Source organism: Alterinioella sp. B-7 (assembly GCF_056857775.1).
Genome location: NZ_JBSXNT010000039.1, coordinates 746,684 through 804,354, shown reverse-complemented (window position 1 = coordinate 804,354; position 57,671 = coordinate 746,684). Strand labels below are relative to the sequence as shown.

Annotated in this window: 51 protein-coding genes (1 of these 51 cut by a window edge); 21 read left to right on the top strand and 30 right to left on the bottom strand. The window is 66.5% G+C overall.

Annotated elements, in window-relative coordinates:
- Window positions 1–46 precede the first annotated feature (46 nt).
- From AC13C7_RS18925 to AC13C7_RS18915, 3 genes are all read left to right on the top strand, one after another.
- Window positions 47–604 carry a pseudouridine synthase gene (locus AC13C7_RS18925; RefSeq protein WP_482868378.1) on the top strand — a complete coding sequence of 186 codons (558 nt, stop codon included), beginning with the start codon at window positions 47–49 and terminating at the stop codon, window positions 602–604.
- Window positions 605–639: 35 nt separating this feature from the next.
- Window positions 640–1,023, top strand: coding sequence for a YbaN family protein (locus AC13C7_RS18920; protein ID WP_482868377.1), 384 nt, complete (start codon window positions 640–642; stop codon window positions 1,021–1,023).
- 75 nt (window positions 1,024–1,098) lie between these two features.
- Window positions 1,099–1,575, top strand: a complete 477-nt coding sequence (locus AC13C7_RS18915) for a hypothetical protein (RefSeq protein ID WP_172319960.1) — start codon at window positions 1,099–1,101, stop codon at window positions 1,573–1,575.
- Window positions 1,576–1,779: 204 nt separating this feature from the next.
- On the opposite strand, the gene glpK is transcribed toward AC13C7_RS18915, so the two are convergent.
- Window positions 1,780–3,267, bottom strand: a complete 1,488-nt coding sequence (gene glpK, locus AC13C7_RS18910; protein ID WP_482868376.1) for a glycerol kinase GlpK — start codon at window positions 3,265–3,267, stop codon at window positions 1,780–1,782.
- Window positions 3,268–3,293: 26 nt separating this feature from the next.
- Window positions 3,294–4,841, bottom strand: a complete 1,548-nt coding sequence (gene glpD / locus AC13C7_RS18905) for a glycerol-3-phosphate dehydrogenase (protein ID WP_172319962.1) — start codon at window positions 4,839–4,841, stop codon at window positions 3,294–3,296.
- 131 nt (window positions 4,842–4,972) lie between these two features.
- Here glpD and AC13C7_RS18900 point away from each other — a divergent pair, with 131 nt between their 5' ends.
- Window positions 4,973–5,743: a DeoR/GlpR family DNA-binding transcription regulator gene (locus AC13C7_RS18900; RefSeq protein ID WP_172319963.1), complete on the top strand. Its 771-nt coding sequence runs from the start codon at window positions 4,973–4,975 to the stop codon at window positions 5,741–5,743.
- Here AC13C7_RS18900 and AC13C7_RS18895 read toward each other — a convergent pair.
- A complete protein-coding gene (locus AC13C7_RS18895; RefSeq protein ID WP_482868375.1) occupies window positions 5,718–6,410 on the bottom strand; it encodes an arylesterase in 693 nt (230 codons plus the stop codon). The genes AC13C7_RS18900 and AC13C7_RS18895 overlap by 26 nt on opposite strands.
- Between AC13C7_RS18895 and AC13C7_RS18890 the strand changes: the two genes are divergently transcribed.
- The 13 genes from AC13C7_RS18890 to AC13C7_RS18830 all read left to right on the top strand — a co-directional run bounded on the left by AC13C7_RS18890 (window position 6,409) and on the right by AC13C7_RS18830 (window position 22,827).
- On the top strand, window positions 6,409–7,080 hold the full coding sequence (locus AC13C7_RS18890) for an ABC transporter ATP-binding protein (protein WP_482868374.1): 672 nt from the start codon (window positions 6,409–6,411) through the stop codon (window positions 7,078–7,080). The genes AC13C7_RS18895 and AC13C7_RS18890 overlap by 2 nt on opposite strands.
- Window positions 7,077–9,599: an ABC transporter permease gene (locus AC13C7_RS18885; RefSeq protein WP_482868373.1), complete on the top strand. Its 2,523-nt coding sequence runs from the start codon at window positions 7,077–7,079 to the stop codon at window positions 9,597–9,599. The genes AC13C7_RS18890 and AC13C7_RS18885 overlap by 4 nt, the downstream gene beginning before the upstream one ends.
- Before the next feature lie 69 nt (window positions 9,600–9,668).
- The gene (locus AC13C7_RS18880; RefSeq protein WP_482868372.1) at window positions 9,669–10,466 is read left to right on the top strand and encodes a metallophosphoesterase; all 798 of its coding nucleotides are present in this window, start codon (window positions 9,669–9,671) and stop codon (window positions 10,464–10,466) included.
- A 57-nt stretch (window positions 10,467–10,523) separates the two neighbouring features.
- Window positions 10,524–11,321: an Ldh family oxidoreductase gene (locus tag AC13C7_RS18875; protein WP_482868371.1), complete on the top strand. Its 798-nt coding sequence runs from the start codon at window positions 10,524–10,526 to the stop codon at window positions 11,319–11,321.
- 27 nt (window positions 11,322–11,348) lie between these two features.
- A complete protein-coding gene (locus AC13C7_RS18870; RefSeq protein WP_482868370.1) occupies window positions 11,349–12,317 on the top strand; it encodes a LysR family transcriptional regulator in 969 nt (322 codons plus the stop codon).
- Window positions 12,318–12,825: 508 nt separating this feature from the next.
- On the top strand, window positions 12,826–14,769 hold the full coding sequence (gene acs, locus AC13C7_RS18865; RefSeq protein WP_172319970.1) for an acetate--CoA ligase: 1,944 nt from the start codon (window positions 12,826–12,828) through the stop codon (window positions 14,767–14,769).
- A gap of 3 nt (window positions 14,770–14,772) precedes the next feature.
- Window positions 14,773–15,459 (top strand): adenylate kinase, encoded by a 687-nt coding sequence (locus AC13C7_RS18860; protein WP_474889530.1) that lies wholly within the window; start codon window positions 14,773–14,775, stop codon window positions 15,457–15,459.
- A 110-nt stretch (window positions 15,460–15,569) separates the two neighbouring features.
- Window positions 15,570–15,830: a DUF4212 domain-containing protein gene (locus AC13C7_RS18855; RefSeq protein WP_172319972.1), complete on the top strand. Its 261-nt coding sequence runs from the start codon at window positions 15,570–15,572 to the stop codon at window positions 15,828–15,830.
- A gap of 12 nt (window positions 15,831–15,842) precedes the next feature.
- Window positions 15,843–17,612, top strand: a complete 1,770-nt coding sequence (locus AC13C7_RS18850) for a sodium:solute symporter family protein (protein WP_446117149.1) — start codon at window positions 15,843–15,845, stop codon at window positions 17,610–17,612.
- A 118-nt stretch (window positions 17,613–17,730) separates the two neighbouring features.
- Entirely contained in the window at window positions 17,731–19,545 is a 1,815-nt protein-coding gene (locus AC13C7_RS18845; protein WP_482868369.1) for a DUF294 nucleotidyltransferase-like domain-containing protein, read from the top strand.
- Between the two features lie 17 nt (window positions 19,546–19,562).
- A complete protein-coding gene (locus AC13C7_RS18840; RefSeq protein WP_482868368.1) occupies window positions 19,563–20,084 on the top strand; it encodes a hypothetical protein in 522 nt (173 codons plus the stop codon).
- A gap of 15 nt (window positions 20,085–20,099) precedes the next feature.
- A complete protein-coding gene (locus tag AC13C7_RS18835; RefSeq protein ID WP_482868367.1) occupies window positions 20,100–22,106 on the top strand; it encodes a 3'-5' exonuclease in 2,007 nt (668 codons plus the stop codon).
- A gap of 28 nt (window positions 22,107–22,134) precedes the next feature.
- Window positions 22,135–22,827 (top strand): GntR family transcriptional regulator, encoded by a 693-nt coding sequence (locus AC13C7_RS18830; RefSeq protein ID WP_482868366.1) that lies wholly within the window; start codon window positions 22,135–22,137, stop codon window positions 22,825–22,827.
- Here AC13C7_RS18830 and AC13C7_RS18825 read toward each other — a convergent pair.
- The 13 genes from AC13C7_RS18825 to AC13C7_RS18765 all read right to left on the bottom strand — a co-directional run bounded on the left by AC13C7_RS18825 (window position 22,824) and on the right by AC13C7_RS18765 (window position 37,460).
- Complete coding sequence (locus AC13C7_RS18825) at window positions 22,824–23,291, bottom strand: hypothetical protein (protein WP_482868365.1); 468 nt, start codon at window positions 23,289–23,291, stop codon at window positions 22,824–22,826. The genes AC13C7_RS18830 and AC13C7_RS18825 overlap by 4 nt on opposite strands.
- A gap of 188 nt (window positions 23,292–23,479) precedes the next feature.
- Window positions 23,480–24,928 carry an NAD-dependent succinate-semialdehyde dehydrogenase gene (locus tag AC13C7_RS18820; protein ID WP_482868364.1) on the bottom strand — a complete coding sequence of 483 codons (1,449 nt, stop codon included), beginning with the start codon at window positions 24,926–24,928 and terminating at the stop codon, window positions 23,480–23,482.
- Window positions 24,925–25,917 (bottom strand): type I glyceraldehyde-3-phosphate dehydrogenase, encoded by a 993-nt coding sequence (locus tag AC13C7_RS18815; protein WP_172319980.1) that lies wholly within the window; start codon window positions 25,915–25,917, stop codon window positions 24,925–24,927. The genes AC13C7_RS18820 and AC13C7_RS18815 overlap by 4 nt, the downstream gene beginning before the upstream one ends.
- Before the next feature lie 90 nt (window positions 25,918–26,007).
- Entirely contained in the window at window positions 26,008–27,927 is a 1,920-nt protein-coding gene (locus AC13C7_RS18810; RefSeq protein WP_482868363.1) for a beta-galactosidase, read from the bottom strand.
- Window positions 27,924–28,763, bottom strand: a complete 840-nt coding sequence (locus AC13C7_RS18805) for an SMP-30/gluconolactonase/LRE family protein (RefSeq protein WP_172319982.1) — start codon at window positions 28,761–28,763, stop codon at window positions 27,924–27,926. The genes AC13C7_RS18810 and AC13C7_RS18805 overlap by 4 nt, the downstream gene beginning before the upstream one ends.
- Window positions 28,760–29,365 carry a 2-dehydro-3-deoxy-6-phosphogalactonate aldolase gene (locus AC13C7_RS18800; RefSeq protein ID WP_482868362.1) on the bottom strand — a complete coding sequence of 202 codons (606 nt, stop codon included), beginning with the start codon at window positions 29,363–29,365 and terminating at the stop codon, window positions 28,760–28,762. Before AC13C7_RS18800 ends, AC13C7_RS18805 begins: the two co-directional genes overlap by 4 nt.
- Window positions 29,362–30,267: a 2-dehydro-3-deoxygalactonokinase gene (locus tag AC13C7_RS18795; RefSeq protein ID WP_482868452.1), complete on the bottom strand. Its 906-nt coding sequence runs from the start codon at window positions 30,265–30,267 to the stop codon at window positions 29,362–29,364. Before AC13C7_RS18795 ends, AC13C7_RS18800 begins: the two co-directional genes overlap by 4 nt.
- Window positions 30,268–30,272: 5 nt before the next feature.
- The gene (locus AC13C7_RS18790) at window positions 30,273–31,040 is read right to left on the bottom strand and encodes an SDR family NAD(P)-dependent oxidoreductase (protein WP_172319985.1); all 768 of its coding nucleotides are present in this window, start codon (window positions 31,038–31,040) and stop codon (window positions 30,273–30,275) included.
- Window positions 31,041–31,208: 168 nt separating this feature from the next.
- Window positions 31,209–32,921, bottom strand: a complete 1,713-nt coding sequence (locus tag AC13C7_RS18785) for an IlvD/Edd family dehydratase (RefSeq protein WP_482868361.1) — start codon at window positions 32,919–32,921, stop codon at window positions 31,209–31,211.
- A gap of 45 nt (window positions 32,922–32,966) precedes the next feature.
- On the bottom strand, window positions 32,967–34,310 hold the full coding sequence (melA, locus tag AC13C7_RS18780) for an alpha-galactosidase (RefSeq protein WP_482868360.1): 1,344 nt from the start codon (window positions 34,308–34,310) through the stop codon (window positions 32,967–32,969).
- Window positions 34,307–35,155 (bottom strand): carbohydrate ABC transporter permease, encoded by an 849-nt coding sequence (locus AC13C7_RS18775; RefSeq protein WP_172319988.1) that lies wholly within the window; start codon window positions 35,153–35,155, stop codon window positions 34,307–34,309. The genes melA and AC13C7_RS18775 overlap by 4 nt, the downstream gene beginning before the upstream one ends.
- 13 nt (window positions 35,156–35,168) lie before the next feature.
- Window positions 35,169–36,092, bottom strand: a complete 924-nt coding sequence (locus tag AC13C7_RS18770) for a carbohydrate ABC transporter permease (protein WP_172319989.1) — start codon at window positions 36,090–36,092, stop codon at window positions 35,169–35,171.
- A gap of 111 nt (window positions 36,093–36,203) precedes the next feature.
- Window positions 36,204–37,460 (bottom strand): ABC transporter substrate-binding protein, encoded by a 1,257-nt coding sequence (locus AC13C7_RS18765; protein ID WP_172319990.1) that lies wholly within the window; start codon window positions 37,458–37,460, stop codon window positions 36,204–36,206.
- A 115-nt stretch (window positions 37,461–37,575) separates the two neighbouring features.
- On the opposite strand from AC13C7_RS18765, the gene AC13C7_RS18760 reads away from it, so the two are divergent.
- Both AC13C7_RS18760 and AC13C7_RS18755 read left to right on the top strand, forming a co-directional pair.
- The gene (locus AC13C7_RS18760; protein ID WP_446120951.1) at window positions 37,576–38,355 is read left to right on the top strand and encodes an IclR family transcriptional regulator; all 780 of its coding nucleotides are present in this window, start codon (window positions 37,576–37,578) and stop codon (window positions 38,353–38,355) included.
- A gap of 25 nt (window positions 38,356–38,380) precedes the next feature.
- Complete coding sequence (locus AC13C7_RS18755; RefSeq protein ID WP_482868359.1) at window positions 38,381–39,436, top strand: ABC transporter ATP-binding protein; 1,056 nt, start codon at window positions 38,381–38,383, stop codon at window positions 39,434–39,436.
- A 56-nt stretch (window positions 39,437–39,492) separates the two neighbouring features.
- Here the strand turns inward: AC13C7_RS18755 and AC13C7_RS18750 are convergent, their stop codons facing one another.
- From AC13C7_RS18750 to xylF, 3 genes are all read right to left on the bottom strand, one after another.
- Window positions 39,493–40,242 carry an ATP-binding cassette domain-containing protein gene (locus AC13C7_RS18750; RefSeq protein WP_172319993.1) on the bottom strand — a complete coding sequence of 250 codons (750 nt, stop codon included), beginning with the start codon at window positions 40,240–40,242 and terminating at the stop codon, window positions 39,493–39,495.
- A 1-nt stretch (window position 40,243) separates the two neighbouring features.
- Window positions 40,244–41,542, bottom strand: a complete 1,299-nt coding sequence (locus AC13C7_RS18745) for a sugar ABC transporter permease (RefSeq protein ID WP_482868358.1) — start codon at window positions 41,540–41,542, stop codon at window positions 40,244–40,246.
- A gap of 72 nt (window positions 41,543–41,614) precedes the next feature.
- Window positions 41,615–42,646 carry a D-xylose ABC transporter substrate-binding protein gene (gene xylF / locus AC13C7_RS18740; protein WP_172319995.1) on the bottom strand — a complete coding sequence of 344 codons (1,032 nt, stop codon included), beginning with the start codon at window positions 42,644–42,646 and terminating at the stop codon, window positions 41,615–41,617.
- A 154-nt stretch (window positions 42,647–42,800) separates the two neighbouring features.
- On the opposite strand from xylF, the gene AC13C7_RS18735 reads away from it, so the two are divergent.
- Window positions 42,801–44,015, top strand: coding sequence for an ROK family transcriptional regulator (locus tag AC13C7_RS18735; RefSeq protein WP_482868357.1), 1,215 nt, complete (start codon window positions 42,801–42,803; stop codon window positions 44,013–44,015).
- Window positions 44,005–45,498, top strand: coding sequence for a CRTAC1 family protein (locus AC13C7_RS18730; RefSeq protein ID WP_482868356.1), 1,494 nt, complete (start codon window positions 44,005–44,007; stop codon window positions 45,496–45,498). Before AC13C7_RS18735 ends, AC13C7_RS18730 begins: the two co-directional genes overlap by 11 nt.
- A gap of 75 nt (window positions 45,499–45,573) precedes the next feature.
- Here the strand turns inward: AC13C7_RS18730 and AC13C7_RS18725 are convergent, their stop codons facing one another.
- The 11 genes from AC13C7_RS18725 to AC13C7_RS18675 form a co-directional block, all read right to left on the bottom strand.
- On the bottom strand, window positions 45,574–46,857 hold the full coding sequence (locus AC13C7_RS18725) for a cytochrome-c peroxidase (RefSeq protein ID WP_482868355.1): 1,284 nt from the start codon (window positions 46,855–46,857) through the stop codon (window positions 45,574–45,576).
- Complete coding sequence (locus AC13C7_RS18720) at window positions 46,845–47,861, bottom strand: aldose epimerase family protein (protein WP_482868354.1); 1,017 nt, start codon at window positions 47,859–47,861, stop codon at window positions 46,845–46,847. Before AC13C7_RS18720 ends, AC13C7_RS18725 begins: the two co-directional genes overlap by 13 nt.
- Window positions 47,862–47,879: 18 nt before the next feature.
- Window positions 47,880–49,190 (bottom strand): xylose isomerase, encoded by a 1,311-nt coding sequence (xylA, locus tag AC13C7_RS18715; RefSeq protein WP_482868353.1) that lies wholly within the window; start codon window positions 49,188–49,190, stop codon window positions 47,880–47,882.
- Window positions 49,187–50,638 carry a xylulokinase gene (gene xylB / locus AC13C7_RS18710; protein WP_482868352.1) on the bottom strand — a complete coding sequence of 484 codons (1,452 nt, stop codon included), beginning with the start codon at window positions 50,636–50,638 and terminating at the stop codon, window positions 49,187–49,189. The genes xylA and xylB overlap by 4 nt, the downstream gene beginning before the upstream one ends.
- Window positions 50,639–50,711: 73 nt before the next feature.
- Entirely contained in the window at window positions 50,712–52,112 is a 1,401-nt protein-coding gene (locus AC13C7_RS18705) for a TRAP transporter large permease (protein ID WP_172320001.1), read from the bottom strand.
- Window positions 52,113–52,114: 2 nt separating this feature from the next.
- The gene (locus AC13C7_RS18700) at window positions 52,115–52,762 is read right to left on the bottom strand and encodes a TRAP transporter small permease subunit (RefSeq protein ID WP_446120933.1); all 648 of its coding nucleotides are present in this window, start codon (window positions 52,760–52,762) and stop codon (window positions 52,115–52,117) included.
- A gap of 78 nt (window positions 52,763–52,840) precedes the next feature.
- Window positions 52,841–53,854 (bottom strand): C4-dicarboxylate TRAP transporter substrate-binding protein, encoded by a 1,014-nt coding sequence (locus AC13C7_RS18695; protein WP_172320003.1) that lies wholly within the window; start codon window positions 53,852–53,854, stop codon window positions 52,841–52,843.
- Window positions 53,855–53,980: 126 nt separating this feature from the next.
- A complete protein-coding gene (locus AC13C7_RS18690) occupies window positions 53,981–54,655 on the bottom strand; it encodes a pentapeptide repeat-containing protein (protein WP_482868351.1) in 675 nt (224 codons plus the stop codon).
- Between the two features lie 3 nt (window positions 54,656–54,658).
- Entirely contained in the window at window positions 54,659–55,810 is a 1,152-nt protein-coding gene (locus AC13C7_RS18685) for an amidohydrolase (protein ID WP_482868350.1), read from the bottom strand.
- On the bottom strand, window positions 55,807–57,138 hold the full coding sequence (locus tag AC13C7_RS18680) for a sigma-54-dependent transcriptional regulator (protein ID WP_482868349.1): 1,332 nt from the start codon (window positions 57,136–57,138) through the stop codon (window positions 55,807–55,809). Before AC13C7_RS18680 ends, AC13C7_RS18685 begins: the two co-directional genes overlap by 4 nt.
- Window positions 57,135–57,671, bottom strand: the final stretch of a protein-coding gene (locus AC13C7_RS18675) for a sensor histidine kinase (RefSeq protein ID WP_482868348.1). Its footprint extends 1,182 nt past the window's final position; only the last 537 of its 1,719 coding nucleotides appear in the window; the start codon falls outside the window, past its right edge; its stop codon occupies window positions 57,135–57,137. Before AC13C7_RS18675 ends, AC13C7_RS18680 begins: the two co-directional genes overlap by 4 nt.

Genomic DNA, 57,671 nt, shown 5'->3' with positions numbered 1-57,671 from the left:
TGCGACCAATCGGCCAGTGATTGCGGCATCGGCAAAGGTGCGCGGCATGACGACAGTGATCCTCTTCAACAAACCCCATGATGTGCTGTCGCAATTCACCGACAAGGGCAGCGCCGGCAGCCCGCGCAAGACGCTCTCCGACTATATCGAGTTTCCCGGCGTCTATCCCGCAGGCCGACTGGACCGCGACAGCGAGGGGCTGATGGTGCTGACCGATGACGGCCGCTTGCAGGCAAGGATCACGCAGCCGCGCGCCAAGATGGCCAAGACCTACCTGGCCCAGGTCGAGGGCGCACCATCGCCCGGGCAGATCGCGGCGCTCCGCTCCGGTGTGACCCTCAAGGATGGTCCCACCCGCCCCGCCGGGGCCCGCCTCATCGACCCGCCCGAGATCTGGCCGCGCGTGCCGCCGGTCCGGTTCCGCAAATCGGTGCCCGATGCCTGGATCGAGCTGACCCTGACCGAGGGGCGCAACCGCCAGGTCCGGCGCATGACCGCCGCGGTGGGTCTGCCGACCCTGCGCCTGATCCGCTGGCGCATCGGGGGTTGGAGCCTTGACGGCATCGCGCCGGGCACATGGATCCACGCCCCGCCCCGGACCTGATTTACAAAGCCGCAAACCCGGCCTATGCCCGCGCCATGCAAGAGCCTTCCCCGACCCGCCTCGGCCGCCTGCCCTGGATCATCCTGGGCTGGCTCTGCGTCGTGCTCGGCTTCATCGGGGTGGCGCTGCCGATCCTGCCGACGACGCCGTTCCTGATCCTCGCCGCCATCGCCTTCGGCAAAAGCTCACCGCGGCTGCGCGCCTGGCTACTGGCGCACCCGGTTTTCGGCGGCCCGATCCGCGATTGGGAAGGCAGCGGCGCGATCCGCCCACGCCACAAGATCCTCGCCTGCACCTCGATGGCCCTGATCCTGATGGTGAGCCTTCTGGCCGGACTGAGCGCGACGATCCTGATCATCCAGGGCCTCGCCATCGCAGGGGCCGCCAGCTTCATCCTCAGCCGTCCCAATGGCGACTAGGTCGGCCACTTTCCTTGAAACTCAACGGGAATCACGGAATCCTGCGGCAACATCCCCAGTCGTGAAAGGTATCAGATGACCCGGCTTCTTTTCGTCCTCACTCTGTGCTGCACGCCGCTCGGCGCAGCCGCCCAGACCCTCACGCTCGCCTCGCTCTTCGAGGACGCCTGCCTGGCCCCGTTCGATCTCTTCTTCGGGCAAACCGAGGACGTGCTGCGCGGTCACGGGTTCGAGGTCCAGGCGAGTGGAATGACGACCGAGTTCACTCATGAAGACACCGGAATGACAGGGTCCTACTCCGCCAATCCCGAAAACCCGTTCTGCACGATCCACGACCCCCGCGCCACGCCCGAGGAAGCATCGCGGACGGCGCAGACCCTGCTGGCCGCGTCTTACGATGAAACACCGCAGCCGGTTCCCGCGAATGACGGGCAGACGGCCTGGGGCATTTCCCGTGGCGGCTGCTGCTACCTGACGGTGCAGATCGACGACCGCAACCCGATGGATGTCCGCGAGGGGGCCACGATGCGCCTGCTGGTGCAGGACCGCTGAGTCCTTACCGCCTGCACAAAGAAAGAGATTCAATGCCTCCGGCGGGGATATTTTCGGAACAAAGAAGGAGCGGTTAACCTTAACCGCGCGGGCAATTGAGGGTCTGACTCAAGCTTCTTTGTTCTGGAAATATCCCGGGGAGCGCGAGGGGCTGGCCCCTCGCACCGGTCGGATTGCCGATAGGCAATTCGAAGCCACAGAATGCTACCGGCTGAGGGTCCGCGCCACCGCGTCCTTCCACCCGGCATAGCGCGCCTCGCGGGTCTCCTCTGCCATCACCGGCTCGAACTCCCGCTCCAGCGCCCAGGTCTCGGCGAAGCCGTCGCGATCCGGGTAGAGCCCCGCCTGCATCCCCGCCAGCCAGGCCGCGCCAAGCGCCGTCGTCTCCAGCACCTGCGGTCGATGCACTTTCGCGCCGAGGATGTCGGCCAGGAACTGCATGGTCCAGTCCGAGGCACTCATGCCGCCATCGACGCGCAGGATGCTCTCGCCGCCCGCATCGCCCCAATCGTCATGCATCGCCTCGTAGAGGTCGCGGGTCTGAAAGCCGACGCTTTCCAGCGCCGCCCGGGCGAATTCCTCGGGCCCCGATCCGCGCGTCAGGCCAAAGACCGCGCCGCGGCATTCCGCATCCCAATAGGGTGCGCCAAGACCGGTGAAGGCGGGCACGAGGTAGAGCTCCTGCTCCGCATCCGCCGCCTCGGCCAGCGCTTGCGTGTCGGCGGCGCTCTCGATGATCTTCAGCCCGTCGCGCAGCCATTGCACCACCGCGCCCGCAATGAAAATCGAGCCTTCCAGCGCATAGGTCGGTGTGCCGTCGAACTGGTAGGCAATCGTCCCGAGCATTCGGTTGCGGCTTTCCACAAGCGTGTCGCCGGTATTGAGCAGCGCGAAACAGCCCGTCCCGTAGGTCGATTTCATCATGCCGGGCTGGAAACAGGCTTGCCCGATCGTGGCTGCCTGCTGGTCGCCCGCGACGCCCAGGATCGGCACCTCGGCGCCCAGGTGATCCGCGATCGCATCGCCGAATTGCGCCGCGCAATCCTTGACCTCGGGCAGCAGGCCCAGGGGGATGTTCAGCAGCCCGCAGATCTCCGCGTCCCACTGCCCCTCGCGGATATTATAGAGAAGCGTCCGCGCCGCGTTGGTGGCATCCGTCACATGGGAAGCGCCCCCGGTCAGCCGCCAGATCAGGTAACAATCGACGGTCCCGAACATGAGCTTGCCCGCCTCGGCCTTCTCGCGCGCGCCGTCCACGTTCTCCAGCATCCAGGCCAGCTTGGTGCCCGAGAAATAGGGGTCCAGCAGCAGCCCGGTCTTTTCCTGCACCATCGCCTCGTGCCCCGCCTCGCGCAGCGCCGCGCAGAGGCCCGAGGTCCGACGGTCCTGCCAGACAATCGCGCGATGCACGGGGTCGCCGGTCTCCCGATCCCACAACAGCGTCGTCTCGCGCTGGTTGGTGATGCCGATCCCCGTCAGGTCTGCCGCCGCAACGCCCGCCTTCTCCAGCGCCGCGCGGGCCGTCGAGATCACGGTGCCCCAGATATCCTCGGCCTCATGCTCGACCCACCCCGAGGCCGGGAAATGCTGCGTGAACTCCTCCTGCACCGAGGCGACCGGCTGCATCTGCGCGTCAAAAACAATCGCCCGGCTCGACGTGGTTCCCTGATCAATCGCAAGAATATGGGTCATGGCGGCCCCCTCCCTTTTGCCCCAGATCACGCGCTGCGCATGAAACTGTCAATCTCCGCGATCTGGCCCTCGCTCAAGCGCAGCCCCAGTTTCGACCGACGCCAGACCACATCCTCCGCCGTCACCGCGTATTCGCGCGCCATCAGCCAGCGCAACTCGGCCTCGCTCAGGCTCGCGCCAAAATCGCGGCCCAGGTCATCCGCGCTCTCTGCATCGCCCAGGATCTCGCGCGCCTCGGTGCCATAGGCGCGGATCAGCCGCTTCGCCCATCGCGCGTCGAGGAACGGGAAATCCGCGCGCAAGCCGTCGATCAGGTCTTCGACGCCATCCACCGGGAAATCGCCCCCCGGCATCGCAACGCCCGCCGTCCAGTCGCCCCCCATCTCGGGAAACGCCCCGCGCAGCTTCGCCAAGGCCGCCTCGGCCAGCTTGCGGTAGGTGGTGATCTTGCCGCCGAACACGTTCAGCACCGGGGCCCCGGTCGCGTCCAGCGACAGCACGTAATCGCGCGTCGCCGCCGTCGCCGATTTCGCGCCGTCATCATAGAGCGGACGCACGCCGGAATAGGTCCAGACCACATCTTCGGGCCGCAAGGGGTTCGCGAAATATTCCGAGGCGAAGCGGCACAGGTAATCGCGTTCGGCATCGGTGCAGACCGGGTTGCCGGGGTCGCCCTCGTGATCCAGGTCGGTGGTGCCGATCAGGGTGAAATCCGTCTCATACGGAATGGCGAAGATGATCCGGCCATCCTCGCCCTGAAAGAAATAGGCCTTGTCGTGGTCATGCAGCTTCGGCACCACGATATGGCTGCCGCGCACCAGCCGCACATCCTCATTGGATTGCAGATGCGCCACCTCGTGGATGATCCGCCCCACCCAGGGGCCACCCGCATTGACCAGCGCGCGCGCCCGGTAGGTCTCGACCGCCCCGCCGCGCTCCACCGTAACCTGCCAGACGTCCTCCACCCGCTCGGCCTGGATCACCCTGGCCCGCGTCATGATCTGCGCGCCACGCGCCTCGGCATCGCGGGCGTTCAGGACGACCAGCCGCGCATCCTCGACCCAACAATCCGAATATTCATAGGCGCGCTGGAATTTCGGATCCAGCGGCGCGCCCTCGGGGCTGCCTTGCAGGCGCAGCGTTTCGGTTCCGGGCAGGATCTTGCGCCCGCCGAGGTTGTCGTAGAGGAACAGCCCCAACCGGATCAGCCAGGCCGGGCGGCGGCCCTTCATCCACGGCATCACGAAGGACAAGACGCGCGAGGTCGGCGTCTCGGATTCGAACCGCATATCCGGGTGATAGGGCAGCACGAAGCGCATCGGCCAGCTGATATGCGGCATCGCGCGCAGCAGGGTTTCGCGCTCGACCAGCGCCTTCTTCACCAGCCCGAACTCGAAGAACTCCAAATACCGCAACCCGCCATGGAAAAGCTTGGTGGAGGCCGACGAGGTCGCCCCGCCAAGATCGCCCATTTCCGCCAGCGCCACCGACAGGCCCCGGCCCGCCGCATCGCGGGCAATGCCGCAGCCGTTGATACCGCCGCCGATGATGAAGAGATCGTAGATGCGACTCACGGGGGGTCATCCTTCTGAAACTCGCTTCTCCCTTGCCATTCAGTGTTCGTTTTGTCAATTTTCATGTTCGCTTTTATTCCCTTCCCCGCAAGGTTGCATCGGCTATAAAATGATCGACAAGGAGAGAGCCCATGCCCATGACCCCGCGCCAATCCGACATCCTGACCCGTGCCCGCAACGATGGCCGTGTTATGGTCGAGGATCTGGCGCGCGATTTCGGCGTCACCGTCCAGACCATCCGCCGCGACCTGACCGAGATGTGCGACGCCCGCCTCCTGGAGCGGATCCACGGCGGCGCGGTCCTGCCCTCGGGGATCACCAATATCGGCTATGAAGACCGCCGCCGCCTCAATGCCGAGGCGAAGGAGGCCATTGCGCGCACCTGCGCAGACCTGATCCCGCATGGCGCCTCGCTGCTGCTCAATATCGGCACCACGACCGAGGCGGTGGCCCGCGCGCTTTCCGCCCATTCCGGCCTGATGGTGGTGACCAACAACATGAACGCGGCACAGATCCTTGCGGGCAATCCGTCCTGCGAAGTTGTGCTGACGGGCGGTGCGCTGCGCCGCTCGGATGGCGGGCTGGTCGGCGACCTGGCGGTGCAGACCATCCGCCAGTTCAAGGTCGACATCGCCGTCATAGGCGCCTCGTCGCTGGACGCGCAGGGCGACCTGCTGGATTTCGACATTCAGGAGGTGCGGGTGGCCCGCGCCATCCTGGAACAGGCCCGCACCAGCATCCTCGTCGCCGATCAGGGCAAGCTGAAACGCGCCGCACCCGTGCGCATCGCCTCGCTCGGCGCGCTGGATATCTGGGTGACCGACAGCGATCCGCCGCCCGCCCTGCGCACCCGCTGCGAGGTGACGGCGACCGAGATCAGGGTTGCCCCGCCCGCTGAATGAGCGCCTCGACCGCCGGGCCGATATCCTCGACGATCCGCGCCACGCCCGCCGCATTGGGGTGCAGCCCGTCAGCCTGGATATAGCGCGGCAGGAATCCCTCCTGGCCTGCTGTATTCATCCCCGAGATCGCGCCGAGAAAATCCTCGTGAAAGAGGTCGCCATGCGCCTCGGCCAGTTCGGGATACATCGCGTCATAGGCGGTCTGATACTCTTCCCCGAAATTGTTGAAGGCGCGCAGCCCGATCACCAGAACCTCGACCCCCGCCGCATCCGCCGCGTCGAGGATCCCATCGAGGTTCGCCCGGCTCGCGCCCGGATCGATCCCGCGCAACAGGTCATTGCCGCCAAGCGCCACGATCATGCCATCGACATCGTCGCCAAGCGTCCAGTCGACCCGTGCCAGCCCGCCCGCCGTGGTATCGCCCGACACGCCCGCGTTGATCAGCCGCACGTCATGGCCGCGCGCATCCAGCCAGCCCTGCAATTGCGGCACCAGCCCCTGACCGCGCGCCAACCCGTAGCCCGCCGTCAGGCTGTCGCCGAGGGCGGCAATCACCACCTCCTCGGCCTGAACGGGGGCCGCCAGCGCCAGCGAGACCGCAATCGCCTTGCCGATCCTCCCCATCGCCCCATATCGAGGGGACACCTTGCGCCGGAGCCACGCCATGACCGCCCCCATCCTCGACCTCACCGACGTGTCGCTGCGGCTGGAGGGCAATGCGGGGCCGGTCGATATCCTGCACGCCATCACGCTGCAGGTGGCGGAGGGTGAAACGCTCGGGCTGGTGGGGCCATCGGGGTCGGGCAAATCGTCTCTCCTCATGCTCATGGGCGGGCTGGAACGTGCCAGCACCGGCACCATCCGCGCCATGGGCCATGACCTCACCCGTTTGAACGAAGATCGGCTGGCCCGGTTCAGAAGGGACAATATGGGGGTGGTTTTCCAATCCTTCCACCTCATCCCGACAATGACCGCGCTGGAGAACGTCGCAACGCCGCTGGAACTGGCCGGCCACCGCGACGCTTTCGCCCGCGCTGAGGCGGAGCTTGAGGCCGTGGGGCTTGCCCATCGCACCGGCCATTATCCCGGCGAACTTTCGGGCGGCGAACAGCAGCGCGTGGCATTGGCCCGCGCCGCAGCACCCCGGCCCGCGATCTTGCTGGCGGATGAGCCCACAGGCAATCTGGATGCCGCCAACGGGGCCGCGATCATGGACCTCCTGTTTGGCCTGCGTGACCGGCATGGGGCGACGCTGATCCTCGTCACCCACGCGCCGGAACTGACCAAGGCTTGCGACCGGGTGATCCACCTCGCCGACGGGCGCATCGCCGCATGACCCCTGCGCTCAGCATCGCAAGACGGGAATTGCGCGGCGGCCTCAGAGGCTTCCGCATCTTCCTCGCCTGCCTCACCCTCGGCGTCGCGGCCATCGCGGCGGTCGGCTCGGTCCGCGTCTCGATCGACCAGGGCTTGACCCGCGAGGGCGCGGTGATCCTGGGCGGGGATGCGCAGATCAGCTTGCCCCTGCGCCGCGCCAGCACGGAGGAACGCGCCTGGATGGAGGCGCGGGCAGAGACCGTCTCCGAGACCCTCGATTTCCGCGCCATGGCGGTGGTTGAGCGGGACGGCGAAACCCAACGCGCGCTCACCCAGATCCGCGCGGTGGACGGGGCCTATCCGCTTTATGGCGCGGTCGGCCTCGCCCCGGCGATGACGATGCAGGAGGCGCTTGAGGCGCGCACCCTGCCCGGCGTGGTCATGCACCCCGCCCTGATCGCGCAACTTGATCTGGCAATCGGCGACACCGTCACATTCGGCACCGGCGATTTCGAGCTGCGCGCCGCGCTGGAGAACGAACCGGATATGCCCGGCGGCAATTTCGGCCCCGGCCCGCGCAGCATCGTCGCGCTCTCGGCGCTCGCGGGCACCGGCCTCGCCACGCAGGGCACGCTTTACGACAGCCAATACCGCCTCGGGCTGGCCCAAGGCACCGATATCGAAGCGCTGAAGGGCGCCGCCCGCCGCCAGTTCGCGGAAACCGGGTTCGGCTGGCGCGATGCCCGCAACGCCGCGCCTGCGCTGCGCCGTTTCACCGACCGGATCGGCGCGTTCCTCGTCCTCGTGGGGCTCGCCGGTCTGGCCGTCGGCGGTATCGGCATATCCGCCGCGATCCGCAGCTACCTTGAGGGCAAGACAGCCACCATCGCCACGCTGAAAACCCTCGGCGCGACCAGGGCCACCATCTTCGCCGCCTACCTCGCGCAGATCGCCGCGCTGACCCTTCTGGGCCTCGCCCTCGGCCTGATCCTCGGCGCGCTCCTCCCCTTGGTCCTCGCCCCGATCATCGAGACGCAACTGCCCGTCACCGCCGCCATCGGCCTGCATCCCCGCCCGCTGGCCGAGGCCGCGCTCTACGGCACGCTCACCGCGCTCATCTTCACGCTCTGGCCGCTGGCGCGCAGCGCCGATATCCGCCCCGCCGCCCTCTACCGGCAGGCGCTGACCGGCAATCGCGGCTGGCCCCGCTGGCCCATCCTCGCCCTCACCGCCCTGCTTGCCGTGACGCTCGCCGGGTCCGCCGCGCTCCTCTCGGGCCTGCCCCGCATGACCCTCTGGGCCGCTGCCGGCATCCTCGCCGCGCTCATGATCCTTAGCCTCACCGCCTGGCTCATCCGCCGCCTCGCCCGCGCGCTGGCCCGCTCCCGCCTGGCACGGGGGCGCAGCACGATCCGCCTCGCCCTCGGCGCGGTCGGCGGGCCCGGCTCGGACACCACCAGCACGATCCTGTCGCTCGGCCTCGGCCTTTCGGTGCTGGCCGGCGTGGGCCAGATCGACACCAACCTGCGCGCTGCAATCCAGACCGAGCTGCCCGACCGCGCACCCTCCTATTTCTTCATCGACATCCAGACCGACCAGCTGGCCGATTTCCTCGCCCGTACCGAAACCGATCCCGGCGTCACCCGGGTCGAGACCGCACCCATCCTGCGCGGCTTCGTGACCCGCATCGACGGCCAACCGGCGGAAGAGGTCGCGGGCGAACACTGGATCCTGCACGGCGACCGGGGCGTGACCTATCGCGCCACCCCGCCGCCCGAGGAGCAGATCGTCGCGGGCAGCTGGTGGGCGCAGGACTACACCGGCCCGCCCCTGATGGGTTTCGCGGCGGAAGAAGCGCGCGAGATCGGCATCGGCATCGGCTCCGAGATCACCGTCAACCTCCTGGGCCGCGACATCACCGCGACCGTGGCGGCCCTGATCGAGGTCGATTTCTCCGACGCAGGCATCGGCTTCGTCATGACGCTGAACCCCTCGGCGCTCGCAGGGGCTCCGCACACCTATATCGCCACCGTCTACGCGGAAGAACCCGCCGAGGCCCCCCTCCTGCGCGACATCGCCGGGGCCGCGCCCAACATCACCGCGATCCGGGTGCGCGACGCGATCGACCAGGTCGCGCAGGCCCTGCAAGGCATCGCGGCGGCCACCTCCTGGGGCGCGGCGGCGACGCTACTGACCGGGCTTCTGGTCCTCATCGGCGCGGCGGCGGCGGGCGAACGCGCGCGCATCCAGGAAGCCGCGATCCTCAAGACCCTCGGGGCCAGCCGTGCCCGCATCCTCGCCAGCTTCGCCCTGCGCGCCGCGATCCAGGGCGCGGCGGCGGGCGTCATCGCGGTTGGCGCGGGCACCTTGGCGGGATGGGCGGTGATGCGCTTCGTGATGGAGGGCAGCTATACCTTTCACGCCGCCTCCGCCGTCGCCATCATCCTGGGCGGCGCAACCCTCAGCCTGCTGGCGGGGCTGGTCTTTGCCTGGCGACCGCTGGCCGCCCGCCCTGCCCGTATCCTGCGCACCCAATAGGCACCGATTATAGACCGCAACCGCGCCCTGCCCCTTGTTTTTCGCAAGCGGCCAGCGCAAGTGACACCCATGATCCGAAATCTGCGCTCCATCCTGGCCCGGCCCCGCACCGTGACGCCAAGTCCCGAGGCGCAGGTGAACCTGCCGCGGCCGCTGGACCCGGTCTATGCCGTGGGTGACATCCATGGCCGCGCCGACCTGCTGGAACGCGCGCTTGACCTCATCGACGCCCATGTCGGCCGGGTCGGCGCGCGCAACCCGCAGGTGGTCTTTGTCGGCGATTACGTCGACCACGGCCCCGACAGCGCCGCCGTTCTGGCCCGCGTGCGCGAACTGGCCGAAGAACTGCCCGACAACGTGACCGGGCTGATGGGCAACCACGAACGGATGCTGCTGGATTTCCTCGCCGATCCCGTCACGCGCGGGCCGCGCTGGCTGCGCACCGGCGCGCATGACACGCTGGACAGCTACGGGTTGCACAGCAGCCAGCTCTTGCCCGGTGCCGCCCCCGACGCGCTGCGCGCCACCGCCGAAGGGCTGCGCGCCAAGATGGGGGCCGGGATGCTGGACTGGCTGGCGAACCTGCCGCTCTCGTGGTCCTCGGGCAACCTCTGGGCGGTCCATGCCGCCGCCGATCCGCAACACCCGATGGACCACCAATCGCCACGCGTCCTGCTCTGGGGGCACCCCGAATTCGAGACCCGGCCCCGCGCCGACGGGCTTTGGGTCGTGCATGGCCACACGCCGATGGACGCGCCCGTGACCGAGGATGGCCGCATCGGCATCGACACCGGCGCCTGGGAGACGGGGACGCTGACCACGGTTGCGATCCTGCCCGACGGCCATGTCGAATTTCTCTATACCTGAGCACCCGCGCCCCCTTTTGATTGACAGCGCGGAAGCTGCGGTGACACATATTCGCCCATGAATGAGTTGCTCAGCCTAGACGATGTCGAAACCCTCGCCCGCGACATCCTGATCCGCGCGGGCACGTCCCGCCCCAATGCCGCCATCGCCGCCCGGAGCCTGCGTCAGGCCGAACGCGACGGGCAGCACGCGGCGGGGTTGGGCGCGCTTCCCGATATTGTCGAACATCTGCGCTGTGGCCGCCTCAATGGCCAGGCGGTCCCGGCCTTGACTCAGGTGACGCCAAGCTGCCTTCAGGTCGACGCGGGTGACGGGTTTGCCTGCCCCGCGATCGAGGCGGGGTGGCTACCCTTCCTCGCCGCCGCGCGCCGCCACGGCATCGCGATCCTCACGATCCGCAACGCCTATCCGATGACCCTGCCCGCGCTGGTCGCCGAGAACATCGCCGGGGCCGGTCTGATCGGGCTGTGCATGGCGACGACGCGGGTTTCGCTGGCGGATGGGGCCGACACCGCCCTGCCGCGTCACATGGCACTGGCCCTGCCGGGGGCGGGCAACCCGGCGACGATCCTGCAAGACAGTGCCGCAGATGGCAGCGTCCTGGCCGCCCTCATCCAGACCCTCGCTACCGGCGCGCTGGACGAGGCCGCGCGCGGCGATTTCACCGGCCCGCTCGGCGGTCCGTTGCGCGCCGGTCACGCCCTGATCGCCATCGCGCCCGAGGTTCTGAACACCGATCTTGCCGTGCCCCGCGCTTGCGCCCATGCGGCGCGCCGGCAGGAAACCCGCAGCCGGTCCGAGGCCACCGGCATCGCCATTCCGGCCCGCCTTCTGGAAACCATCATCAACGCCTGATCCCGCGCCCAAGGACGCCACACCGCCATGCCGGGAATACTCAAAGGCGTCTCGATCCGCGGGCTGGAGGTGTTCGAGGCCATGGCCGAAACCGGCTCGGTCGGCGAGGTCGCAAAGCGCCTGGGGATGAGCGCGCCCGCCGTCTCGCAACAGCTCAAGAACCTTACCGCCGCCGTGGGTGCGCCGCTGATCGACCAGGGCCGCCGCCCGATGGTGCTGACGCCCGCCGGTCGCCAGTTCCTGCATCATGTCGAGGTCGCGCTCGGGGCGCTGCGCCACGGCCAGCGCGACCTGGTCGCCCCCGATCTCAGCCAGGTCTCCTCGCTGCGCATGGGCGTCATCGAGGATTTCGAGAACGAGGTCACGCCGCTTCTGGCCACGCGGCTGGCCGAGACCATGCAGCATTGCGAGTTCCGCCTGCATACCGGGGCCAGCCACGTTCTGCTGAACCAGGTCGCGGGCGGTGAGCTGGACATCGCGATCTGCGCCGCCGGGCGCAGCACGCCTGCGGGCGCCGTCGCGCATCCGCTGCTGGAGGATCCTTACATCCTTGCCGTGCCGCATGGCACCGATATGGGCGGCGGGATCAAGGCGCTTGATCATCTGCGCCTCCTGCGCCGCGACCAGGCCCAGGTGATGGGCCAGCAGATCGAGGAGGTGCTGACCCGCCAGGGCCTGACCCCGCCGAACTGGTTCGAGCTGGACTCGAACCAGTCGATCAGCGCGCTGGTCGCGGGCGGCACCGGCTGGACCATCACCACCCCGCTCAGCCTGTTGCGCGCGGGCCGGTTCCGCGACGCCATCGACGCGCATCCCCTGCCCTTCCAGGGCTTCTCCCGCCGCATCGTGCTTTACTCCGGGCCGGATTGGGCGGGCGAGGTTCCGGGCCAGATCGCGGGCCTCGCGCGCGACCTGATCGAAACCCATTTCACCCGCCCCGGCCTTGCCCAGATGCCCTGGCTGGAGGGCAGTTTCCGCAGCCTCGACCCGGCCTGACCCCCGCAAAACCGTCGATCTGAAAAGAAAACGACGCAGCTTTTCTCAATCCGCCCCGAAACGACCCTGCGCAATATCCAGATAAACAACGCTTTTGCAGATACAGTTGTAAATTTATTGACCACATTCGCCTTCCGCGCGAAACTCCGTGACAGGATCGTGACGCTGCGTAACGCCCCCCATTCCCCAATGCCCCACTCTCTGCAAATTTGACAGCAGGGAGTCGGGCCCATCGCGGCCCTCATGTCATCGACCACCGGAACGCACGGGGGCGGCCTCGATCCGCCGCAAGCCACCGGGCAGGCGATGAAACGGTTGGGGAGGCCAGCCAGGAATATCCGCCCGCTTGGGCGAGACGGAAAAGCGCGGAGGCGGCAGACCTGCCGCGCCGTTTGAACTGTGCAAGGCGCGGGACGCGTGACCGGCGAAGGGCTCTTCGCGGATCAGCACCCGGTTCGACGCGCCGATTGCCTGGGATGAGGAACCGGACTGAACGAGGGGGACTACCTTGCCCGACACGACCAAAAAGACGCCCGCCCTGCTGACAGGCGCCCATATCGACTCCGCCAAATACGACGAGATGTATGCCGCCTCGATCAACGACCCCGAAGGCTTCTGGCGCGAGCATGGCCAGCGCATCGACTGGATCAAGCCCTACACGAAGGTCAAGGACACCTCCTTCGCGCATGACGACGTGCATGTGAAATGGTACGAGGACGGCACGCTGAACGTCGCCGCCAACTGCATCGACCGCCACCTTGCCACGCGCGGCGACCAGACCGCGATCATCTGGGAACCGGATGAGCCCGGCGATGACGCGCTGCACATCACCTATAACGAGCTGGCCGAAAAGGTCGGCACCTTCGCCAATGTCCTCAAGGATCTGGGCGTCGAGAAAGGCGACCGCGTCGTCCTCTACCTGCCGATGATCCCCGAGGCCGCCTATGCCATGCTGGCCTGCGCCCGGATCGGGGCGGTCCATTCCATCGTCTTCGCGGGCTTCTCGCCCGACGCGCTGGCCGCGCGCATCAACGGCTCGGGCGCCAAGCTGGTGATCACCTCGGACGGCGCGCCGCGCGGGGGCCGGGTGACGGAACTCAAGGACAACGTCAACAAGGCGCTCCTGCACAACGTGATCGACACCAAATGCCTGGTGGTCAAGCGCACCGGCGGCCAGGTCGCCTGGGTCGGCGGGCGCGATGTCTGGTATGACGATGTCGCCGAACGTGTCGGCGCCGATTGCCCGCCCGAGGAAATGAACGCCGAAGATCCGCTTTTCATCCTCTACACCTCCGGCTCCACCGGCCAGCCCAAGGGCGTGGTGCATTCCACCGGCGGCTACCTCGTCTATGCCTCGATGACGCATGAATATGTCTTCGACTACCACGAGGGCGATGTGTTCTGGTGCACGGCGGATGTCGGCTGGGTCACCGGCCACAGCTATATCGTCTACGGGCCGCTGGCCAATGGCGCGACCACGCTGATGTTCGAGGGCGTGCCGACCTACCCCGATGCGGGCCGGTTCTGGGCCGTCTGCGAAAAGCACAAGGTGAACCAGTTCTACACCGCGCCGACCGCCATTCGCGCGCTGATGGGCAAGGGCCCGGAGCCGGTCGAGAAGCACGACCTGTCCAGCCTCAAGCTGCTCGGCACCGTGGGCGAGCCGATCAACCCCGAGGCCTGGAACTGGTACAACACCCATGTCGGCAAGGGCAGATGCCCCATCGTCGACACCTGGTGGCAGACCGAGACCGGCGGCCACATGATGACGGCACTGCCCGGCGCGCATGAGCTGAAACCGGGGGCGGCGCAAAAGCCGTTCTTCGGGGTCAAGCCGCTGGTGCTGGAACCGACGACGGGCGAGGTGATCGAGGGCAACGATGTCGAGGGCGTACTGGTGCTGGCCGATAGCTGGCCGGGTCAGATGCGCACCGTCTATGGCGACCATGACCGGTTCGTGAAAACCTATTTCTCGGACTACAAGGGCTATTACTTCTCCGGCGACGGCTGCAAGCGCGACGCCGATGGCGACTACTGGATCACAGGCCGCGTCGATGACGTGATCAACGTCTCCGGCCACCGCATGGGCACGGCCGAGGTGGAATCCGCCCTGGTCGCGCATGAAACCGTCTCAGAGGCCGCCGTGGTCGGCTACCCGCACCCGATCAAGGGCCAGGGCATCTATTGCTACGTCACGCTGATGAATGACGAGACGCCTTCGGACGACCTCAAGAAAACCCTCTCCGACTGGGTCCGCAACGAGATCGGCCCGATCGCCAAGCCCGACGTGATCCAATGGGCCCCCGGCCTGCCCAAGACCCGCTCGGGCAAGATCATGCGCCGCATCCTGCGCAAGATCGCGGAGAACGACACCGGCTCGCTCGGCGATACCTCGACGCTGGCCGATCCGTCCGTGGTCGATGACCTGATCGCCAACCGCGCGGAAGGATAGGACATGGACGCCGAGACCCAGACACATCCCGTCAACCTGATCCTGCTCGGGCCTCCGGGCGCGGGCAAGGGCACCCAGGCGCGGATGCTTACCGAGGCGTTTGGCCTGGTCCAGCTTTCGACCGGCGACCTGCTGCGCGAGGCGGTGGCCCAGGGCACGCCCGCGGGCAAGGTCGCCAAGCAGGTGATGGCGGAAGGGCAGCTTGTCTCGGACGAGATCGTGCTGGCCATCCTCAAGGACCGCCTTGATCAGCCCGACACCGGCAAGGGCATCATCCTCGACGGCTTTCCCCGCACCGAGGCCCAGGCCGAGGCGCTGGACGCGCTGATGCTGGACCGCGGCGCGCCGATCAGCGCCGTGATCAGCCTTGAGGTCGATGACGAGGCCATGGTCGGCCGCATCGCGGGCCGCTACACCTGCGCCGAATGCGGCGAGGGCTATCACGACGACAACAAGCCCCCCGCCAGCGAGGGCGTCTGCGACAAATGCGGATCGACCCAGTTCACCCGCCGCCCCGACGACAACGCCGAGACCGTGCGCACGCGGCTCGGTGCCTATCACATGCAGACCGCGCCGCTGATCGACTATTACGCGCTGCGCGGAAACCTCAAGCCCGTCCCGGCCATGGCGCCGATCGACGATGTTGCGGAGAAGCTGACCCAGATCGTCAAGGAGGTCTCGGACGGCTGACCCGCTTTCAAGAAGCCGATGCCCGCGGGAAACGGGCACCGGCGACGTTCCGGCCCTGGCACGCTTTCCATCACCCGCCGGGGGGACCAAAACAAAAGGGAGACTACCTCATGGCAGAGACGCCATCAAACAACGAGTACTGGGCGGCCAATATCCGCCTCGTCACCATTTGCCTGATAATCTGGGCCTTGGTGTCGTTCGGCTTCGGTATCCTGTTGCGCCCGATGCTCTCCGGCATCGCGGTCGGCGGCACCGATCTGGGCTTCTGGTTTGCCCAACAGGGCTCCATCCTCGTCTTTCTGGCGCTGATCTTCTTCTATGCCTGGCGCATGAACAAGCTCGACCGCCAGTATGGCGTCGACGAAGAATAAGGGGCGGAGATTATGGATCAATATACCCTCAACCTGCTGTTCGTGGGCGCGACCTTCGCGCTCTACATCGGCATCGCGATCTGGGCCCGTGCCGGGTCCACGTCCGAATTCTACGCCGCCAACCGCGGCATTCACCCCGTCACCAACGGGATGGCCACGGCGGCCGACTGGATGTCGGCGGCCTCGTTCATCTCGATGGCCGGCCTCATCGCCTTCACCGGCTATGACAACAGCTCGTTCCTGATGGGCTGGACCGGCGGCTACGTGCTGCTGGCGCTGCTGCTCGCGCCCTACCTGCGCAAGTTCGGCAAATTCACCGTGCCGGAGTTTATCGGCGACCGCTTCTACAGCCCGACCGCCCGCATGGTGGCCGTGGTCTGCCTGATCGTGGCCTCGGTGACCTACGTTATCGGCCAGATGACCGGCGTCGGCGTGGCCTTCTCGCGCTTCCTGGAAGTGTCGAACTTCTGGGGCCTGATGATCGGTGCCGCGGTGGTGTTCTTCTACGCGGTTCTGGGTGGCATGAAGGGCGTGACCTATACCCAGGTAGCCCAGTATATCGTTCTGATCACCGCCTACACGATTCCGGCCGTGTTCATCTCGCTGCAACTGACCGGCAACCCGATCCCCGCGCTCGGCCTGTTCTCGGATCACACCGCAAGCGGCGTGCCGCTTCTGGAGCGTCTGGACCAGGTGGTGCAGGATCTCGGCTTTGCCGAATACACCGCCGCGCAGGGCTCGACCCTGAACATGGTGCTCTTCACCCTGTCGCTGATGATCGGCACGGCCGGTTTGCCGCATGTCATCATCCGCTTCTTCACGGTGCCCCGCGTCGCCGATGCCCGCTGGTCCGCCGGTTGGGCGCTGGTCTTCATCGCGCTGCTCTACCTGACGGCCCCCGCCGTTGGCGCAATGGCGCGTCTGAACTTGATCGACACGGTCTACCCGAACGGCACCGCCGAGGAACCGATCGCCTATGACGATCGTCCCGAATGGATGCAGAACTGGGAGATCACCGGCCTGCTGACCTTCAACGACGCCAATGGCGACGGCTTGATCCAGTGGTACAATGACGGCTCGGCAAGCTTCGCCGATACCGCCGAAGCGCGTGGCTGGGAAGGCTCCGAGCTGACCGTGAACCGCGACATCCTGGTGCTGGCCAACCCCGAGATCGCCAACCTTCCCGGTTGGGTGATCGCGCTGGTGGCTGCCGGTGGTCTGGCAGCGGCGCTGTCCACGGCTGCGGGTCTGCTCCTGGCCATCTCGGGTGCCATCAGTCACGACCTGATCAAGGGTCAGCTCAATCCGAGCATCTCGGAAAAGGGTGAACTGATGTGGGCCCGTATCGCGATGGCCGGTGCCATTGTGGTCGCGACCTACCTGGGTCTGAACCCTCCGGGCTTCGCGGCGCAAACCGTGGCCCTGGCCTTCGGTCTGGCGGCGGCGTCGATCTTCCCGGCGCTGATGATGGGCATCTTCTCCAAGCGCGTGAACAACAAGGGCGCGGTCTGGGGGATGCTGGCAGGTCTGATCGTGACCCTGGTCTACATCTTCCTGCACAAGGGCTGGTTCTTCATCCCTGGCACCGCCAGCTTCGATGACGCCGACCCGCTGCTCGGGCCGATCAAGTCGACCTCGTTCGGTGCCATCGGCGCGCTGATCAACTTCGGTGTGGCCTATATCGTGTCCAACGCGACCGAGGAGCCGCCGCAGGAGATCGTCGACCTGGTCGAGAGCATCCGCGTGCCGCGTGGCGCGGGTGCGGCAGCCGCCGACCACTGAGATGCGCAATGATCCGGGGGGCGCGCCACCATGCGGCCCCCGGAGCCCCAAGACCGGCGCATCCTGAAACCCTCGGGATGCGCCGTTTTCCATTTCATGCCTGATCCGGGACCGATCCATGCCGCTGCCCATCGCCGACATCCTCGCCCGGACGCACCCATATGACAGTCTCGACGCCGATGCGCTGCGCGATCTGGTCGCCCATGTCGGCGAGGCGCGTTTCGAGGCCGATCAACAGATCTATGCCCATGGCGACCGGCTGCCCGCGCTCTACCTGATTGCCGAGGGCCGGGTCGAGGTCAGCGACGAGGCCGGGTCCGTCCTGTCGCAGCTCGGCCCCGGCAATTCCTTCGGCGAACGCGGCCTCTTGCGCGACGGCACCGCCGCGACCTCGGCGCGCGCCACCAACGCGACGGCCCTCCTGTCGATCCCCGCCGATGTGTTCACCGCGCTGGTCGCCGACCATCCCGGTATCGCGCGCTTCTTCGACCGCAGCCGCCCCGCCCGCGCCAAGCGCCAGGACCTGACCACCATGTCGCTGGCCGATGTGATGACCCGCGATCCCCTGACCTGTACGCCCGACACCGCGATCCGGGCCGCCGCGGGCCGGATGCGCGACAACTCCGTTTCCTCGCTGATGGTGATGCGGGACGCGAAGCTTGCCGGTATCCTGACCACCCGCGACCTGACCAACCGCGCCGTCGCGGAAGGGCTGCCGCCCGAGACACCCGTGGCGCAGGTGATGACCCCCGATCCGGTCACCCTGCCGCCCTCGGCGCTGGTCTCGGACGTGCTGCACCGGATGGTGGAACGCCACATCACCCATATGCCCGTGGTCGATGCGGGCCGCCTTGTCGGCATCCTGACCCAGACCGACCTGACCCGGTTCCAGGCGCAATCCTCGGCCGCGATGATCGGCGAGATCGCGGATGCGTCCTCAATCAAGGATCTCGCGCGGGTCGTCCACGCCATCCCGCAGCTTCTGGTGCAACTGGTCGGCGGTCATAACGCGCACCAGGTCGTCACCCGCCTGATCACCGACATCTGCGACGCCACCACCCGCCGCTTGCTGGCGATGGCCGAAGAGAGGCTCGGCCCCCCGCCGGTGCCCTATCTGTGGCTGGCCTGTGGCAGCCAAGGGCGCCAGGAACAGACCGGCGTTTCGGACCAGGACAACTGCCTGATCCTCCATGACGACATGACCCCCGCGCATGACGCCTATTTCAAGTCGCTGGCCAGGATCGTCTCGGACGGGCTGGATGCCTGCGGCTATTTCTACTGCCCCGGCGACATGATGGCGACGGCGGATCGCTGGCGCCAACCCCTGCGCGTCTGGCGCGAGTATTTCGAGGGCTGGATCGCCTCGCCCGACCCCGAGGCACAGATGCTGGCCAGCGTCATGTTCGACCTGCGCCCCATCGGCGGCGATGAGAGCCTCTTTGACGGCTTGCAGGATGAGACCTTGCGCCGGGCCTCGGAAAACTCGATCTTCGTGGCGCATATGGTCTCCAACTCGCTCAAGCATCAGCCGCCGCTCGGCCTCTTTCGCGGTTTCGCCACGATCCGCTCGGGCGAGAACAAGAACAGCGTCGATCTGAAACATAACGGCGTCGTGCCGATCGTCGATCTGGGCCGCATCTACGCCCTGCGCGGGCGCCACCGCGCCGCTAATACCCGCGCAAGGCTTGAGGCTGCGATCACCGGCGGGCAGGTCTCGCCCACCGGCGGGCGCGACCTGCTGGACGCCTATGACATGATCGCCGATATCCGCCTCGCGCATCAGGCCGCGCAGATCAGGCGCGGCGAGACGCCCGACAATTTCATGACCCCTACCGACCTTTCCGATTTCGAGCGCAGCCACCTGCGCGACGCCTTCGTGGTGGTCAAGACGATGCAATCCGCCGCCGGCCAGGGCCGCGGCATCCTCAGCTAGACGCGGAAGGAACGCGCATGTTCTTCACCCTCATTGCCGTTTTCATCGCCGGGATCGGCGGCGCGGGGCTTGCCATGCTCCTGCGCATGACCTTCCGGGGACGCCTGCCCGCCTGGATCACGCCCCTTTTCGCGGGCGGGGCCATGATCGTGGCGACGGTCTCGACCGAATATACCTGGTTCGACAACCAGGTCGGCAACCTGCCCGAGGGGATGGAGGTCATCGTTTCGCGCGAACACACCGCCTGGTATCAGCCCTGGACCTATGTGCGCCCCTATGTAAACGGCTTCATCGCGCTTGACCGCGCCTCGATCCGCATGAATGACGCACTGCCCGGCGTGCAGTTGGTCAACCTCTATGTCTATGGCCGATGGGCCGCGATCACCGAGGTGCCGATGGCCGTCGATTGCGAGGCGGGCCGCCAGATGACCCTGATCGACCAGCCCGACCTGACCGAAGCGGCGCTTGGCGACGACGCGCGCTGGAACGCCATGCCCGAAGGCGACCCGCTGCGCGCGGCCCTCTGCGACGAGGCATAACCGAAAGGCCGCCCGATGCTTACCCATCTCAGCCTCCGCCTGCGCATCTTCCTCTTTTTCGCGCTGCTGGCGCTTGGCGGGGCGGCGCTGGTGGTGGGCGGCATGGTGCTTGGCTACATGCGGCTCGGCGATCCCGACGCCCTGCCCGCGTTCATCGTCGCGGGGCTGGTGGCATCGCTGGCCATTATCGGGCTGACAACCTGGGTCTGGGTCAAGTTCGACGAACATGTCGCCCGCCCGGTCGAGCAGCTGGCCGCCGAGATGCGCGCCCGCGCCCATGCCGATGTGGAAACCGGCATCGACCACGCACCCGCGCGCTATCTGGGCGATCTGGCCCCCGCCGCCGCCGCCGTCGCCGATCACCTGACCGAGACCCGCAACGCCATGGCGATGGAGGTGGGCCGCGAAACCGCCAAGCTCTCGCGTGAAAAGGCCCGGCTCGAGGCGCTCTTGGCAGGCTCGCCCGATGGCGTCCTCTTCTGCACGCCCGAGCATAATATCGCGCTCTACAATGCGCAGGCGGGCCGGGTTTTGGGCGATAGCGAGGCGCTCTCCCTCAACCGTCCGCTCTCGGACCTGCTGCTGCCCGGCCCGATCCTGCAAGCCTATGACCGGCTGCGCGACCCCGCAACGGCCGAGGACCGCGCCGACATCCTCTGCGCCACCGTCGAGGGCACCCGCCTTTTGGAGGCGCGCCTGCACCTGATGCACCTTGTGGGCCAGGAAACCGAGGCCCCCGGCTATGTCCTGCGCCTGCGCGACCAGGGCCGCGGCCTTCTGGTGCAGGCGCAACGCGCGCATCTTCTGAACGACCTGCTGGAAGGCGTGACCGAGGCGCTGCCGACCCTCCCCGACCCCGCCCGCGCCGACCTCACCGCGCTGACCGCCCGCATTCGCCGCGAGAAATCCGAGACCGACGCCAAGTGGTGGCCGCTGGAGGCGCTGCCCGCCCAGACCCTGGCCACCGGGTTGCGCGCACGGCTCGCCCGCAAGGACATCCCCCTGACCGATGACATCGCCGATCTGCGGATGCGCTTTGACGGCTTCGCGGCGGTGCGCCTGCTGGAAAAACTCGCGCTCTCCTGGGCGGGCGCGGGCGCGACCGGCTTTCACCTCTCGATCAGTATCGCCGATTCCATGACCGCGATGGTCACGCTTTCTGCCACCGGCCCCACGCCCACGCCCGACAAGATCGCCCAGTGGCTCGCCGCGCCGCTGACCCCCGGCTTTACCCGCTTCTCGGGCCGTGACGTGGTGCTGTTCCACGGCACCCGCGTCACGGTCGAGCCCGCCTCGGATGGCCGCGCCTCGCTGCGTTTCCCCTTGCGCCTGTCGCTTTCGGGCAGCCGGACCGGCCCCGCCGCGATGCGCTACGATTTCGACCTGCTCCATGCCCGCCTGCCCGATCAGCTGTCGGAAGCGCGCCTGCGCCAGCTCGATTTCGTGATCTTCGACACCGAGACCACCGGCCTCAACCCGCAAGTGGACGAGATCTGCCAGATCGCCGCCGTGCGCGTCGTCAATGGCAAGCTGCAACCGGGCGAACGTTTCGACATGCTGGTCAATCCGGGCCGCAAGATCCCCCCCGCCTCGACCGCAGTGCATCATGTCACCAACGAGATGGTGGCCGACGCGCCGGACGTCGCGCAGGCCCTCACCCGGTTCCACCGCTTCGCGGGCGGCTGTCCGCTGGTGGCCCATAACGCGCCCTTCGACATGGCCTTCCTGCAACGCCGCGAATCCGAGATCGGCCTGCGCTTCGATCAGCCGATCCTCGATACCGTGCTTTTGTCGGCCATCCTCTTCGGCGGATCGGCGGAACATACCCTCGATGCGCTCTGCGACCGTCTGGCCATTGGCATTCCCGAACAGGACCGCCATACAGCCATCGGGGACGCGATCGCCACGGCGACGGCCTTTGCCAAGATGATCCCGATGATGGAGGCGGCAAACCTGCCGACAATGGGCCAGGCCATCGCGGCCTTCGACCGGCACGCCAGGTTGATCCGTCACCTGAACTGACCGCCCCTTGAGGACGAGGATACCCGATATGGCCCGTGAGCCGCTCTACAAAAAGGCCGAAGCCGAGATGCTGCGCCGGATCAAATCGGGCAAATGGCCCGAGGGGACGCGCCTTGGCAATGAATTCGAGCTGGCCGAGGAGTTTGGCGTCAGCCAGGGCACGATGCGCCGCGCGCTGATGACGCTGGAAGGCATGGGGCACCTGCACCGCAAGCCCGGTCGCGGCACCATCGTCGCGCGCCCCGCCGCCCCCGCAACCGACGCCCCGGACATTGACCGCCTGCGCGGCCCGGATGGCGCGGCCCTGGATTTGGAGGTCTTCCGCAGCCGCCATGCCACCCGCGGTCCGGGCGCAGGCGAACAGGCGCTGTTCGGCCCCGGTCGGCTGCATGACTATGCCCGCACGTTGAAATCCGGCGGTGCCCGCTTCGCGCTGGAGGAGTTGCACATCCCCGTGGCGACTGCGCCCGAGGCGTCGGAAGACCTGCCCGCCGATCTGGCCGACATCCTTGACGCGCTTGGGCTGACGGCCTCCCGCGTCGAGGACAGGCTGCACGCCGAGGAAACCAGCATGTCCGACGCCGTGGCCCTCTCGGTCGACCGCCACACCGCGCTTTTGTGCCTGACCCGTGTGGCCTACGACAGCGACGGCGCTGCGATCATACGGCAGGTGCTGCGCATGGCAGGGCCTGCGGGCTACGGCGTGACGCTTGGCGGTTAGCGCGCCTGACCCATCAAGGCGTTCATGACCTCCGGCTCATCCATCAGCGCCAGGAATTCCGGCGTCACCATCTTCGATGTCGAATAGGACAGCGACCCGCATTCGGAGGATGCGGCAAAGACCACATCCGACATCATCACCTCCGGCACATTCGCGCCCAGGTCCAGAAGCGTGGTGATTTCTGTCGCGCTGATCTCCTCCAGCGCGGTGATATAGTCCTCCAGCATGTCCGGCCCGCCACCCTCTTCCAGCCGGGCCATGAAACAGCGCCGGTTGTCGCTGAAATCGGGCGCGTCCTCGGGCGGTGTCAGGATCGGCACGAAGCGGGGGTCGATCGAGGCATAGAAGGCGAAGCTCTGCGCCTCCATCGCCGCGACGGCATCGGCCAGCCGCGCCTCCTGGTCGGCGGTCTGCGCGAGGGCGGGCGCAGTCATCAGGGCGAGGGCGAGGAACAAGCGGAACATGGCGGTCTCCTGACGATGCGGACGGGTCTGCATCCTCCCTCCGCGCCGCGCGCCGATCAAGACGTCGCGCAGGTCATCCGGCGATCGAGGCGGCGCCCCGCCGACACTGGCGTAGTTGGTGGGCAGTTCTGCCCACCAACCGCCGCCAAAAAACGGACAAACCTGTCAGAAATACCCGACTACCCCGGTCAAATCCCGTCGATGCAGACGTATTTCGTATCGAGGTAATCCTCCAGCCCCTGGCTGCCGCCCTCCTTGCCCATCCCGCTTTCCTTGACGCCCCCGAACGGGGCCTCAACCGTGGTGATCAGGCCCGAGTTGATGCCGATCATGCCATAATCCAGCCCCTCGTTCAGACGGAAGGCGCGCCCCAGATCTTGTGTATAGGCATAGCAGGCCAAACCAAACTCGGTGTCGTTGGCCAGCTTGATGACCTCCTCCTCGCTGTCGAAGCGGAAGACCGGGGCAAGGGGGCCGAAGATCTCTTCCCTGGCGAACATCATGGCCTGCGTCGCGGCGGTGATGATCGTCGGCTTGAAGAAGCTGCCGCCCTTGTCATGCCGCGCGCCGCCGGTGACGACCTCGCCGCCCTTCTGCCTGGCGTCCGAGATGAATTCTTCAACCTTTTCAACGGCATTCATGTCGACCATCGGCCCCTGATCGACGCCCTCCTCCAGCCCGTTGCCGACCTTCAGCGCTTCGGTCTTCTCCACCAGCCTGGCCACGAAGGCATCGTGAATCCCCGCCTGGACATAGAGCCGGTTGGCACAGACACAGGTCTGCCCCGCATTGCGGAATTTCGACGCCATCGCGCCCTCGACGGCCTTGTCCAGATCGGCGTCGTCGAACACGATAAAGGGCGCGTTGCCACCAAGCTCCATCGAAACTTTCTTAACAGTATCAGCGCTTTGGCGGATCAGCTCCTTGCCCACCTCGGTCGAGCCGGTGAAGGTGATCTTGCGCACGGCGGGGCTGTCCATCATCGCGCCCGCGATCTTGCGGGCGGACCCCGTGACCACGTTCAAGACGCCCTTCGGGAAGCCGACCTCCTCAGTCAATGCGGCCCAGGCCAGCCCCGAATAGGGCGTCGCCGTCGCGGGTTTGGCCACCACGGTGCAGCCCACGGACAGCGCCGGTCCGATCTTGCGCGCCAACATCGAGGAGGGGAAATTCCACGGCGTGATCATGCCGACGACGCCCACGGGATGGCGCGTCACCAGGATGCGGCGGCCATTGACGCCTGCCGGAACGATCTCGCCCTTGGCGCGGCGGGCTTCCTCGGCGAACCATCTAATGTATTGCGCACCAATGGTAATTTCGCCCTTCGCCTCGGCCAGCGGCTTGCCCATCTCGACCGTCAGAAGCTCGGCCAGGTCATCGGCATTGTCCATCAGGGCATCGTGCAGCTTCCACAGCAGACCGACGCGGGACATCAGGTCCATCGCGGCGAAATCGGGAAAGGCGGCCTGCGCCGCGTCAATCGCGCGCGCGGTCTCGGCCCCGCCCGCGTTTGGAACCGTGCCGATCACGTCGCCGGTGGCCGGGTTGGTCACGTCGATGGTTTCGCCGCTATCGGCACCCACCCACTGACCATTGATGAAATTGCCCTCACGCAACCAGGTGTTGTATCCGCTCATGTCATCTCTCCCATGATCTTGGCCACATCCAGCATCCTGCAGGAAAAGCCCCATTCATTGTCATACCAGCCGAAGACGCGCAGCATGCCGCCCTTTGACCGCTTGATCTCAGGCCCCGCCACGATCAGCGATTCCGGCCTTTGCCGCAGGTCCGACGACACCAGCGGCTTGTCGGTATAGCCGATCACGCCGCCCGCGCGGGCCAGATGCGCGCGCACATCCTCTGCCTGCGGCCTGTCGCGCAGGATCACCGCCAGATCGACGCAGGACACGGAGGCCGAGGGCACCCGCACGGCGGACCCGGTGATGCGCCCGGCCAGATGCGGCAGCACGACATCGACCAGTTGCTCGGCGCTGGTGGTCGTCGGCACCATCGACAGCGCGGCGGCGCGGCTGCGGGCGGGGTTGGCCATCGGCATGTCAACGGTCGGCTGGCTGCCTGTGTAGCAATGCACCGTCGTCATCAGCGCGGTTTCCAGGCCCCAGGCATCATCCAGCACGCGGGCCAGCGGGGCCAGCGCGTTGGTGGTGCAGGAGGCGTTCGAGACGATGCGATGTGCAGGTGTCAGCTTCTCGTCATTCGCGCCAAGCACGACGGTCAGGTCGGCATCCGTTTCAGGCCCCGAGACCAGCACCCGCGCCGCGCCCGCCGCCAGCCCCTGCTCCGCAATCGCGCGATCCGTGGCACGTCCGGTGCATTCCATCAGGATATCGACGCCGGTGAGGTTCAGTTGCGCCAGGTCGGGCTGTTGCGTGAAGGGGATGCGGTGGCCCGCGGCGATCATGGCACCGGGCTCGACCTCGACGCCACCGGGGAAGGGCCCGAAAACGCTATCATATTCAAAGAGGTAGGCGCAGGTCTCCAAGGGCGCGATATCGTTCACGCCGACAATCTCGACCTCGGGCCAGGCGTCAGAGATCAGCCAGGCGCGCAGCACCGACCGGCCGATCCGCCCGAACCCGTTGATGACAACCCTGATCTTCGCCACGTGACTGCCCCCGAGGATGACCGCAGCGCAGTGATGCCTGCCGCCCGAGGAAGGTGCAACCCGCGATCGTCGCGGACCGCGCGGGAGCCTTCAGTTGCCCTGCCGCGCGCCTGCGCCCGACCAGTGAACGCCCGCGGCGGGCAGCAGGTGGCCCTGGAACTCCACCGGATCGGGGCCGTGGTTGAACAGGAACACGCGCCCGCCCGCCTGCCTGCGCCGCACGCCCTCGGGCATCTCCAGCGCGGTAAGGCCCGCATCGGTCAGCAGGCGGGTCAGGATGCAGCCGAGGAAATCCGCGTCGGGCCAGCCACCGAGGTAATAGCGGCCGTTTTCGCCCATGATAACGGCCTCTCCATGGGCGGTGGTCATCTGCACAGGGGCAGAGCCTTCCAGGATTTCGCGCCAGCCGGTGATGTGGCCCAGATGCGCCGAGGGGATGGGCATGTCGGGCCGCAGGCTTTCCACCCGCGCAACGGTCACGTCGAGGCCGGGAATGGCGGGCGGCAGCGGGACGGGGATGGACATCTCTGCCGTCTTGCAATTGGTGCGGGGGCCGAACATCGCCTGCGCGCCGCTGGCCGTGATGGCGTCGAACAGGCGCGGCGGCACGTATTCCAGCCCCGGCACCAGGACGAGGTTGTAGCCGCCCAGATCCGCGCAATCCGGCGCCACGATGTCGATGGATTGGCCCAGTTTGCGCAGGCCCCGGTAGATCTCGAAGACCAGCCGGAAGTAGTCCAGCCCCTTGCCCTGCGGCTGCACCGCCCAGGACCAGGCAGAGGCATAGTCGAAGACCAGCGCGACGGGGGCCTGGCCTGCCTCGACCTCCGGCAGATCGGCCAGTTCCGACGCGACCTCTGCCGCCTCGTGGAAGGCGGGGGCCGGGGCGCTGTCGGGGCGCAGCATCCCGGCGTGCATCTGCTCCTGCGCGAAGGGGGCCTGCCGCCAGCGGAACCAGGCGACGCATTCGGCACCGTGGGCAAAGGCCTCCCACGCCCAGAACCGGGCCATGCCGGGCAGTGGCGCGGGGTTGTGCGGGGCCCAGTTCACCGGGCCAGGCTGTTGTTCCATCACCCACCAACGCCCGTGTCCGACCGTCCGATAGAGATCGTGATGAAACGCCTGGAAGTCCGGGTCACCCTGCCGCGCATAGCGGCGTTTGTGCTCGGCGTCATCCTCCAGCCGGTCCTCAAGAAACCCCAGAGGATAGCTGTCCCAGGTCGCGATCTCCATCTGGCGGCCAAGCGCGTAATGGTCGAATTCGGTGATCCGGCCCATGTAGTTATGGCTGATCGGCGCATCGGAATGGGCGCGGATGGCAGCGACCTGGGCGGCGTTGAACCGCGCCACCTGGTCCGAGCAGAAGCGGCGGAAGGCCAGCGCATGGGCGGGGTTGGGTTCGGTCACGGTCAGGTTGGGCAGGTCTATGTCGTCGAAACTGTCATAGTCCATCGACCAGAACACATTGCCCCAGGCCCGGTTCAGCGCGTCCGGCGACTGGTAACGTTGCGCGCACCAGTCGCGGAAGGCGCGGGTGGCGGCATCGGAATAGGAGATCACCGTGTCATGGCAGCCATATTCGTTATCGGTCTGCCACGCCGCGACATGGGGGTTGCGCCCATATCGCTCGGCCAGCAGGCGGGCGATGCGCACGGCCTCCTCGCGGTAGCCATCATGGCTGAAGCAGTAATGTCGCCGCGATCCGAACTTGCGCGGGTGGCCCATCGCGTCGATGGCCAGCATGTCGGGGTGACGCGCCAGCATCCAGCGCGGCGGCGTCGCGGTCGGCGTGCCGAGCACGACCTTCAACCCTGCCGCGCCGAGCGTGTCGATCGCCCGGTCCAGCCAGTCGAAGCGCAGATCGCCGGGGGCGGGTTCCAGCCGCGACCAGGCGAACTCGCCGATGCGCACCCAGGTCAGGCCGATCCCGGCCATGCGCGCGGCATCTTCGGCCCATTGCGCCTCGGGCCAATGTTCGGGGTAGTAGCAAGTCCCAAGCGTGCGTTTCACAAGATCACCCGGTGTTCTTTCTGCCCCTCGGCCACGTCGCGCGCGACGAAGACCTGTCCTGCCAGCGGCTCCCGCGCCATGCGGTCCGCGCCCATCCCCTGCCGCGCCGTGGTGATGTAGAGGTCACACCCGCCGAAGGCCGGACAGGAGGGTTGGCTGGTGGGCAGGGTCACGTCGCGCAGTCGGGTGCCATCGGGGCCGTAGCAACGGACGCGGGCGCTGCCCCATTCGGCGCACCAGAAATTGCCCCCCGCGTCGATCACCGCGCCGTCGGGGTTGGGGCCATCGGGGCCGTGCTCCAGGTAGATCTCAGGGTCGCCCTCGGGCCAGCCCTGTTCGCCCAAGCGCTGCCGCCAGACGGTGCCGCGCCCGGTGTCGGCGAAATGGGCGTGGGTGCCATCGGGGCTGAAACAGATCGCGTTGGTGATGGTGATCTTGTCGAAAAGCCTGCGGGTCTCGCCGCGATGATAGCGGTAAATCGCACCGGCCTCGGGTTCCGCATGTTTGCCCATGGTGCCAATCCAGAACCCGCCCCAGGGGTCGGCGCGGCCATCGTTGGAGCGCGTTACCGGGTTGTCGGCCTCCAGCGGCGCGATCTGTTCCTGCCTGCCGGTTTCAAGGTCGAAGCGGATCAGGTCGCGTTCGGTGGCGATCAGAAGCATCGTGTCATCAATCCACCCGGCGGCGGAAACGTGGCGGTCGAATTGCCATTCGCGGCCCTGCGTCAGCAGCCGTTTGCCGGTGATGTCAAACCAGTAGAGCCGGTTGAGAGACGGATGCCAGAGCGGCCCCTCGCCGAGGTCGCATGTGCGGGGGTCGAAGACGTTTACCTTCATCCGGCGGCCTCATCGAAGGCGGCGACGATCGTGTTGGCGCGCGCCGTGACCTCATCCACTGACAGGCCGGGCGTGTAGAGCGCGGTGCCGATGCCGAAGCCGCTGACGCCTGCACGCCACCAGTCGGCGAAGTTCTCGGCCCCCGCGCCTCCGACCGCGAAAACCTCGCAATCCTTCGGCAGAACAGCCCGCATTGCCTTGACGCCAGCGGGCCCGATCAGGCTGGCAGGGAAGATCTTGAGGCCGTCGGCCCCGGCCTGAAGGGCGGCGAAACACTCGGTCGGGGTCATCACGCCGGGCCAGCTTTGCAGGCCCCGCCGCCTGGTCTCGGCGATTACGTCACGGTCCATGTTGGGCGAGACGATGAGCTTGCCGCCCGCCTCCGCCACGCGGGCCACATCCTCCACGCTCAACACCGTGCCAGCCCCGATCAGCGCCTCTTCCCCATGCGCGTTGGCCATTGCGGCGATGCTCTCGAACGGGTCGGGCGAGTTCAGCGGCACCTCGATCCGGGTGATGCCAGCGGCGATCAGCGCGGCGCAGGTGGGTTTGGCCTCGGCGGGTGTGATCCCGCGCAGGATGGCAATCAGGGGGCGGCTCATGCTTGTCCCTCCTTCAGGATGCGATAGGCGCGGCGCAGGCCGTTCAGCGTCAGGGCGTCGCCCTCGACCGTTTTGGCCATCGCGCCTTGCGAGGTGAGGGCGCGGGCGTAGAGCGCCGACAATGCGGGCGCGCCGCAGATCAGGATGTCGCGGCCCAACCAATAGGGGCGCGTCGCGGCAAGCTCGGCCCCGATGAGAAGCCCGGAGAGGCGCCCGCGCGCCTGCGCCGCGTCCTGGTCGGTCAACAGGTCGCCCGCGCGGATACCAAAGAGCGCATGGGCCAGTTTCTCGGGCCGCGACAGGGTTTCCGAAAGCGCGGCGTCGAAAGCATCGGCATCGGGCGCATCGGCCTTGACCGAATGGCGCAGGACGGATTGGTCCGAGAGCAGCGCGAAAAGCTCGCCGGTCATCACGGTCTGGAAACTGACGACCTCCCCGGCGCTGATATGGGCCCATTTGGTGTGGGTGCCGGGCAGGCAGATGACACCGTCGAAATCGGGCGCATCCGTCAGCGCGCCGAGGATCTGGGTCTCCTCGCCGCGCATCACATCGGGTGGGGCGGCTTGCGAAAGTCCGGGCAGGATCAAGACGTTGAGGCGGGGATCGGTGGTGGGCGCGGCTGTCAGGCCGGTCTCGGCGGGCTTGCAGGGGACCGGTTGATAGGCGGCCTCACACCAGCCCTGACGGGCACCGACCATACCGCAGGCCAGAACCGTGACGGGGCTATCGCCAAGCCAGGGCCCGATCAGCCGCAGCAGCGCGGGCTCGAACCCGTCACGATCCAGCCCGCCCATGCCGTCACCGGACTGCGCGCGGTCCAGCACCTCGCCGCCCGGCCCCATCGCCCAGGCGCGCAGATGCGAGGTGCCCCAATCCACCGCGATCCAGTCGAGAGAGTCCATGTCGCTCACCCTGTCGTGACCACGCCGCCATCTATGACAAGCATTTGACCTGTCATCATTTTCGACGTGTTCGAGGCCAGGAACAAGACGCCGCCGACGATATCCGCGGGCTCCAGCGTGTCCTTGAGGCATTGCCGCGCGACATGGGCCTCCAGCGCGTCGGGCGTGACCCAGAGGTCCTTTTGCTTCTGCGTCAGAACCCACCCCGGCGCCAGCGCGTTGACGCGGATGCGGTCGGGGCCGAATTCGCGGGCGAGGCTGCGGGTCATCGCGGTGATCGCCCCGTTCGCCGTGGTGTAGGCGGGGTAGCCGGCGTTGCCCATCATGTAGGAGATCGAGGAAAAGTTGATGATCGCGCCGCCGCCCGCCGCTTTCATGCCCGGCATGACGGCCTGGCAGGCGAAGAAATATGCCTTGAGATTAATGGCTTGCATCCAATCCCAGAACTCCTCGGTGACGTCCTGCGCAGAATGGCGCTTGTCATTCGCCGCGTTGTTCACCAGCGCGGTGATGGGGCCATGGGCCTTGGCGGCCTGGTCCATGCAGGATTTCAAGAGGTCGATATTGGTGATGTCGCATTGCAGGAAGAGCGGCCGGTTGCCGGTCTTCTTCTCCATTTCCTCAACGAATTCAGAGGCATCCGAGCGCTGCACGAAGGCCACTTTCGCCCCTTGGCGCAGGAAGCCTTCGGTCAGGTCGGCCCCGATGCCGGAGCCGCCGCCGGTGATGAAGACGGAGGCCCCGTCAAGGTCTGGATAGGTCGGGTCGGTCATCTCATTCCTCCTCGAAAGTCGCCATGCACCATGCGTACACCCCCCGATGCACCCCCTGTGCAGACATGAGCCTGTTTCGCCGCGCCTTCGGCGCATCGACCGGTTGGGGGGCCAGCCCCCCAAACCCCCCGGGATATTTTCGGAACAAAGAAGAGGGGCGGGGCGAGGTCAATGGCTTTCGCGTGTCACGGGGCGTGTGTCCTTGCCAACGAGGAAGTCCAGATCGGCCCCCCTGTCGGCCTGCAAGACGGTATCGACATAGAGCCTGGCATAGCCCCGGTCATAGCGCGGCGGGTCGGGGGCCCATGCGGCGCGGCGGGTCGCTAGCTCCTCGTCGCTGACCAGCAGATCGAGCGTGCCGGTCTTGGCCGAGATGCGGATGCGGTCGCCTGTCTGCACCAGCGCCAGGGGTCCGCCCGCGTTGGCCTCGGGCGCGACATGCAAGATGACGGTGCCATAGGCGGTGCCGGACATGCGGGCGTCCGACACGCGCACCATGTCGCGCACGCCCTGTTTCACCAGCCGCGCCGGGATCGGCATGTTGCCGACCTCGGGCATGCCGGGATAGCCCTTTGGGCCGCAGCCTTTCAGGACCAGGATCGTGTCCGGCGTCACGGGCAGGTCATCGCGGTCGATATTGGCCTTGAGATCCTCGATACTCTCGAAGACATAGGCTTCGGCCTCGTGCTCCAGCAGCGCCTCGGTGGCGGCGGAGGGCTTCACGATGGCCCCGTCGGGCGCGAGGTTGCCGCGCAGCACGCGCAACCCGGCGGCAGGTTTCAGAGGGTCGCCGAAGGGGCGGATCACGTCGCGGTTCCAGCATTCGGCACCGTCGGCATAGGAAGCGATGTCACCGCCGAGGACGGTCCGGGAGGCGCGGAGGAGGTCGCCCAGCTCCTTGAGCACCACGGGCATGCCGCCCGCGTAGCAGAAATCCTCCATCAGGTATCTGCCCGAGGGCATGCAGTTGACCAGGAGGGGAATGTCGCCGCCGATCTCGAAATCCTTGAGGGTCAGATCGACCCCGACCCGGCCCGCCAGCGCCAGAAGATGCACCACGGCATTGGTCGAGCCACCGACGGCGGCATTGGCGAGGATCGCGTTTTCAAATGCGGCGCGGGTCAGGATGTCGGAGGGTTTGAGGTCTTCATCCACCATTTCCACGATACGCTTGCCGGTCAGATGGGCCAGCGCCATGCGGCGGGCATCGACGGCGGGCAGGGCGGCGTTGGTGGGCAGGCACAGGCCCATCGCCTCGACGAGGCTCGCCATGGTGGAGGCGGTGCCCATGGTCATGCAGACACCCTTGGAGCGGCTCATGCCGGATTCGGCGGCCATGAAATCCCTGAGCGTCATGTCGCCCGCGCGCACGGCCTCGGAAAACTTCCACACATCCGTGCCCGAGCCGATATCCTTCCCCTGCCACTTGCCGTTCAGCATCGGGCCGGAGCTGACCACGATGGCGGGCAGATCGACGGAGGCCGCCCCCATCAACTGACCCGGCGTGGTCTTGTCGCAGCCGCCAAGCAGCACGACGCCGTCGATGCCATAGGCGCGGATCGATTCCTCGACATCCATCGCCAGCAGGTTGCGAAACAGCATCGCGGTGGGTTTCATCTGGGTCTCGCCCAGGGACATGACGGGGAATTCGACGGGGAAACCACCGGCCTCCCAGACGCCGCGCTTGACGCCCTCGGCAAGCTCGCGCAGGCCGGAATTGCACGGCGTCAGTTCCGACCAGGTATTGCAAATGCCGATGACGGGGCGCCCGTCGAAGGCGTGATCGGGAAAGCCCTGGTTCTTCATCCAGGAACGATGGATGAAGCCGTCCTTGTCGGATTTGCCGTACCAGGCCTGGCTTCTGCGGGGTTTTTTGGTCACTGTTGGAACGCCTCCGGCGGGAGTATTTTTACCAAGAAGATGATGTCAGGCGGCCTGTCTGAGCTGCGCCCAATCGGGCAGCCAATGCCCATGGGCCGCGCGCAGATCGTCGATCAGGGCGCGGATCTGGCGCAGGTCAAGCTCGGCCGCCGTATGCGGGTCCATCATCGCGGCATGGGTTATGTGGTCGGGGTTCTGGTCGATCAGCGCGCGGACGGTCAATTCCTGCACGTTGATCTGGCTGCGCATCAGCGCGACAAGCTGCGGCGGGATGTCCGTCACGACGCTTGGCTGCACGCCACCCGCATCGACGAGGCAGGGGGTTTCGACCGCAGCGCCCAGGGGCAGTTGCGGGATCTGGCCGGTATTGGGCAGGTTGCCATAGGCCACATAGGCCGTGTCGGTGGTGATCGCGTTCATGATCTCGGCGGCAAACTCATGGCTTTTGGGCACCGCGATCTCGCTGGCCGATTGCAGGGCTTTCGCCTGTTCCTTCCACGCGGCCTGCTGTTCGACGCAGCGCTTGGGGTATTCATCGAGCGGGATGCCGAACTGGTCGATCAGGTCGTCGCGGCCTTCCTTGATGAACCACGGCACATATTCGGCGAGATGCTCGGAGCTTTCGGTGCAGAAATAGCCCAGGTGTTCCATCACCTCGTAGCGCAGCGTGTTGGGGCAGCGCGGCATCAGGAGGGGCGGTTTGGGCAGGCGGCCCGCGCGGTAGCCGTCGGAAAGGCGCGGATAGAGGCTGTTGCCGCGCGCATCCTCCAGCTTGAGGAAGAAGGCGACATGGTTCACGCCCGCGACCTTGTAGCGGAAATCGGCCTGATCCATGTCGAGGTCATGGGCCAGTTCCTGCACGGTGTTCTGCACCGAATGGCAGAGGCCGACCTGTTTGATCTGCGGGTAGCGTTCGGCCAGCGCCCAGGTGTTGATCGCCATCGGGTTGACGTATTGCATGAGCAGCGCGTCGGGGCAGAGGGCGGCCATATCCTCGGCCACGCGCCACAGATGCGGCACCGTGCGCAGGCCGCGCATGATGCCCCCCACCCCGAGCGTGTCGGCGATGGTCTGGCGCAGGCCATAGCGCTTCGGCAGGTCGAAATCGGTGATCGTGCAGGGGTCATAGCCGCCGATCTGGAAGGCGGTGACGACGAAATCGGCCCCGTCCAGTGCGCGCCGTTGGTCGGTGGTGGTCTCGACCGTCGCGCCGGTGCCCATGGTGGCGATCATCTTTTTCGCCACGGCCTCGGATTCGGCCAGCCGGGTTTCCTCGATATCCATCAGGGCGATGGTCGCGTCTTTCAGGGCGTCGAAGTGGAGCATGTCGCCGACGATGTTCTTCATGAAAATCGTCGATCCTGCGCCGATGAAGGCAAGTTTGGTCATTTTACGGCCCCCAGTGTCAGACCTGCGATGAAGTGTTTCTGCATGGCGAAGAACATCGCCACGGGCGGGATGGCGGCGACGATGGAGCCGGCGCTCATCAGGTGGTATTGCGCCACGAACTGGCTGTTGAAGCTGGTGATGCCGGCGGTGACGGGCTGCGCCTCGGGGCCTTGGGTCAGGACGATGGCCCAGAAATAGTCGTTCCAGATGAAGGTGAAGATCAGCACGGCAAGCGCCGCGATGGCGGGGCGCATGAGCGGCAGGACGACAAACCAGAAGATGCGCCATTCGGCGACGCCTTCGACCCGCGCGGCCTCGATCAGCTCGACCGGCAGGGCCTTGATGAAGTTGCGCATGAAGAGGGTGCAGAACCCGGTCTGGAACGCGATGTGAAAGAGGACGAGACCCAGCTTGGTGTCGTAGAGGTTGAGGCTGACGGTCAGGTCGCGCACCGGCACCATCAGGATCTGGAAGGGCACGAAATTGCCCGCGATGAACATGAAGAAGATCAGCAGGTTGCCCTTGAACCGGTAGATGCCGAGCGCGAAGCCCGTCATGCACGAGAGCGCCACCGCGCCGACCACCGTGGGGATGGTGATCATCAGCGAGTTCAGCATGTAGCGCGGCATGTCGCTTTCAAAGAACACGCGGCCATAATTGGTGAACAGGTTGAACGAGGACGGCCAGCCCCAGAAATTGCCTTGCGTGAAATCGGTCAGGGGCCGGATGGAGAAGGACGCCACGGCGATCAGCGGCAGGAGCCACAGGATCAGCGCGATGGGCAGGAAGACCTGGTAGGTGACGCGCACCGCCTCGCTGCGTTTCTGGATCGGGGTGGGGAACATGTCTTTGGCCCTCTCAGGTGCGCGCGGGGCGTTCGTCACGCCACATGGAGTAGAGGAAATAGGCGATGAAGATCAGCATGATAAGGAACAGCACCACCGCGATGGCCGAGCCGTACCCCATGCGGAACCCGTATTCGCTGAGCGCCTGTTCGAACATGTAGAAGCTGAGCACGCGGGTCGAACCGAAGGGGCCGCCATTGGTCATCACGGAAATCAGGTCGAAGCTGCGCAGCGCGCCGATGATGGTGACGACAAAGGCGATGAAGGTCGCCGGGCGCAGTTGCGGCAGCACCACATGCCACAGCATCCGCCAGCCCTTGGCGCCGTCCAGCCGCGCCGCCTCGACCTGTTCGGGGTCCACGGCGTTGAGGCCCGTGAGGTAGAGGATCATGCAATAGGCCGTCTGCGGCCAGAGACCGGCGGCGATGATGCCATAGGTGGCCAGCGTCGGATCGCCCAGGATGTTCAGTGTGTCGAACCCCAGGCCGCCCAGGATCGTGTTCAGCAGGCCCCCGCGCGGCAGGTAGAACCAGGTGAAGACCAGGCCCACGACGACCTGGCTGATCACGAAGGGGAAAAAGAAGAGCGACTTGTAGAGGCGGATGCCGGTGACGGTCTGGTTGAGGAAGAGCGCGATGAAGAGGCCGCCGGGAATGGCCAGCAGGTAGAGCGCCAGCCACTTGACGTTGTTCCACAGCGAGACCTCGAAGGCGCGGTCGCTCATCAGCTCGCGGTAATTCTGCAGGCCCACGAACTCGCCCCGTTCGCTGAGATCGCCCAACCCGTTCCATTCATAGGCCGAGATCTGGAAGCTCTGGAAAATCGGAATGATGACGTAGACGGAAAAGAACAGCAGCCCCGGCAACAGGAAGAGGATCGGCGTGACGATCATCTTGTTGCGCTGCATCCATGTCTGCTGTGACGCGGCGGTGGCCATGTCGGTATCCCCTCCCCTGGGCAACGCATTCGGAAAGCCCCTGGGCAGGGCCTTGCGGATAGGTTGTGAGATACGCGCGCCCCTGGGTGACGGGGCGCGCGCGAAATGTGATTATTCGTAGATCCGCTGCCGCGCGGCTTCCAGACGACCCAGGATGTCGTCGAGGTTGTCCGGGAAGACCATGAACTCCTGCAGACCTTCCATGCCGATCGCGGCCATCTCGGCCGGGAAATCGCGGTCGAAGAACTGCGCGATGCCGCCTTCCGCGTTCTGGCTGAGCATGGTGAAGCCCTGTTGCAGGAACTCGTCATCGGCAACTTCCGAGTTGGCGTTGACGGGCAGCTGCCCAAGCGCGTCGGGGCCGTTGATCTCGGTCTGCACTTCGGGCGAGGCGACATAGGCCAGGAAGGCGCGCGCCGCTTCCACGTTCTGCGCGCCGGCGGCGACATGGAACGTGTCGGTGGGGGCGTCTTCGCCCATCGGCAGCCCTTCGGTGATCACCGGGAACTGGTAAAAGTCGATCTGGTCATCGCCAAGCCCGGCCTCACGCAGGTGCGGCACGGCGAAGTTGCCGATCAGGTAGGCCGTCGCCTCGCCGTTCACGACGAAGGGCAGCGCCTCCTGCCAGGAGTAGTTCTGGTGATCCTCGACATAGGCGCCCATGTCGATCAGGCGGCGCCAGTTGGCGAAGGTCTCGCGCACGCGCTCATCCGTCCATTCGACCTCGCCACGGGCCAGGGCCATGTGGAAATCGAACCCGTTGGTACGCATGTTGAGGTAGTCGAACCAGCCGCCTGCGGTCCACAGGAAGCGCGAGCCGATGGCATAGCAGGCGCGCCCGCTGTCTACGATGACCTGGCAATTGGCGATCTCTTCCTCGAAGGTCGCGGGCTCTTCCAGGCCAAGCTCGTTGAAGATGTCTTCGCGGTAGTAGATGCCCCACTGGTAGTAGGTATAGGGGATGCCCCATTGCGCATCGTTGAGCGTCATCGCGCCGCGCACAGATTCCAGCCCCTCGTAGTCACCGGCCTCCCACCAGTCGGAGATGTCCATGAACAGGCCCGCCTCGACGTAGGGCGTCATGCGGTTGGCGGCATACCAGTTGATCACATCGGGGGGATCGGCGCTGAGCGAGTTGCGGATCTGGGTTTTCCAGGCCTCGCGGTCCACCACGGTCAACTCGATCTCGAGATCGGGGTGCATTTCCCCGAAATCGGCGACCAGACCCTCGATCACGGCGCGCGGGGCCGGGTTCGACATGTCCGACGCGATGCGCAGGGTGCCCGACAATTCCTGCGCGGCGGCGGCACCGCCAAGCATTGTCGTTGCCGCCAGCACAGCCAGCGGGGTTTTCAAAATGGATCGCATGGTTTCCTCCCTATGTGGTTCCATTATTTGAAACTTAGTTTCTATAGTTGAAATCATAACCCGGATGTGCGTAGTCTTGTCAACAGATTCTTTGACGGTCGCCGGGGAGGGCGCGATGAACAAGCAGGCCGATGGCACTGTGGGCAAGGCGCTGAGCGTGCTGGACGAGGTGGCGAATTTCGGCCGCCCCGTGCGCTTCGCCGAGCTGCTGGCGCGCAGCACCCATCCCAAGGCCTCGCTCTACCGATTCGTGCAGACGCTGACCAACCAAGGCATGCTCTCCCACGACCCCGAGACCGGCACCTACACGCTTGGCCTGCGGCTGGTAAAGCTGGCACATTCGGCGTGGAAACAGGCGTCACTGGCCACCGTCGCGCGGCCCTTCGTCGAGGCGCTGTCGCTGAAGGTGGGCGAGAACATCCACCTGGCGCAGATGGATGCGGGCCAGGTGATCTTCGTCGACAAGCTGAAGGCCGCCGACCGGTTCGAGACCATGGCGCAGACCGGTGTCGTCGCGCCCGCCTTCTGCACCGGCGTCGGCAAGGCGATCCTGGCCAACATGACGCCAGAACGCCGCGACCGGGCGCTGGAGCAGCAGGCCTTCCTTGCCTACACGCCGAACACGCATACCGAAACCGGCACCCTGCTGGAGGAGCTTGAGGCGATCCGGGCCGAGGGCGTTGCCTTCGACCGCGAGGAGCATGAGGCCGGGATTATCTCGATCGCCGCGCCGATCGTGACGCAGGGCGGGCGCACCATCGGGGCGCTCTCCATCGCGGCCTCGACCAACCGCCAAACCCTGGACAGCATCCGCGCCTTCCGCGCCGACCTGCTGGCCACCGCAAGACAGATCGGGGACGAGGCCACAAACTGGCAATTCCCCACCGTAACCTGACGATATTTCCTTGGGAGGAAACTGAATGACCGGCGTGACCCTTTCCAACGTCATCAAGAAATACGGCGAGACTCAGGTGATCCACGGCATCGACCTGGGAATCGAGGATGGCGAGTTCTGCGTTTTCGTCGGGCCGTCGGGCTGCGGCAAGTCCACGCTGCTGCGCATGGTGGCAGGGCTGGAGGAGACCACGGGCGGCACAATCGAGATCGGCCCGCGCGACGTGACCCATATGGACCCGGCCGAACGTGGCGTGGCGATGGTGTTCCAGACCTACGCGCTCTACCCCCATATGACGGTGGCCGAGAACATGGGCTTTGGCCTGAAGATGAACCGCCACCCCAAGGACGAGATCGCGGCCAAGGTGGCCGAAGCGTCCCGCGTGCTGAAGCTGGACGACTACCTGACCCGCAAGCCCAAGGCGCTGTCGGGCGGGCAGCGGCAGCGGGTGGCCATCGGGCGGGCCATCGTGCGCGGGCCGGACGTGTTCCTATTCGACGAGCCGCTGTCCAATCTCGATGCCGAGCTGCGCGTCGAGATGCGGGTCGAGATCGCGCGACTGCACAACGAGATCGGCGCGACGATGATCTATGTCACGCATGACCAGGTCGAGGCGATGACGCTGGCCGACAAGATCGTGGTGCTGCGCGCGGGGCGAATCGAGCAGGTGGGCCGCCCGCTCGACCTCTATAACGACCCCGACAACCAGTTCGTCGCGGGCTTCATCGGCAGCCCGGCGATGAATTTCTTTCCCGCCGTGGCGGGCGGCGGTGGCGTGCAGGTGCCGGGGCTAGGCGACATGACCCTGCCGCCGCCCCTCTCGGCCCCCGCGACCGGGCCGGTCACCGTCGGCGTGCGCCCGCAGCAATTGCGCCTGGCCGAGGGCGACACGCACAAGGTGGATATCTCGGAACAACTGGGCGGCGTGGCCTATCACTACCTGATCGCAGGCGATGGCAGCCGGGTGACGGTCGAGGCGCATGACCAGAGCGCGCCGAAATCAGGCGCGATGGTCGGGCTGACCGTGGACCCTGAAAACGCCCTCTTCTTCGACGCGGAATCGGGCGCGCGGCTGCGATAGGCCGCGCCCCCTGCCCCCATCTTCTTGGCAAAAATACTCGACCCCCGAGCCCCGCCTCACGCGGCTTGCTTGGGGTTCTTGCCCAGGATGATCATGCTGAGCAGGTCATCATCGGTCACGTCGGCGGTGTTGACCGTTCCCACCAATTCACCGTTCTTCATCACGCTGGCCCGGTCGCAGAGGTCCAGCACCTGGTGCACGTCATGGTCGATGAGGAAAATGCCGATCCCGTCGGCCTTCAACTGCTGGATCAACTCGGCCACCATCTGCGTCTCATGCGGCCCGAGCGCCGCCGTCGGCTCGTCCATGATCAGGATACGCGCGTTGAAATAGACCGCGCGGGCGATGGCGACGGATTGGCGCTGCCCGCCCGAGAGCGCCGAGACCGGCGCGTTGAACTTCTGGAAGTTGGGATTGAGGCGGGCCATGATCTTGCGCGTCTCGGATTCCATCGCGGCATCGTTGACGAGGCCGAGCGGCGTCACCAGTTCGCGCCCCAGGAAGAGGTTCGAGGCCGCGTCGAGATTGTCGGCCAGCGCCAGCGTCTGGTAGATCGTCTCGATATTGTAGCGGCGCGCGTCGCGCGGATTAGTGATCGTGGCTTTCTCGCCATTGATGAAGATCTCTCCCGCGTCGGGCGCGTAGGCCCCCGACAGCATCTTGATCAGGGTCGATTTCCCGGCGCCATTGTGGCCCAGGAGGCCCACGACCTCACCGGGATAGAGATCGACGGTGACGTTATCGACCGCCTTGATGCCGCCGAACGAGATCGACATGTTGCGCATTTCGACAAGAGGCGTGGTCATCTCAGGTATCCCCCGTGCGTTTGCGATAGACGATGTCGATCCACACGGCCAGGACCAGCACCGAGCCCACCACGATGTTCTGATAGGGCGCATCGACGCCGACCATGGCCATGCCCGATTGCAAGGATTGCATGATCAGCGCGCCCAGGATCGCGCCGTGGATGGTGCCGATGCCACCCGCCAAGGCGGTGCCGCCGATCACCGCTGCCGCGATCACGCGCAATTCGTCCAGCGTGCCGATATCGTTGGTGTGGTTGCCCAGGCGGGCCGAGGCCACGACCGCCGAGATGGCGGTAAGCGCGCCCATCATGGCGAAGATCTTGACCGTCAGCATCCGCGTGTTGATGCCCGACAGTTCCGCCGCGTCGGGGTTGCCGCCAGTGGCGAAGATGTAGCGGCCAAGCCGGGTGCGGCGCGCGATGATGGTCATGCCGATGGCGATGACGATCAGCAGCAAGACCGAGACCGGCAGGCCGTAGCCGGTGGTAAAGCCTTCGGGCATTTCCTCGCCGCGCGCCTCGAAGTTGCGGCGCAACCGGCCGATGGGCACCTGGTAGGAGTTCAGCACCCAGATGAAGCCCAGGATGGCCCCGGCGGAAATCGCCGACAGCGTCACCTCGGCCCAGACCGGTTTGACGGGGAAGTCATGCGCGGCCTTGTTGCGCCGTGCGCTCCAGATCCCCCAGATGGCACCGGCGGCGGCGATGCCGCCCAGAACCCAAGACCAGGTCGGCCCGAGCGTGCCGTTGATGCCGCCGAAGACCAGGAAATTGTCGTCAAGCGGGCCGATGGTCTGGCCCCGCGTCAGGAACCAGCCGACATTGCGCCAGACCAGCAGGCCGCCAAGCGTGACGATGAAGGCCGGAATGGCCAGGTAGCCAATGAGCCAGCCGTGAAACGCCCCGATCAGGGTGCCCGCCACGATGCCCACCACGATGGTGACGGGCGCGGTCAGGGGATGGTTCAGGCCAAGGCCCAACAGATCCGGCAGGATCTCGGTCTGGGTCATCGCCATGATGGCCGAGCTTGTGGCCAGCAATGCGCCGACGGACAGGTCGATATGGCGGGTGACGATCACGAAGACCATGCCGCAGGCCATGATGGCCACCGAAACCGTCTGGATCGTCAGGTTGAAGATGTTGCGCGAGGTCAGGAACCTGCCATCGGTCATGATATTGAACCCGATGGACAGAAGGATGAAGGCGCCGACCATGCCAAGCAGACGGGTATCCAGTTCCAGTTGCTGGAACAGGGATCTGCGGGCGTGTGAGGGAAGCGGCTGAGACGGGGCGTCGGTCATGTCCGGACTCCTGGCTGTCAGCATGTGGGTGATGCGCCCCCGCGAAGGGACCGGGGGCGCATCGGTGTCAGGTTACATGTCGCAGGGCGCGGGGCCGTCGGTGACGCCCTGGCAAAGCGCCTCGAGCTCGATCCAGCCGGCATCGACCACGACGGCGAGGTTGTCGCGGGTAATCGGGACCGGGGCCAGGAACATCGCGTTCATGGTGGTGCCACTGGGGCTGGTCCATTCCTGCGCGCCCTCGATGTCTTCCATCGCGGTGCCGCCTGCCAGCGCGACGGCGATCTCGGCGGCGTTGCGGCCAAGGTCACGGGCGTCTTTCCAGACCGATACGGTCTGGGTACCCAAAGCGACACGGTTCAGCGCGGCATGGTCGCCGTCCTGGCCCGAGACCGGGATGCCGTCCATGCCCTGCGCGGTCAGCGCCGCGACAACGCCACCGGCGGTGCCGTCATTGGAAGCGACAACCGCATCGACGCCATTGTCGGTCGCGGTCAGAATCTGCTCCATGTTGCGCTGCGCGTTGGCGGGCAGCCAGCCATCGGTATAGGATTCGCCCACGATCTCGATCTCGCCGGCGTCAATCGCCTCCTGCAGCACTTCCTGCTGACCGCCGCGCAGGAAATCCGCGTTCGGGTCGGTGGGCGAGCCCTTGATCATGACGTAGCGGCCGGTGGGCGCTGCTTCCAGCACCGCGCGGGCCTGCATCCGGCCCACTTCCACGTTGTCGAAGGTCAGGTAGAAGGCGCGGGGGTCTTCGATCAGGCGGTCATAGGCGATGACCGGAATGCCCTCATCGGCGGCGGCCTGAACGGCGGGGCCGATGGCCTGCGCGTCCTGCGCCAGGATGATCAGCGCATCGACACCCTGGGCGATCAGGCTTTCAATGTCCGACAATTGCTTGGCGGACGAGGATTGCGCATCGGCCGAGATATAGGTGGCCCCGGCCTCTTCCAGTGCGGCGACGATGGCGGCCTCGTCGGTGGCCCAACGCTCCTCCTGGAAATTGGACCAGCTGACGCCGACCGTGATGCCCTGTGCGAACGCCGTGGTGGCGAACATGACCGCGATCAGAGTCGCGGCGAATCTTTGCAGAAATTTCATCTATTCCTCCCTGGTACAGTGCGGGAATCCCCTCCCCGGGGTTCCTCGACGTGATGTTACGCTAGCAGCAATTTTTTTGAAGATCAAATTAAATAACGCCAGCAGGCTTGCCGATTTATTTTTTTTGGTGAATTATCTTCCGAGGGAGGGCGCCATGGCCGGAGCCGCACGCGCAACGCACGGGATGGAACAACGCGAGGTCGGGCGCCAGCAGGTCTTTGACACGATCCGGGCGGCGGGCCGCATCGCACGCATCGACATCGCGCGGCAAACCAGCGTCAGCCCCGCGACGGTCACCGCGATCACCTCGGAATTGCTGGCCGCGGGCCTGATCGAGGAGATCGTGCCGGAAGACCGCGAGGGCGCGAAACGGGGCCGTCCGCGCGTGGCGCTGAAGATCAGGGGCGCGGCGCATCTGCTGGCCGGCCTCAAGATCGCCGATCGCGCGGTCACGGTGATCCTGGTGGATTTCGAGGGGCAGACGGTCGCCGAATACGATCAGCCCCTGCCGCATCCCGTGATGTCGCCCGCGGAGATGGTGGGCCTGGTCGAGGCGGCGCTGGACGGGGCCTGCAAACTTGCCGGGCGCAGCCGGACGGAAATATCGGGCGCGGGCGTGGGCCTTTCGGGCCTGATCGACGCGCGCAACAATTTCGTGCATTGGTCACCCAACCTGGACGCGCGCAACGTCCATCTGGGCCGGATGCTGTCCGAGGCCCTGCCCTGCCCCTTCTTCATCGACAATGACGCCAACCTTGTCGCCAAGGCCGAGCAGCTGTTCGGCGAGGGGCGCAACACCTCGGATTTCATCGTCATCACCATCGAGATGGGCGTCGGCATGGGCATCGTGATCGACAACCGCATCTATCGCGGCGAACGCGGCTGCGGGGCGGAGTTCGGCCACACCAAGGTGCAGCTTGACGGCGCGCTCTGCCGCTGCGGCCAGCGTGGCTGCCTGGAGGCCTATGTCGGCGATTACGCCCTGCTGCGCGAGGCCAATATCCGGTCGGGTGCCGCGCCCGAGGAAGACCTCTCGCGGCTCTATGCCCGCGCGCGGCGCGGCGATGCGATGGCGCAGAGCATCCTGGACCGGGCGGGCCGCATGTTCGCCATGGGGCTGGCCAATGTGATCAACATCTTCGACCCCAAGCTGGTGATCCTGTCGGGCGAACAGATGGCCTATGACTTCCTCTATTCCGAGGCGGTGCTGGCCCGCGTGCGCGCCTCGGTGGTGCAGGTCGATGCCCCCCTGCCCGAGATCCGCATCCATGAATGGGGCGATCTGATGTGGGCCAAGGGGGCGGCGGCCTACGCGATGGAGGGGGTCTCGGCGCTGACCATAAAGGGGCTTGCCACGAATGAAACTTAGCATGGTCCTGATCCTTCTGCCCGGGGTGGCCCTGGCCGATCCGGTCTTCGAGCCGCGCACGCTGCCGGAACACATCTATGGCGGCGGGTGGGAGCATTTTGTCGGCGGCGGTGTCGCTGCCTTCGATTGTTCCGGCGACGGGCTGCCCGAGCTTTTCGCGGCGGGCGGCGAGAACCCGGCGCAACTGATGCTGAACCAGGGCGGGATGCAGTTCACCGCTGAGACGCCCGAGGCGCTGGCCCTGACCGGCGTGATCGGGGCCTATCCGCTGGATATCGACAGTGATGGCGTGCTGGACCTGGCGGTGCTGCGCGTGGGCGAGAACCGCCTGATGCGTGGGCTTGGCGGCTGTGACTTCGCGCCGTTCGATCTGGGTTTCACCAGCGACGCGCGCTGGACCACCGCCTTTTCCGCGACCTGGGAGGCGGGCGAGACCCTTCCGACGCTGGCCTTCGGCAATTACGTGGATCGCAGCGACCCGGAAGGGCCGTTCGAGGCCTGCGATGCGAATTATCTCTACCGGCCCGAAGGGGACCGCTACGGGGCGCCCATTCGGCTGGAGCCGGGGTTCTGCGCCCTCTCGATGCTGTTCACCGATTGGGGGCGGCAGGGCCGCGCCGATCTGCGGGTGTCGAATGACCGGCATTACTACGTGCGCGGCGGGCAGGAGCAGATGTGGGCGATGACGACCGACCCGCGCCTCTACGGGGCCGAGGATGGCTGGAACACCCACCAGCTTTGGGGGATGGGAATAGCGAGCCGCGACCTGGATGGCGACGGGCTGTCCGAGGTCTACCTGACCTCGATGGGGGACCAGCGCTTGCAGCTGCGGGCAGGCGAGGGACCGGCTTACGTCGATGCGCCCTATGCGCGGGGCGCGACGGCGCATCGGCCCTATACGGGCGGCGACGGGCGGCCCTCGACCGGTTGGCACGCGCAGTTCGGCGATGTGGATAATGACGGCTGGGACGATCTGTTCGTCGCCAAGGGCAATGTCGAGCAGATGCCGGGCAGCGCCATGGATGACCCGAACAACCTGCTGATGGGCAGCGCGGATGGCGTATTCCGCGAGGTCGGCTTGCAGGCCGGGGTGGCCAGCATGGCGCGCAGCCGGGGGGCGGCGCTGGCCGATCTGGATGGCGACGGACGGCTGGACCTTGTCGTCGTCAACCGGCGCGCGGAGATGGAGCTTTATCGCAATGTCAGCGACGATACCGGCGCATGGTTGCAGATCGACCTGGCGCAGGGCACGGCCAATCGATTGGCCGTGGGCGCCTTTGTCGAGGTTCGGGCCGGGGATCGGGTCTGGACGCAGGAGGTGACAGTGGGCGGCGGCCATGCCGGAGGTGTCGCGGGGCCGCTGCATTTCGGGCTTGGCGATGCGGAAGCCGTCGAGGTCCGGGTGATCTGGCCGGATGGCGTGGCCGGCGCGTGGCAGAGCGTTGAAACGGATCAGAGGATGACAATCACGCGCGACGGCTGAGGGCGGGGGACGGCCAGTCGACTGGCCGTGTCCACGCGATTTCGAAATCGCGTGCACGTCGCTTGGAAGCGACGATCATCGCGCAACCGGCAGACCGCTCGGCACCGCATCCGGCACGCCAAGGCGGTCCTCGCGCGGGTCGGTCAGGGCGTCGAGGAAGGCGATGAGGTCGGCAATCTCGGGATCGCTCAACACCATCGGGGCCAATTCGTTCGCCGCCGCAATGGCCGCCATCTCGGCCTCATCCTCCAGCACCCGCCAGTCGGCGACATCCAGCGCTGGCAGCACCGCCTGGCTCCGGTCATACCCCATCAGCGCCGCGACCGGGTCGAGGTGGTGGCGGATCACGCCCTCCAGCGTCGCATAGGCCCCGGCATGGCCATAGGGTGCGGTTTGCGTCACGTTGCGCAGGCTCGGCGTGCGGAAGGCATAGGCGTCGGCGGGATCGCCCGTCACCCGCATCCGGCCCTCGTCGCGGGCATGGCTTTCGAACCGTGCCGCCTTGCCGGGGCCGATCTGCACCATGGCGATGGCGTGGAAATCCTGATCGGTCTGGAACCGGCCCGCATGGCAGCTGCTGCACCCCGCGTCCCCGTAGAAGAGCGCCCGTCCCCGTTCGGCGGCGGCGGGCAGCGGCTCGCCTTCCAGGTAGCGGTCGAAGGGGCTGTCATCGGCGCGCCATTCATGGGCGATGAACTCGGCGATGACATTGCCGATATCGGTGAAGCGGATCTCTGCCCCCTGCCCCAGAACCGCATCGAACCGCGCGCGGTATTCCGGGATTGCCGCGACGCGGGCCGCGATCCGGTCCCAGGCGCCGCCGGGTTGCGAAAGGAACCCCATGCGGACGGCTTGAGCGATCTCGTTCTCCGAATAATGCCCGGCCATCTCGTCGCCCGAGAGCACCGGGAACATCGCCTGCGCGGCAAGGACCGAGGTGAAGCCCGCCACCATATCCTCGCCCAGGGGTGTGCGGATGCCGCCGGGGCGGGTGGGATCCGCCTCCAGCCGGCCATCATGGAACATGACGCTGAATTCCGCCGCACCAAGGTTGAAGAGGGCGGGCGCGTTGCGCGGGATGCGCTGTTCGGGAAGGTTGGCGGGGTCTGCCCGACGCTCCGGCCCGAGGCCGATGCCGCCATCGCCAAGCCCGAGCGAGAGGCCATCGGATGTGCCCTGCGCGGGGTTGTGACAGGTGGCGCAGGAGACCTCCCTGTTGCCGGAGAGGATCGGGTCGTAGAAGAGAAGCTGGCCCAGTTCGACGCGGGCCGGGTCGGTCGTCATCCAGTCGACCGGCGGAAACTGCTGCGCGAACGCGAGCGCGGGCAGTGGCAGAAGGGCGAGGATCAGCCAGCGCATGACGCCTCCGCGATGTCCACCCGCAGGCATTGGCGATAGGGGCGGTCGGGGTCGATCAGGATCGAGGGGAAACCGGGCTGGTTCAGCGCATCGGGCGGGGCCTGCGGTTCGATACAAAGCCCGTGGAAGGGCCAAAGGCTCTTGTCGGTCCAGCCGCCCGCGCGCGCGGTCAGGTGCTTGGCGGTGTAGAGCTGCGCGCCGGGCTGGTCGGACCACATCTTCAGGCGCAATCCGTTCGGCGCGCCGAGTTGTGCCACGGGGGCATCCGGGTCGCGCGCCTCGGGGAAGATCACATTCACATCCATCCCCTCGCGGGTCGGGTCCATTGCGCCAAGCGCGGTGGTGTCGCGGAAATCGTAGCGGCTGCCGTCGACCGGCAGGATTTCCCCGGTCGGCAAGCCGCGCCCGTCGACGGGCGTGCGGCGGTCGGCGATGCAGGTCAGGTGATGCGACCAGACCTCGCCGCCGCCCATCAGGTTGTAATAGTTGTGCTGCGCCAGGTTGACGGGGGTCAGACGATCCGCCGTGGCCGCCATGTCATAACGCACGCAAGTGCCGCGCAGGGTGACGGTGACGGCAAAATCGACCAGGCCGGGATAGCCTTCCTCACCATCGGGGGATCGGTAGGTGAAGCGGATCGCGTTCGCGGCGCTGTCGCCCTCGACCTGCCAGTGCCGCCTGCTGAGGCCGCGCAGCCCGCCATGCACATGGGTCTGGCCTTCGTTCTGCGACAGTTGGTGGCTGGTATCGTCGATCTGCAACCGCCCGCCCGAAGTGCGGTTGGCGACCCGTCCGACGATAGCCCCGAGATAGCAATCATCGGTCAGGTAGGCGCGCGGCGAGGCATAGCCCAGGATCACGGGCACCGAGGCCCCGCCGCAAGGCACCCACCAGCCGCGCGTCACCACCCCGAGATTGAGCAGCGACAGGCGCACATCGCCATCCTGCAACTCCGCCTCGATCAGCGGGGCATCGTCCGGGCCGCCAATGCGCCTGATCTGCATAAGCGGCCCCCCTTGCCGTCACGTGAAGCGGTTCACGACATTTTCCAGGTATTCCTGCCGGCCCGAGCGGGGTTCGGGGTTGATCCCCTCGGCCTCCACCCGCACGGCGATCTGGTCAAGGTCGCGCTTGCCGTCCAGCATGGCACGCGCCTCGTCGCCTTGCCAACCTGCATAACGGTCCGACACGAAATCGGCGAGCGTGCCATCCTCGATCATCGCCTGCGCCGCCTTCAGCCCCCGCGCGCAGACATCCATGCCGCCGATATGGGCCATCAGCAAATCCTCCGGATCCAGCGATTGCCGCCGCAGCTTGGCGTCGAAATTGGTGCCGCCGGTCGAGAAGCCGCCGCCTTGCAGAATGTGGTAATAGGCCAGCGCCACCTCGGGCACGTTGTTGGGAAACTGGTCGGTGTCCCAGCCCGATTGGTAATCGTTGCGGTTCATGTCGATGGAGCCGAAGATGCCGAGCGCCTGCGCCAGCGCAATCTCATGCTCGAAGCTGTGGCCCGCCAGGATCGCGTGGCCCTGTTCGAGGTTCATCTTGACCTCGCCCTCCAGCCCATGGCGCTTGAGGAAGCCGTAGACCGTGGCGACATCGTAATCATACTGGTGCTTGGTGGGCTCCTGCGGTTTCGGCTCGACCAGGATCGCGCCCTTGAAGCCGATCTTGTGCTTGTAATCCACGACCATGTTCAGCATACGGCCAAGCTGCGCATCCTCCTGTTTCAGGTCGGTATTGAGCAGCGTCTCATAGCCTTCGCGCCCACCCCACAGGACGTAGTTTTCACCCCCCAGACGTTGCGTGGCATCCATGCAGGTCTTGATCGTGGCCGCCGAGAAGGCGAACACATCGGGGTCGGGATTGGTCGCCGCGCCCGACATGAAACGGCGGTGCGAGAAGAGGTTGGCGGTGCCCCAGAGGAGCTTGATCCCGGTCGCCTCCATCTTGGCCGCGAAGTAATCGGTGATTTCCTCAAGGTTGCGCGTGTTCTCGGCAAAGCCTGCGTCTTCGGGCCGCACATCGGCGTCGTGGAAGCAGAAATAGGGCGATTTCAGCAAGGTGAACATCTCGAAGGCGACGTCTGCCTTCAGCTTCGCGGCCTCCATGCCGTCCTTGAACCAGGGGCGCTGAAACGTCTGGCCGCCAAAGGGGTCATTCCCCGGCCAAGTGAAGTTGTGCCAGTAGCAGGTGGCGAAACGCAGGTGATCCTCCATGCGCTTGCCGGCCAGCATCTCGTCGGGGTTGTAATGGCGGAAGGCCAGTGGATTGCGGCTGTCCGCGCCTTCAAAGGGGATGTCGGTGATGTCGCCGAAGAAACCTGTGGTCATGTCAGAACTGCCTTCAAACTGGGATAGAGCGCGCGGTATTTTGCATAAGCCTCGGCATAGGCCGGGGTCAGGTCGGCGCGCGGGTCGATGGTGGTGGCCACTTGCGGGGCCCCCATGATGTCGGTGACGGAATGGCCGGTTGCCGCCATCGCCAGCCGCGCCGCGCCGAGGGCTGCGCCGAACTCACCCTGTGCGGGCAGTTTCAGCGGCAGGTCGAGAATAGTGGCCAGGCTTTCCAGCCAGAAACGCGAGCCGGTGCCGCCGCCGATCGCAAGCACGGCGCTGAGGTCGGTGCCGGTGGATTTCAGCGCCTCAAGACTGTCGCGCAGGGCAAAGCCGACGCCTTCCATCACCGCCTGGGTCAGGGTCCGGCGATCATGGCCGATGTCGAGGCCGAGGAACGCGCCGCGCATGGCGGCGTCGTTATGCGGCGTACGCTCGCCCGAGAGGTAGGGCAGGAACAGGACCGGGGCGGGGCCGGTGGGGGTGTCGGGCATGGTACCCGCCAGCGCCTTGGGGGTATCGCCGAGCGTGCCCGCCAGCCAGTTCAGGCAATCGGTCGCGGCCAGGATCACGCCCATCTGGTACCAGGTGCCGGGGATGGCGTGGCAAAAGCTGTGAACGGCGGTTTCCGGCGCGGGGGCAAAGCTGTCCTTCGCCGCCAGCAGCACGCCCGAGGTGCCGAGCGAGACAAAGCCGTCGCCTTCCTTCAGGCACCCGACACCGCAGGCCGCCGCCGCGTTGTCGCCGCCGCCGCCCGCGACCTCGACCGGGCCGGTGACGCCCCAATCGGAGGCAAGCTCTGCCCGCAGCCTGCCGCTGGTTTCGCTGCCCTCGACCAGCCGGGGCATCTGATCGCGGCGCATATGCGAGGCCGAGAGCAGCCTGTCGGACCAATCCCGCGCGCCGACATCCAGCCACGAGGTTCCGGCGGCATCCGACATGTCCGAGACGTGCGCGCCGGTCAGCCAGAGGCGCAGGTAGTCCTTGGGCAGCAGAACCTTGGCGACCTGCGCGAAGATCTCGGGCTCATGGGCCTCGACCCAGAGCAGCTTGGGCGCGGTGAAGCCGGGAAAGACGATATTGCCGGACAGCGCGCGGACATCCGGTGCGCCGTCCAGCGCCGCCGCCTCCGCCGCCGCGCGGGTGTCGTTCCACAAGATACAGGGGCGCAGCACACGATCAGACTTGTCCAGCAGCGTCGCGCCGTGCATCTGACCGGAGAGGCCGATCCCCTTGAGCGCGGCCAGCGCCTCCGGCACCTCGGCGCGCAGGCGGGCCATCGCGCTTTCGCAGGCGGTGATCCACTCGGTCGGATCCTGCTCGCTCCAGCCCGGATGGGGATGCTGCGCGGTGCACGGGGCCTCGGCCGAGGCGACGGGCGCGCCGTTCTCATCGACCAGGAGGGCGCGCAGGCCGGACGTGCCGAGATCAAGACCCAGATACATGCGTTCCTCCCCCGAGATGAATTATTTTACTGTCGAAAATATATTCACGACCGAGGGGAGGTGTCAATGGGATCTACATCTGGCTCGGCAGCCAGAGCACGATCATCGGGAAGGCCACCAGCAGCGCGATGGTGATGGCGTCGGCGATGAAGAACGGCATGACGCCCTTGAACACGTCCTGCACCGTGATGTCGGGGCGCACGCCCGCGACGACGAAGCAATTGAGGCCGATGGGCGGCGTGATCAGGCAGAACTCGGCCATTTTCACCACCAGGATCCCGAACCAGATCGCGCACATCGGCCCCGACATGCCGAAGGCGCTGGCCTCGGCACTGACGTTCATGCCGCCATTCAGCGCCATGATGGCGGGGAAGACCACAGGCAGGGTCAAGAGAAGCATCCCGATCGCGTCCATGAACATGCCGAGCACGGCATAGGCCAGCAGGATCATGATCAGGATCAACAGCGGCGCCATGTCCAGCGAGGTCAGCCAGTCGGAGAACGCGCCGGGCAGGTCGGCGAAGCCCAGGAAACGGACATAGATCAGCACGCCCCAGATGATTGTGAAAATCATGACGGAGAGCTTGGCGGTCTCCATAAGCGCGTCGCGCAGCTCCGGCCAGCGCATCCCCCGGTAGAGCGCCATCAGGAACACGATGAACGCGCCGATGGCCCCGCCCTCGGTCGGTGTGCCCCAGGCGTCGCCGCCAAAGGGGTTGTAGACGAAGAAGATGATGATCACGACCACCGCCACGATGGGCAGCGCGGGCGGCAGGGAGGCAAAGCGCTGTTTCCAGGTGAAGCCGGTCACGCGCGGGCCGAAATCCTTGATGGTCAGCGCCATGCCGATGATCAGCGCCGTATAGACGAAGGCCGAGAACACGCCGGGAATGAACCCCGCCAAAAGCAGCGCGCCGACATCCTGTTCGACGATGATCGCGTAAATCACCAGGATCGCCGAGGGCGGGATGAGGCTGGCCAGCGTGCCCGCCGCCGCCACCACGCCGGCGGCGAATTTCTTGTCATAGCCGATGGCCAGCATTTCCGGAATGGCGATGCGGGCGAAAACGGCGGAGGTGGCGACGGACGCGCCCGACACGGCGGCGAAACCGGCGGTGGCGAAGACGGTGGACACGGCCAGCCCCCCCGGCACCCAGGCCATCCACCTTTTAGCGGCCTCGAAGAGCGCCTTGGTCAGCCCCGCGTGATAGGCGAGATAGCCGATCAGGATGAAGGTGGGGATGAGGCTGAGCGCCTGGCTGGAAATCTTGGAATGCGGCACCTGTCCGGCGGTCTGCACCGCGACGCCAAGCGCCCAGGTGAAGGCCTCGGGGTCATAGCCACGGCGGCTCCAGAAGATCCAGATCAGCCCGACGAGGCCCGAGATCCCGGCGGCGAAGGCCACGCGCATCCCGAGGATGACCGAGACCAGCATGAAGCCGGTGACGATGAGGCCGATGGTGATCGAATCCATGATCAGCGCCCCTTGTCGTCGTCATCGTCGCCGGTGACCGTCGCGGCCTCAAGTGCCGCCTGTGTCGCGGCATCGGCGATCAGGGGCACGCCGACGGGCCGCTCGGTGCCCTGCACGACGGCGCGGGCGTAGACGAAGACCTGCAACATCAGCCGCAGGCAGATGACCCCGAAGGCCACCGGCACGATCAGCTTGGCGGGCCAGATCGGCAGGCCGATATCCATCGAGCTGTCGCGGCTCCAGAGCGGTTGGGACATGTCGAAACTGCGCAGGAAATGCGCGAAGGTGCCCCAGACCAGAAGCATCATGAGGATGAGGATCAGAAGCGTCGTGGCCAGTTCCGCCAGCCACAGCGCGCGGCCCTTGAGGTTACCGACCAGCAGGTCCATGCGGATATGGCCGCCCTCGCGCTGCGTATAGGAAATGCCCATGAAGGCAATCAGCGGCATCGCCTGTTCGATCCAGTCGACATAGCCGGGGATGGGCTGGTTCAGCGCGTTGCGCCCGCCGACCGAGATCACGGCCAGGATCATCAGCGCGAAGACGGCCAGACCGCTGATCAGGGCAAAGAGCTTTTCGACCTCCAGCAGGCCGCGATCCAGCCGGCTGACGGTGCTGTCATCGGTCATCACAAGGGATGCTGCGGCCATGACCGTCCCCCCTCCTTCATGTCACGTAAAAAAGATGCGCCCGCCCCGGTTGCGCACCGGGGCGGGCGCGGGCGGGCTTTACATGCCGCCCTCGGCGATCATGCCGGTGACGAAATCGTAGAGCTCCTGCGCGGGCAGGCCGCGGGCGGTGTTCTCTTCGATCCAGGCCTGCGCGGCGGGCTCGGCGGCGGCTTCGCGGAAGGCTTGCAGCTCCTCCTCCGAGAAGGTCACGCGCTCGATTCCGCGCTCGTCCAGTGCCGGGCCCCATGCGGCCATCGTCTGCTCGTTGTAATAGTCGATATAGTAGTCCAGCGCGTCATCGACCGAAGACATCAGCACCTCGCGATGCTCATCGGAGAGGGCGGCCAGCGCGTCGGAATTGACCACAACGGGGCAGTTGACCGTTCCGGGGTTGAGGTTGGTCGTCCACCATTCGCCGGTTTCGATGGTGCCGAAGGACATATGCGCATGCGGGGCAAAGCTGACGCCCTGCACCAGCCCGCCATCGAGCGCCTGGCGCACCTCGGTCGCGGACATGGAGTTCGGCACCGCGCCGATGGTTTCCATCGCGGCACCGATGCCACCCGTGGCGCGCACAGCCATGCCGTCGAAATCCTCCAGCGTCTGCGGCGCATCGCCGACACCGACGATATTGTATTGCGGCAGCGGCGAAGGCATCAGCAGCACCGCGTTCCAGCGCGCAAGATCGGCCACGACCGCCGGATGTTCATAGAGCGCCTGGCTGATCTCACGCTCCTGTTGCAGGTCGCTGACGCCCAGGAAGGGCAGTTCCAGCACCGTGATCGAGGGGTTCTTGTCGGCGTGATACCCGGCACAGAATTGCGCCATCTCGAAGGCCCCGATCGAGATCCCGTCCAGGTTCTCGCGGTTGCCGGAGAGGCCGCCATAGGAAATGTTCAGCGTGAATTCGCCATCGGTGCGCTCGTCCAGCAACTCGGCCAGGCGTTCGATATGCTCGGTGAAGGCGCGGCGCGAGCCCCAGACCGAGACATTCCATTCCGTGGCCAGCGCCTCGGCGGCAAAGCTGACGCTGATGGCCGTGACGGCGGTGGCGGTAAGCAGGTTTTTCATCGGATCCTCCCAAAATCCTGATTGTTGGATGGGGCGGAGTTTTCCATACCCGGTCGCGTTTGGCCATGAAGGATATCGCAAGGGCGCGTGGCGCGGGGCCTGCGGATTTCCGCGCGCGGCAGCGCGTCAGCCGACGATCAGGCCAAGCTGGCCGAGAAGGTCGGCGGCCTGGGATCTAGAGATCATGGCCCCGCGAAACCGCGCCGCGTCCCCCATCTTGACGCCGCCAAGATCGGCCCCGCGCAGGTCGGCCCCTTCGAACCGGGCCTCCGAGACCTCGACATCGCGCAGGCTGCAATCCTGAAACACCGCATCGCGGAAATCGCATTGCGTCAGGTCGGAGCCCGCCAAATTCACGCCCTGGATCATGCGGCCGCGCAAGGACAGACCGGACAGGCGCGCGACGGCCAGATTGCTGCCCGCCAGCGTCAGATCGGTTGCTTGGGTGCCGCTCATGTTCACGCCGAGCAGCTTGCAATCGGCAAATTCCACATCCGCGGCAATCATGTCCGACAGGTTGCCATTGCTCATGTCGCAGCCAATGACGCGGCATTGCATCAGCCGCGCGCCGCGCAGGATCAGTCCGGGGGCGTGGCAGGCGGTGAAGCGCACCTCCTCAAGGATAGCGTCGCTGGCCCGCGCGTTGTCGAGATGGCAGGCGTCGAAATGCCAATCGACCAGTTCCAGGTCGCAAAGGTCGATGTCGATCATTTGGCAGCCGGCCAGCGTGACGGGGCCGCCAGAGGCCGCGAGGGTCTCGATATCGTCGCGGCTGAGGCTCTGGTCGGTGATCTCGGGCATTGGCTATGCCCCTTCCGGCAGACGCGCGCGGGCAATGGCGGTGTGAACCAGCGCCCCGTGCAAGAGCGCCGCGTCGTTGAAATCATATGTCGGGCTGTGCAGCGGGGCTGACCCTTCGCCATTGCCGATGAAGGCAAAGCAGCCGGGAACGTGATCCAGAAACCGCGCGAAATCCTCCGATCCCGTCATCGGGGTGGGGCGCGTGGTAACCTGATCCGAGACCCCGGCGGCGGCCTGCATTACCGCGTCCGCAAGCTCCGCATCATTGATCAGCGGCACGAATTCGCGGGTGTAGTCCACCTGCGCCGCGATGCCGTGCTGCGTGGCGATGCCCTCCGCGATCCGTCGCATCTCGGCCTCGACGCGGGCCGACACCTCCGCGCTGAAACTGCGCACATCGCCCAGGATCCGCGCATGACCCGGCAGCGCGTTGCGGGTGCCGTCGGTCAGCAGTTCCGTCACCGACAGAACCGCGATCTGGCCTGGGTCCAGCCGCCGCGACACGATGGTTTGCAAGGCCGTCACCAACGCGCAGGCGGGCACCATGACTTCGCGCCCGGTATGGGGTTGCGAGGCATGGCCGCCTTGCCCGGTCAGCGTGATCTCGAAGAGATCTTCGGCCGACATGATGGCTCCGGCGCGGGTTTCCAGATGGCCCAACGGCAGGCCCGGCATGTTGTGCAGGCCATAGACCTCCTGAAACGGAAACCGCGTCATCAGCCCGTCGGCCAGCATTGCCAGCGCGCCCTGGCCCCATTCCTCGGCGGGTTGGAAGATCAGCCGCACGGTGCCGTCAAACGCACCCTCTTCGGCGAGGATTCGTGCCGCACCCAGAAGCATCGCGGTGTGACCGTCATGGCCGCAGGCGTGCATCAGCCCGTCGCGCGTCGATGCCCACGCTGCCCCCGTCGCCTCGGTGATCCTGAGCGCGTCCATATCGGCGCGCAAGGCAATCGCGCGGTTCGACCGCCCACGGGCAAGGGTCGCGACGACGCCGGTGCCACCCACACCCGTCACCACGTCCCACCCCAATTCGCGCAAAGCCTCGGCGACGACAGAGGCGGTGCGGCTTTCCTCGAAGCCAAATTCGGGCTGGCGGTGGAAATCGCGGCGCAAGGCGCGCATCCATCCCGTCAATTCATCGCGATCCGTCATAACAGCGCGTCCTTGTCCAACCCCAGCTTGACGATCTTCTCGTTCAGCGTGCGCCGCCCGATACCAAGCGCCTCGGCCACCGCGTCCATCCGGCCCTCATGCGCGCGCAGGGCCTTGCCGATCAGCTCCCGCTCGAACACGGCGACAGCTTCGCGCAGCGTGTCGGGCACATCCTCGGGCGCGTCCCTGACCCGGATCGCATCGGCGACCGAGCCGCCCCCGCGCCGCGCCGCCAGCACCCGGCGTTCGGCCACATTGCGCAACTCGCGCACGTTGCCGGGCCAGTCATGCGCCAGCAGCGCGGTCATGTCGTCATGGTCCAACTCGGGCGGGGCAACCTCGTAGACGCGGGCGGAATGGTCCAGGAAATGGGTGAAGAGCAGCACCAGGTCATCGCGGCGCTGGCGCAGGGGCGGCAGCGTCAGCACGACGGTGTTGAGGCGAAAGAGAAGGTCCTGGCGCAGGTGCCCTGCCTCGACCGCCGCCCCGGTATCCTCGTTCGAGGCGGAAACAACGCGCAGGTCGATGCGCACCGGTCCGGGCGCGCCCGATTGTGTGACCTCCTGTTCCTCGATCACGCGCAAAAGCTTGGCCTGAACCGGGGCGGGGCAGGCGCAGACCTCGTCCAGGAACAGCGTGCCGCCACTGGCCGCGACCAGCCTGCCGGTCGCTTCGCCCGCGGTGCCGAACATCTCGGCCTCGAAGCGGTCGGCGGCGATGGCGGCGCAGTTCAGCGCCAGGAACGGCGCGTCCGCGCGCGGGCTGAGATCATGCAGGGCGCGCGCGACCAGTTCCTTTCCGGTGCCGGTTTCGCCTTGCAGCAGGACCGGGGCGGCGGTCGTCGCCATGTCCAGCACGTCGCGGCGCAGCGCGGCGATCTCGGGCGTGGTGCCAAGCAGGATCCGGTCCAGCCCCGACAGTTCCGCCAGCCGCGCGCGCAACCGGTCGGTGCCGCGCGCCATGCGGTGTTGCTCGGCGGCGTGGCGCAGGATGCTGAGCAGGCGGCGCGGATCATAGGGTTTCTCGACGAAGCTGTAGGCGCCTTCCTGCATCGCCTGCACCGCCATCGGGATGTCGCCATGGGCCGAGATCAGGACCACGGGCGGCGCGGTCGCGTCCAGCTTGGCCAGCAACTCCAGCCCCGACATGTCGGGCATCCGCACGTCGGAGAGGATCACGTCGGGGGCCAGTCCGGCCAGTCGGTCGATGACCTGGCTGGCGCGCGGCAGCGCCTCGACCCGCCAGCCCGCCGCCTCCAGCAGATCGACCAGCGAGGCGCGCATGGCGCGGTCGTCATCGACGATGAGGATGTTGAACGGCGCGCTCATTCCGCCGCCGCCTGTGCCGGTTCCGCCAACGGGATTTCAACCCGGAAGACGGCCCCGCCGCCCGACCGGTTCCAGGCCCGCATCACCCCGTGATGTTCCTTGACGATCCCTGCCGAGATGGCCAGGCCAAGCCCCATCCCCTGCCCCGAGGCGCGGCTGGTCACGAAAGGTTCGGTGAGGTCCGAAAGGCTGGCCTCGCCCAATCCGTGCCCGCGATCGGCGGTCTCGATCCAGGCCGTGCCGCCGTCCGAGCCGAGCGTGACGGAAAGCGCGGGGTCACGGGCGCCCTCCATCGCGTCCAGCGCGTTGCGCAGGATATTGGTCAGCACCTGTTCGATGCGCAGCTTGTTGCCCTGCACGATGACGGGCCTGTCCGGCATATCGGTATCCAGCGCGACACCGTCCATGTTGGGCGCGACCAGGTTCAGCGCCTCCTGCACCGCGTCGCGCAGATCGACGGGGCCAAGCCGGTCCTGTCCGGGGCTGGAGAAGAACTTGAGCTGCCGGGTGATCCCCTCCATCCGCTCGACAAG

Coding starts and splice junctions, on each gene's coding strand:
- AC13C7_RS18925 (WP_482868378.1), top strand. CDS start 47: ATGACGACAGTGATCCTCTTCAACAAACCCCATGATGTGCTGTCGCAA.
- AC13C7_RS18920 (WP_482868377.1), top strand. CDS start 640: ATGCAAGAGCCTTCCCCGACCCGCCTCGGCCGCCTGCCCTGGATCATC.
- AC13C7_RS18915 (WP_172319960.1), top strand. CDS start 1,099: ATGACCCGGCTTCTTTTCGTCCTCACTCTGTGCTGCACGCCGCTCGGC.
- glpK (WP_482868376.1), bottom strand. CDS start 3,267: ATGACCCATATTCTTGCGATTGATCAGGGAACCACGTCGAGCCGGGCG.
- AC13C7_RS18900 (WP_172319963.1), top strand. CDS start 4,973: ATGCCCATGACCCCGCGCCAATCCGACATCCTGACCCGTGCCCGCAAC.
- AC13C7_RS18890 (WP_482868374.1), top strand. CDS start 6,409: ATGACCGCCCCCATCCTCGACCTCACCGACGTGTCGCTGCGGCTGGAG.
- AC13C7_RS18895 (WP_482868375.1), bottom strand. CDS start 6,410: ATGGCGTGGCTCCGGCGCAAGGTGTCCCCTCGATATGGGGCGATGGGG.
- AC13C7_RS18885 (WP_482868373.1), top strand. CDS start 7,077: ATGACCCCTGCGCTCAGCATCGCAAGACGGGAATTGCGCGGCGGCCTC.
- AC13C7_RS18880 (WP_482868372.1), top strand. CDS start 9,669: ATGATCCGAAATCTGCGCTCCATCCTGGCCCGGCCCCGCACCGTGACG.
- AC13C7_RS18875 (WP_482868371.1), top strand. CDS start 10,524: ATGAATGAGTTGCTCAGCCTAGACGATGTCGAAACCCTCGCCCGCGAC.
- AC13C7_RS18870 (WP_482868370.1), top strand. CDS start 11,349: ATGCCGGGAATACTCAAAGGCGTCTCGATCCGCGGGCTGGAGGTGTTC.
- AC13C7_RS18860 (WP_474889530.1), top strand. CDS start 14,773: ATGGACGCCGAGACCCAGACACATCCCGTCAACCTGATCCTGCTCGGG.
- AC13C7_RS18855 (WP_172319972.1), top strand. CDS start 15,570: ATGGCAGAGACGCCATCAAACAACGAGTACTGGGCGGCCAATATCCGC.
- AC13C7_RS18850 (WP_446117149.1), top strand. CDS start 15,843: ATGGATCAATATACCCTCAACCTGCTGTTCGTGGGCGCGACCTTCGCG.
- AC13C7_RS18845 (WP_482868369.1), top strand. CDS start 17,731: ATGCCGCTGCCCATCGCCGACATCCTCGCCCGGACGCACCCATATGAC.
- AC13C7_RS18840 (WP_482868368.1), top strand. CDS start 19,563: ATGTTCTTCACCCTCATTGCCGTTTTCATCGCCGGGATCGGCGGCGCG.
- AC13C7_RS18835 (WP_482868367.1), top strand. CDS start 20,100: ATGCTTACCCATCTCAGCCTCCGCCTGCGCATCTTCCTCTTTTTCGCG.
- AC13C7_RS18830 (WP_482868366.1), top strand. CDS start 22,135: ATGGCCCGTGAGCCGCTCTACAAAAAGGCCGAAGCCGAGATGCTGCGC.
- AC13C7_RS18825 (WP_482868365.1), bottom strand. CDS start 23,291: ATGTTCCGCTTGTTCCTCGCCCTCGCCCTGATGACTGCGCCCGCCCTC.
- AC13C7_RS18820 (WP_482868364.1), bottom strand. CDS start 24,928: ATGAGCGGATACAACACCTGGTTGCGTGAGGGCAATTTCATCAATGGT.
- AC13C7_RS18805 (WP_172319982.1), bottom strand. CDS start 28,763: ATGAAGGTAAACGTCTTCGACCCCCGCACATGCGACCTCGGCGAGGGG.
- AC13C7_RS18800 (WP_482868362.1), bottom strand. CDS start 29,365: ATGAGCCGCCCCCTGATTGCCATCCTGCGCGGGATCACACCCGCCGAG.
- AC13C7_RS18795 (WP_482868452.1), bottom strand. CDS start 30,267: ATGGACTCTCTCGACTGGATCGCGGTGGATTGGGGCACCTCGCATCTG.
- AC13C7_RS18790 (WP_172319985.1), bottom strand. CDS start 31,040: ATGACCGACCCGACCTATCCAGACCTTGACGGGGCCTCCGTCTTCATC.
- melA (WP_482868360.1), bottom strand. CDS start 34,310: ATGACCAAACTTGCCTTCATCGGCGCAGGATCGACGATTTTCATGAAG.
- AC13C7_RS18775 (WP_172319988.1), bottom strand. CDS start 35,155: ATGTTCCCCACCCCGATCCAGAAACGCAGCGAGGCGGTGCGCGTCACC.
- AC13C7_RS18770 (WP_172319989.1), bottom strand. CDS start 36,092: ATGGCCACCGCCGCGTCACAGCAGACATGGATGCAGCGCAACAAGATG.
- AC13C7_RS18765 (WP_172319990.1), bottom strand. CDS start 37,460: ATGCGATCCATTTTGAAAACCCCGCTGGCTGTGCTGGCGGCAACGACA.
- AC13C7_RS18760 (WP_446120951.1), top strand. CDS start 37,576: ATGAACAAGCAGGCCGATGGCACTGTGGGCAAGGCGCTGAGCGTGCTG.
- AC13C7_RS18755 (WP_482868359.1), top strand. CDS start 38,381: ATGACCGGCGTGACCCTTTCCAACGTCATCAAGAAATACGGCGAGACT.
- AC13C7_RS18750 (WP_172319993.1), bottom strand. CDS start 40,242: ATGACCACGCCTCTTGTCGAAATGCGCAACATGTCGATCTCGTTCGGC.
- AC13C7_RS18745 (WP_482868358.1), bottom strand. CDS start 41,542: ATGACCGACGCCCCGTCTCAGCCGCTTCCCTCACACGCCCGCAGATCC.
- xylF (WP_172319995.1), bottom strand. CDS start 42,646: ATGAAATTTCTGCAAAGATTCGCCGCGACTCTGATCGCGGTCATGTTC.
- AC13C7_RS18735 (WP_482868357.1), top strand. CDS start 42,801: ATGGCCGGAGCCGCACGCGCAACGCACGGGATGGAACAACGCGAGGTC.
- AC13C7_RS18730 (WP_482868356.1), top strand. CDS start 44,005: ATGAAACTTAGCATGGTCCTGATCCTTCTGCCCGGGGTGGCCCTGGCC.
- AC13C7_RS18725 (WP_482868355.1), bottom strand. CDS start 46,857: ATGCGCTGGCTGATCCTCGCCCTTCTGCCACTGCCCGCGCTCGCGTTC.
- AC13C7_RS18720 (WP_482868354.1), bottom strand. CDS start 47,861: ATGCAGATCAGGCGCATTGGCGGCCCGGACGATGCCCCGCTGATCGAG.
- xylA (WP_482868353.1), bottom strand. CDS start 49,190: ATGACCACAGGTTTCTTCGGCGACATCACCGACATCCCCTTTGAAGGC.
- xylB (WP_482868352.1), bottom strand. CDS start 50,638: ATGTATCTGGGTCTTGATCTCGGCACGTCCGGCCTGCGCGCCCTCCTG.
- AC13C7_RS18705 (WP_172320001.1), bottom strand. CDS start 52,112: ATGGATTCGATCACCATCGGCCTCATCGTCACCGGCTTCATGCTGGTC.
- AC13C7_RS18700 (WP_446120933.1), bottom strand. CDS start 52,762: ATGGCCGCAGCATCCCTTGTGATGACCGATGACAGCACCGTCAGCCGG.
- AC13C7_RS18695 (WP_172320003.1), bottom strand. CDS start 53,854: ATGAAAAACCTGCTTACCGCCACCGCCGTCACGGCCATCAGCGTCAGC.
- AC13C7_RS18690 (WP_482868351.1), bottom strand. CDS start 54,655: ATGCCCGAGATCACCGACCAGAGCCTCAGCCGCGACGATATCGAGACC.
- AC13C7_RS18685 (WP_482868350.1), bottom strand. CDS start 55,810: ATGACGGATCGCGATGAATTGACGGGATGGATGCGCGCCTTGCGCCGC.
- AC13C7_RS18680 (WP_482868349.1), bottom strand. CDS start 57,138: ATGAGCGCGCCGTTCAACATCCTCATCGTCGATGACGACCGCGCCATG.